This window comes from Variovorax endophyticus (assembly GCF_025376855.1).
GTDB lineage: Bacteria > Pseudomonadota > Gammaproteobacteria > Burkholderiales > Burkholderiaceae_C > Variovorax.
Genome location: NZ_JAHUTH010000040.1, coordinates 1 through 55178 on the forward strand (window position 1 = coordinate 1; position 55178 = coordinate 55178).

Annotated in this window: 54 protein-coding genes (1 of these 54 running past the window's edge); 29 read left to right on the forward strand and 25 right to left on the reverse strand. The window is 70.5% G+C overall.

What is annotated here, in order from left to right:
• Nucleotides 1-153 precede the first annotated feature (153 nt).
• The 8 genes from KV106_RS35485 (at nt 154) to cydX (ending at nt 10795) form a co-directional block, all read left to right on the forward strand.
• Complete coding sequence (locus KV106_RS35485; protein ID WP_261216445.1) at nt 154-1944, forward strand: acyl-CoA dehydrogenase; 1791 nt, start codon at nt 154-156, stop codon at nt 1942-1944.
• Nucleotides 1945-2100: 156 nt separating this feature from the next.
• Complete coding sequence (locus KV106_RS35490; RefSeq protein WP_261216447.1) at nt 2101-3063, forward strand: NAD(P)H-dependent flavin oxidoreductase; 963 nt, start codon at nt 2101-2103, stop codon at nt 3061-3063.
• 78 nt (nt 3064-3141) lie between these two features.
• Nucleotides 3142-4263 (forward strand): acyltransferase family protein, encoded by a 1122-nt coding sequence (locus tag KV106_RS35495; RefSeq protein WP_409976595.1) that lies wholly within the window; start codon nt 3142-3144, stop codon nt 4261-4263.
• A 155-nt stretch (nt 4264-4418) separates the two neighbouring features.
• The gene (cydD, locus tag KV106_RS35500) at nt 4419-6104 is read left to right on the forward strand and encodes a thiol reductant ABC exporter subunit CydD (protein ID WP_261216452.1); all 1686 of its coding nucleotides are present in this window, start codon (nt 4419-4421) and stop codon (nt 6102-6104) included.
• Nucleotides 6101-7807 carry an amino acid ABC transporter ATP-binding/permease protein gene (locus KV106_RS35505; protein WP_261216457.1) on the forward strand — a complete coding sequence of 569 codons (1707 nt, stop codon included), beginning with the start codon at nt 6101-6103 and terminating at the stop codon, nt 7805-7807. Before cydD ends, KV106_RS35505 begins: the two co-directional genes overlap by 4 nt.
• A gap of 64 nt (nt 7808-7871) precedes the next feature.
• On the forward strand, nt 7872-9473 hold the full coding sequence (locus tag KV106_RS35510) for a cytochrome ubiquinol oxidase subunit I (RefSeq protein WP_057595805.1): 1602 nt from the start codon (nt 7872-7874) through the stop codon (nt 9471-9473).
• Nucleotides 9470-10624: a cytochrome d ubiquinol oxidase subunit II gene (cydB, locus tag KV106_RS35515; protein WP_261216459.1), complete on the forward strand. Its 1155-nt coding sequence runs from the start codon at nt 9470-9472 to the stop codon at nt 10622-10624. Before KV106_RS35510 ends, cydB begins: the two co-directional genes overlap by 4 nt.
• Before the next feature lie 21 nt (nt 10625-10645).
• Nucleotides 10646-10795 (forward strand): cytochrome bd-I oxidase subunit CydX, encoded by a 150-nt coding sequence (cydX, locus tag KV106_RS35520; protein WP_057595803.1) that lies wholly within the window; start codon nt 10646-10648, stop codon nt 10793-10795.
• 139 nt (nt 10796-10934) lie between these two features.
• Here cydX and KV106_RS35525 read toward each other — a convergent pair whose 3' ends face one another.
• Entirely contained in the window at nt 10935-11519 is a 585-nt protein-coding gene (locus tag KV106_RS35525) for a GbsR/MarR family transcriptional regulator (protein ID WP_057595802.1), read from the reverse strand.
• A 50-nt stretch (nt 11520-11569) separates the two neighbouring features.
• Nucleotides 11570-12622, reverse strand: coding sequence for an AraC family transcriptional regulator (locus KV106_RS35530; protein ID WP_261216462.1), 1053 nt, complete (start codon nt 12620-12622; stop codon nt 11570-11572).
• Nucleotides 12623-12800: 178 nt separating this feature from the next.
• Here KV106_RS35530 and KV106_RS35535 point away from each other — a divergent pair, with 178 nt between their 5' ends.
• From KV106_RS35535 to KV106_RS35560, 6 genes are read left to right on the forward strand one after another with little or no spacing between them, the layout of a single operon-like run.
• Entirely contained in the window at nt 12801-14363 is a 1563-nt protein-coding gene (locus KV106_RS35535; protein WP_261216464.1) for a long-chain-fatty-acid--CoA ligase, read from the forward strand.
• Between the two features lie 39 nt (nt 14364-14402).
• Nucleotides 14403-15587, forward strand: a complete 1185-nt coding sequence (locus KV106_RS35540; RefSeq protein WP_261216467.1) for a lipid-transfer protein — start codon at nt 14403-14405, stop codon at nt 15585-15587.
• Nucleotides 15588-15601: 14 nt separating this feature from the next.
• Entirely contained in the window at nt 15602-16042 is a 441-nt protein-coding gene (locus KV106_RS35545) for a MaoC family dehydratase N-terminal domain-containing protein (protein ID WP_057595798.1), read from the forward strand.
• 14 nt (nt 16043-16056) lie between these two features.
• Nucleotides 16057-16476, forward strand: coding sequence for a MaoC family dehydratase (locus KV106_RS35550; RefSeq protein WP_261216469.1), 420 nt, complete (start codon nt 16057-16059; stop codon nt 16474-16476).
• A gap of 27 nt (nt 16477-16503) precedes the next feature.
• Nucleotides 16504-17334 carry an SDR family NAD(P)-dependent oxidoreductase gene (locus KV106_RS35555; protein ID WP_093355812.1) on the forward strand — a complete coding sequence of 277 codons (831 nt, stop codon included), beginning with the start codon at nt 16504-16506 and terminating at the stop codon, nt 17332-17334.
• A gap of 1 nt (nt 17335) precedes the next feature.
• On the forward strand, nt 17336-18124 hold the full coding sequence (locus tag KV106_RS35560; protein ID WP_261216479.1) for an enoyl-CoA hydratase-related protein: 789 nt from the start codon (nt 17336-17338) through the stop codon (nt 18122-18124).
• A 13-nt stretch (nt 18125-18137) separates the two neighbouring features.
• On the opposite strand, the gene KV106_RS35565 is transcribed toward KV106_RS35560, so the two are convergent.
• The 3 genes from KV106_RS35565 to KV106_RS35575 all read right to left on the reverse strand — a co-directional run bounded on the left by KV106_RS35565 (nt 18138) and on the right by KV106_RS35575 (nt 20395).
• The gene (locus KV106_RS35565) at nt 18138-18866 is read right to left on the reverse strand and encodes a site-2 protease family protein (RefSeq protein WP_261216480.1); all 729 of its coding nucleotides are present in this window, start codon (nt 18864-18866) and stop codon (nt 18138-18140) included.
• 13 nt (nt 18867-18879) lie between these two features.
• A complete protein-coding gene (locus KV106_RS35570; RefSeq protein ID WP_261216481.1) occupies nt 18880-19866 on the reverse strand; it encodes a DUF2167 domain-containing protein in 987 nt (328 codons plus the stop codon).
• A 106-nt stretch (nt 19867-19972) separates the two neighbouring features.
• Nucleotides 19973-20395 carry a cupin domain-containing protein gene (locus tag KV106_RS35575; protein WP_057595793.1) on the reverse strand — a complete coding sequence of 141 codons (423 nt, stop codon included), beginning with the start codon at nt 20393-20395 and terminating at the stop codon, nt 19973-19975.
• 124 nt (nt 20396-20519) lie between these two features.
• Between KV106_RS35575 and KV106_RS35580 the strand changes: the two genes are divergently transcribed.
• The 9 genes from KV106_RS35580 to KV106_RS35620 all read left to right on the forward strand — a co-directional run bounded on the left by KV106_RS35580 (nt 20520) and on the right by KV106_RS35620 (nt 27577).
• Nucleotides 20520-20975 (forward strand): ArsR/SmtB family transcription factor, encoded by a 456-nt coding sequence (locus KV106_RS35580; RefSeq protein ID WP_261216542.1) that lies wholly within the window; start codon nt 20520-20522, stop codon nt 20973-20975.
• On the forward strand, nt 20864-21340 hold the full coding sequence (locus KV106_RS35585) for an SRPBCC family protein (protein ID WP_261216482.1): 477 nt from the start codon (nt 20864-20866) through the stop codon (nt 21338-21340). The genes KV106_RS35580 and KV106_RS35585 overlap by 112 nt, the downstream gene beginning before the upstream one ends.
• A complete protein-coding gene (locus tag KV106_RS35590) occupies nt 21337-22593 on the forward strand; it encodes an RNA polymerase sigma factor (RefSeq protein WP_261216483.1) in 1257 nt (418 codons plus the stop codon). Before KV106_RS35585 ends, KV106_RS35590 begins: the two co-directional genes overlap by 4 nt.
• 91 nt (nt 22594-22684) lie before the next feature.
• The gene (locus tag KV106_RS35595; protein ID WP_093355834.1) at nt 22685-23056 is read left to right on the forward strand and encodes a YciI family protein; all 372 of its coding nucleotides are present in this window, start codon (nt 22685-22687) and stop codon (nt 23054-23056) included.
• Entirely contained in the window at nt 23053-23409 is a 357-nt protein-coding gene (locus KV106_RS35600; RefSeq protein ID WP_261216487.1) for a YciI family protein, read from the forward strand. The genes KV106_RS35595 and KV106_RS35600 overlap by 4 nt, the downstream gene beginning before the upstream one ends.
• Nucleotides 23406-24953 carry an MFS transporter gene (locus KV106_RS35605; protein ID WP_261216488.1) on the forward strand — a complete coding sequence of 516 codons (1548 nt, stop codon included), beginning with the start codon at nt 23406-23408 and terminating at the stop codon, nt 24951-24953. Before KV106_RS35600 ends, KV106_RS35605 begins: the two co-directional genes overlap by 4 nt.
• Nucleotides 24954-25007: 54 nt before the next feature.
• Nucleotides 25008-25193 (forward strand): hypothetical protein, encoded by a 186-nt coding sequence (locus KV106_RS35610; RefSeq protein WP_093355843.1) that lies wholly within the window; start codon nt 25008-25010, stop codon nt 25191-25193.
• A gap of 75 nt (nt 25194-25268) precedes the next feature.
• Nucleotides 25269-26381, forward strand: coding sequence for a chorismate synthase (gene aroC, locus KV106_RS35615; protein WP_057595786.1), 1113 nt, complete (start codon nt 25269-25271; stop codon nt 26379-26381).
• Nucleotides 26381-27577, forward strand: a complete 1197-nt coding sequence (locus KV106_RS35620) for an MFS transporter (protein ID WP_057595785.1) — start codon at nt 26381-26383, stop codon at nt 27575-27577. Before aroC ends, KV106_RS35620 begins: the two co-directional genes overlap by 1 nt.
• A gap of 7 nt (nt 27578-27584) precedes the next feature.
• Here KV106_RS35620 and KV106_RS35625 read toward each other — a convergent pair whose 3' ends face one another.
• The 4 genes from KV106_RS35625 to aspT (KV106_RS35640) all read right to left on the reverse strand — a co-directional run bounded on the left by KV106_RS35625 (nt 27585) and on the right by aspT (KV106_RS35640) (nt 33412).
• Nucleotides 27585-28244: a site-2 protease family protein gene (locus tag KV106_RS35625; RefSeq protein WP_261216493.1), complete on the reverse strand. Its 660-nt coding sequence runs from the start codon at nt 28242-28244 to the stop codon at nt 27585-27587.
• A 25-nt stretch (nt 28245-28269) separates the two neighbouring features.
• Complete coding sequence (locus KV106_RS35630; RefSeq protein WP_261216494.1) at nt 28270-29943, reverse strand: bifunctional aspartate transaminase/aspartate 4-decarboxylase; 1674 nt, start codon at nt 29941-29943, stop codon at nt 28270-28272.
• A gap of 65 nt (nt 29944-30008) precedes the next feature.
• Entirely contained in the window at nt 30009-31697 is a 1689-nt protein-coding gene (gene aspT, locus KV106_RS35635; protein WP_261216496.1) for an aspartate-alanine antiporter, read from the reverse strand.
• A gap of 26 nt (nt 31698-31723) precedes the next feature.
• Nucleotides 31724-33412 (reverse strand): aspartate-alanine antiporter, encoded by a 1689-nt coding sequence (aspT, locus tag KV106_RS35640; protein ID WP_261216498.1) that lies wholly within the window; start codon nt 33410-33412, stop codon nt 31724-31726.
• Between the two features lie 276 nt (nt 33413-33688).
• On the opposite strand from aspT (KV106_RS35640), the gene KV106_RS35645 reads away from it, so the two are divergent.
• The 5 genes from KV106_RS35645 to KV106_RS35665 are packed head-to-tail and all read left to right on the forward strand — an operon-like array spanning nt 33689 to nt 38489.
• Nucleotides 33689-34690 (forward strand): sugar ABC transporter substrate-binding protein, encoded by a 1002-nt coding sequence (locus KV106_RS35645; protein WP_203201689.1) that lies wholly within the window; start codon nt 33689-33691, stop codon nt 34688-34690.
• A 26-nt stretch (nt 34691-34716) separates the two neighbouring features.
• Entirely contained in the window at nt 34717-35676 is a 960-nt protein-coding gene (locus tag KV106_RS35650; RefSeq protein ID WP_261216501.1) for an ABC transporter permease, read from the forward strand.
• Nucleotides 35676-36473: an ATP-binding cassette domain-containing protein gene (locus tag KV106_RS35655; protein WP_261216503.1), complete on the forward strand. Its 798-nt coding sequence runs from the start codon at nt 35676-35678 to the stop codon at nt 36471-36473. Before KV106_RS35650 ends, KV106_RS35655 begins: the two co-directional genes overlap by 1 nt.
• Complete coding sequence (locus tag KV106_RS35660; protein ID WP_261216505.1) at nt 36466-37707, forward strand: ROK family transcriptional regulator; 1242 nt, start codon at nt 36466-36468, stop codon at nt 37705-37707. The genes KV106_RS35655 and KV106_RS35660 overlap by 8 nt, the downstream gene beginning before the upstream one ends.
• 38 nt (nt 37708-37745) lie before the next feature.
• Entirely contained in the window at nt 37746-38489 is a 744-nt protein-coding gene (locus KV106_RS35665) for a tRNA-uridine aminocarboxypropyltransferase (protein ID WP_261216506.1), read from the forward strand.
• On the opposite strand, the gene KV106_RS35670 is transcribed toward KV106_RS35665, so the two are convergent.
• The 14 genes from KV106_RS35670 to KV106_RS35735 form a co-directional block, all read right to left on the reverse strand.
• Nucleotides 38392-39306, reverse strand: coding sequence for an ABC transporter permease (locus tag KV106_RS35670; protein ID WP_261216507.1), 915 nt, complete (start codon nt 39304-39306; stop codon nt 38392-38394). The genes KV106_RS35665 and KV106_RS35670 overlap by 98 nt on opposite strands.
• A 3-nt stretch (nt 39307-39309) precedes the next feature.
• Nucleotides 39310-40344 (reverse strand): extracellular solute-binding protein, encoded by a 1035-nt coding sequence (locus KV106_RS35675; RefSeq protein WP_261216508.1) that lies wholly within the window; start codon nt 40342-40344, stop codon nt 39310-39312.
• Nucleotides 40345-40385: 41 nt separating this feature from the next.
• Nucleotides 40386-41450 carry an ABC transporter ATP-binding protein gene (locus KV106_RS35680; protein ID WP_261216509.1) on the reverse strand — a complete coding sequence of 355 codons (1065 nt, stop codon included), beginning with the start codon at nt 41448-41450 and terminating at the stop codon, nt 40386-40388.
• Nucleotides 41447-42250, reverse strand: a complete 804-nt coding sequence (locus KV106_RS35685) for an ABC transporter permease (RefSeq protein WP_057593600.1) — start codon at nt 42248-42250, stop codon at nt 41447-41449. Before KV106_RS35685 ends, KV106_RS35680 begins: the two co-directional genes overlap by 4 nt.
• Nucleotides 42247-43281, reverse strand: coding sequence for a CobW family GTP-binding protein (locus KV106_RS35690; protein ID WP_261216511.1), 1035 nt, complete (start codon nt 43279-43281; stop codon nt 42247-42249). The genes KV106_RS35685 and KV106_RS35690 overlap by 4 nt, the downstream gene beginning before the upstream one ends.
• Nucleotides 43278-44882, reverse strand: a complete 1605-nt coding sequence (locus KV106_RS35695) for an amidohydrolase family protein (RefSeq protein ID WP_314733664.1) — start codon at nt 44880-44882, stop codon at nt 43278-43280. The genes KV106_RS35690 and KV106_RS35695 overlap by 4 nt, the downstream gene beginning before the upstream one ends.
• Before the next feature lie 146 nt (nt 44883-45028).
• Complete coding sequence (locus tag KV106_RS35700) at nt 45029-45922, reverse strand: helix-turn-helix domain-containing protein (protein WP_177239591.1); 894 nt, start codon at nt 45920-45922, stop codon at nt 45029-45031.
• A 144-nt stretch (nt 45923-46066) separates the two neighbouring features.
• Nucleotides 46067-47092 carry a Bug family tripartite tricarboxylate transporter substrate binding protein gene (locus KV106_RS35705; RefSeq protein ID WP_261216513.1) on the reverse strand — a complete coding sequence of 342 codons (1026 nt, stop codon included), beginning with the start codon at nt 47090-47092 and terminating at the stop codon, nt 46067-46069.
• Nucleotides 47093-47162: 70 nt separating this feature from the next.
• Entirely contained in the window at nt 47163-48074 is a 912-nt protein-coding gene (locus KV106_RS35710; protein ID WP_261216515.1) for an HpcH/HpaI aldolase/citrate lyase family protein, read from the reverse strand.
• A 27-nt stretch (nt 48075-48101) separates the two neighbouring features.
• Nucleotides 48102-49346: a CaiB/BaiF CoA transferase family protein gene (locus tag KV106_RS35715; RefSeq protein WP_093356086.1), complete on the reverse strand. Its 1245-nt coding sequence runs from the start codon at nt 49344-49346 to the stop codon at nt 48102-48104.
• Nucleotides 49343-49834, reverse strand: coding sequence for a MaoC family dehydratase (locus KV106_RS35720; protein ID WP_261216518.1), 492 nt, complete (start codon nt 49832-49834; stop codon nt 49343-49345). The genes KV106_RS35715 and KV106_RS35720 overlap by 4 nt, the downstream gene beginning before the upstream one ends.
• A complete protein-coding gene (locus tag KV106_RS35725) occupies nt 49831-51066 on the reverse strand; it encodes an acyl-CoA dehydrogenase family protein (RefSeq protein ID WP_057593608.1) in 1236 nt (411 codons plus the stop codon). The genes KV106_RS35720 and KV106_RS35725 overlap by 4 nt, the downstream gene beginning before the upstream one ends.
• A 4-nt stretch (nt 51067-51070) precedes the next feature.
• Nucleotides 51071-51571, reverse strand: a complete 501-nt coding sequence (locus KV106_RS35730; RefSeq protein WP_261216525.1) for a MaoC family dehydratase — start codon at nt 51569-51571, stop codon at nt 51071-51073.
• Nucleotides 51568-52938 carry an MmgE/PrpD family protein gene (locus KV106_RS35735; protein WP_261216526.1) on the reverse strand — a complete coding sequence of 457 codons (1371 nt, stop codon included), beginning with the start codon at nt 52936-52938 and terminating at the stop codon, nt 51568-51570. The genes KV106_RS35730 and KV106_RS35735 overlap by 4 nt, the downstream gene beginning before the upstream one ends.
• A gap of 147 nt (nt 52939-53085) precedes the next feature.
• On the opposite strand from KV106_RS35735, the gene KV106_RS35740 reads away from it, so the two are divergent.
• Nucleotides 53086-53982 carry an HpcH/HpaI aldolase/citrate lyase family protein gene (locus tag KV106_RS35740; RefSeq protein WP_261216528.1) on the forward strand — a complete coding sequence of 299 codons (897 nt, stop codon included), beginning with the start codon at nt 53086-53088 and terminating at the stop codon, nt 53980-53982.
• A 9-nt stretch (nt 53983-53991) separates the two neighbouring features.
• Here KV106_RS35740 and KV106_RS35745 read toward each other — a convergent pair whose 3' ends face one another.
• Together KV106_RS35745 and KV106_RS35750 are read right to left on the reverse strand one after the other, a co-directional pair.
• Nucleotides 53992-54729 (reverse strand): IclR family transcriptional regulator, encoded by a 738-nt coding sequence (locus tag KV106_RS35745; RefSeq protein WP_057593612.1) that lies wholly within the window; start codon nt 54727-54729, stop codon nt 53992-53994.
• Nucleotides 54730-54737: 8 nt separating this feature from the next.
• Nucleotides 54738-55178: the 3' portion of a thioesterase domain-containing protein gene (locus KV106_RS35750; RefSeq protein ID WP_261216529.1), read on the reverse strand. The gene runs 21 nt beyond the window's last position; only the last 441 of its 462 coding nucleotides appear in the window; its start codon lies off the right edge, out of view; the stop codon is at nt 54738-54740.

Consider the following 55178-nt stretch of genomic DNA (forward strand, 5'->3'; position numbering starts at 1 on the left):
GCCGATCTTCTCGGTGGCCGACTACGGCCTCGTGGCCGACCTGTTCACGGCCGTGCCTGAACTGGTCAAGGCGCTCTGATCGCGCCATTGCATTGAGCCAGAGGGCATCGTTCGCGATGCCCTTTTCACATCCGCAGTATCGGGAGACATGAGATGAGCTACACCGCCCCCCTCAAGGACATGCTGTTCGACATCGAGCACCTGGCCAACATCGGCGAGATCGCCAGGCTGCCCGGCTTCGAGGACGCCGGCCTCGAGACCGCGCAGGCCGTGCTCGAGGAATGCGCGCGCTTCAACCAGGACGTGATCGCGCCGCTCAACGTCGCGGGCGACCGCAATCCCTCGTCGTTCAAGGACGGCGAGGTCACGACCACGGCCGGCTTCAAGGAAGCCTTCGCGCAGTACGTGTCGGGCGGCTGGCAGGGCCTGCAGCATCCGGCCGACTTCGGCGGCCAGGGCCTGCCCAAGACCATCGGCGCCGCCTGCGGCGAGATGCTCAATTCGGCCAACATGAGCTTCGCGCTGTGCCCGCTGCTGAGCGACGGCGCCATCGAGGCGCTGCTGACCGCGGGCTCCGACGAACTCAAGGCTACCTACCTCGAGAAGCTCGTGAGCGGCCAGTGGACCGGCACGATGAACCTCACCGAGCCGCAGGCCGGCAGCGACCTCGCGCTGGTGCGCAGCCGCGCCGAGCCGCAGCCCGATGGTACCTACAAGGTCTTCGGCACCAAGATCTTCATTACCTACGGCGAGCACGACATGGCCGAGAACATCGTGCATCTCGTGCTGGCGCGCGTGAGCGGCGCGCCCGAGGGCGTGAAGGGCATCAGCCTGTTCGTGGTGCCGAAGTTCCTGCTGAACGCCGACGGCTCGCCGGGCGCGCGCAACGACGTGCACTGCGTGAGCATCGAGCACAAGATGGGCATCAAGGCCTCGCCGACGGCCGTGCTTCAGTACGGCGACCACGGCGGTGCCGTCGGCTATCTCGTGGGCCAGGAAAACCGCGGCCTCGAGTACATGTTCATCATGATGAACTCGGCCCGCTATGCGGTGGGCATGCAGGGCATCGCGATCGCCGAGCGCGCCTACCAGCATGCCGTGGCCTACGCCCGGGAGCGCGTGCAGAGCCGCCCGGTCGACGGCTCGATCAACGCGAGCGCGGCGATCATCCATCACCCCGACGTGAAGCGCATGCTGATGACCATGCGCGCCTACACCGAAGGCTGCCGCGCCATGGCCAGCGTGGCCGCCGCGGCCTACGACGCCGCGCACCACCATCCCGATGCCGACGCGCGCAAGCAGAACCAGGCCTTCTACGAATTCATGGTGCCGCTGGTCAAGGGCTACAGCACCGAGATGAGCCTCGAGGTGACCTCGCTGGGCGTGCAGGTGCACGGCGGCATGGGCTTCATCGAGGAGACCGGCGCGGCGCAGTACTACCGTGATGCGAAGATCCTCACGATCTATGAAGGCACGACCGCGATCCAGGCCAACGACCTCGTGGGCCGCAAGACCGCGCGCGACGGCGGCCAGACGGCCAAGGCCATCGCCGCGCAGATCGAGAAGACCGAGGCCGAGCTCGCGAAGAGCGACAGCGCCGCCGCCAAGGCCGTGCTCAAGCGCCTGAAGGCCGCGCGCAAGGCCTTCGTCGAGGTGGTGGATTTCGTCGCGGGCCAGACCAAGGCCTCGCCCAACGCGGTGTTCGCGGGCAGCGTGCCCTACCTGATGCTCGCGGGCAACCTGGTGGCCGGCTGGCAGCTGGCGCGTTCGCTGATCGTGGCGCAGGACCAGGCCTCGCACAACGTCGACGTCGACTTCATGCAGGCCAAGATCACGACCGCGCGCTTCTATGCCGAGCACATCCTCTCGAAGGCGCCGGGCCTGCGCGACAGCATCGTCGACGGTGCCGAGAGCGTGAACGCGCTGGCGCTCGAGGCTTTCTGACATCCGGACTTCCGTACGCGAAGGTCGCAAAGGTTACGCAAAGGACGCGAAAGAGAAATCAAAATTTGGTTTTGCTTTTGCGCACTTCGCGGAATCTTCGCGTCCTCCGCGTCCGGCTGTCCGCTCCCGAATTCAACAACCCCTGAGACAACGACCATGTCGAAACTGCCCCCCGTGCTCGCGAACCTGCCGCTGCCGATCATCGGCTCGCCGCTGTTCATCATCAGCAACCCCAAGCTCGTGATCGCGCAATGCAAGGCCGGCGTGGTCGGCTCGATGCCGGCGCTCAACGCACGGCCTGCGGCGCAGCTCGAGGAGTGGCTGATCGAGATCACCGAGGAGCTCGCGGCCTACAACAAGGCCAATCCGGACAGGCCCGCCGCGCCCTTCGCCATCAACCAGATCGTGCACAAGAGCAACGACCGCCTCGAGCACGACATGGAGATGGTCGTGAAGTACAAGGTGCCGATCGTCATCACCTCGCTGGGCGCGCGCACCGACGTCAACGACGCGGTCCACAGCTACGGCGGCGTGACCTTGCACGACGTGATCAACAACAAGTTCGCGCAGAAGGCGATCGAGAAGGGCGCCGACGGCATCGTCGCGGTGGCGGCCGGTGCCGGCGGCCACGCGGGCATCAAGAGCCCGTTCGCGCTGATCCAGGAAATCCGCCAGTGGTTCGACGGCCCCGTCGCGCTGTCGGGCTCGATCGCCACCGGCGGCGCGGTGCTCGCCGCGCAGGCCATGGGCGCCGACTTCGCCTACATCGGCACCGCCTTCATCGCCACCGAGGAGGCCCGCGCGAGCGACGCCTACAAGCAGGCCATCGTCGAGGGCACTTCGGACGACATCGTCTACTCGAGCCTGTTCACCGGCGTGCACGGCAACTATCTCGCGCCCAGCATCGTCAACGCCGGCATGGACCCGGCGAACCTGCCCGAAGGCGACGTGAAGACCATGAGCTTCTCGGGCGGCGAGGGCAGCAAGGCCAAGGCCTGGAAGGACATCTGGGGCTCGGGCCAGGGCATCGGCGCGATCAGCGAAGTCTCGAGCGCCGGCGTCTTCATCGAGAAGCTCAAGCGCGAATACCAGGAGGCTCGCCAGCGGCTCGCGCTTTGAGAACGCGTTCCTAGCGTGAACGACCTGCCGGCCCCGGCGGCGAGCGCCGCACCTGCTCCCGCCGCGCGGCGGGAGCGCATGCCGCTGCTCGACGCGGCCAAGGGGCTCGCCTGCGCGGTGATCGTCGGGCATCACCTCTCGCGCTACGGGCCGATGCCCGCGGGCGCGTTGTCGCTCGCGCCCGATTTCCTCGGCTGGCTGGCCAGCGACGGGCGGCTCGCGGTCCAGATCTTCCTGGTGATCGCCGGCTTTCTGGCCGCGGCCAGTCTCGCGCCCGACGGGCTGCTGCGCATCGACCGGCCGCTCGTGCGCATCTTCCAGCGCTACGGCCGACTGGTGATGCCCTACCTCGCCGCGCTCACCGTCTGCGTGCTGGTGGCGGCCGCGGTGCGGCCCTGGCTCGACGCCGAGCTCGTGCCGGCCTCGCCGAGCATCGGCCAGCTGCTCGCGCACGGGCTGCTGCTGCAGGACCTGCTGGGCTACGAGGCACTGTCCACCGGCGTCTGGTATGTGGCGATCGACTTCCAGCTGTTCGCGCTGGCGCTCACGCTGATCGGGCTGCCGGCGCTGCTCGCGCCCCCGGCGGACCAACTGGCGCGGCCCGGCGAAGCCGCGCGCCGGCGCTGGCTCGCGGTCGCGCTGGTGCTCGGCGTGGCCGTCGCATCGCTGGCGTTGTTCAACCGCGAGTCCGAGCTCGACGACACCGCCTTCTATTTCTTCGGCGCCTACGGCCTCGGCATGCTGGTGTTCTGGATCGGCCGCGCCACGCGCGCGAGCACCTGGCAGAGCGCCATCGCGCTGCTGCTGCTGCTGGGCACGGGCGCGCTGGCGCTCGAATGGCGCAGCCGCATCGCGACCGCGCTGGTCACGGCGCTGCTGATCGCGGTGGCGCAGCGGCGGCAATGGCTGTCGCCGCCGCGCTGGCCGCTGGCGGCGGTCGCGCTGCAGCGGCTGGGGCGCATGTCCTATTCGCTGTTCCTGATCCACTTTCCGGTGCTGCTCGCGGTGAATGCCGCCGTGGTGCGGCTCGGGCCGCACGCGCCCTGGATCGACGGGCTCGGCATGCTCGCGACCTTCGGCCTGTCGATCGCCGCGGCCGCGCTGCTGTACCGCTGGGTCGAGACCCGGCCGGCCTCGTGGCGCGCCGTCGCCGCGCTGTTCGCGGGGCTGCTGATCAGCGGCATCGTCGTCTCGCACTGAGATCCCGCCGGCCGTTCGGGCCGGACGCGTTCCTTCGTTGACTTGCGCCCGTGCGGCGAAGCGGGCAGGCTTCGCCGTGCTCGCTGTTCGGTCAGGTTTTCGGTATCATTGTGGAAATTTCAGTAAATACTGAAAATTCACGAAATCAAAAACAGATGAACCCTTCCGCCCACCGTCGACCCCTGCGTGCCCTGGCCCGGCCGGAGATCGGCGGCGTGGTGCAGGGCGCGGCCGCGCTGTTGTGGCTGCCGCAGGCGGCGCTGCTGGCGGGGGCGGTGCAGGCGCTGGCCGATGGCGGCGGGCTGGCCGCGGTGCTGTGGCCCGCGCTCGGCATCCTCCTGTTCGGCTGGCTGCGCGCCGCCTGCGAAGCCTGGGGCGCGCGGCGCACCTTCGGGCGGGCACGCGCTCGGCTCTCGGACTTGCGCGCCCAGGCCGCGGAGGCACTGGCCGGTGCCTCGCCACTCGACCGTGGCCGCGTGCCCTCGGGCCTGGCCGCGAGCGCGCTGGCCGAGCAGGCCGAGGCGCTGGTGCCCTACCTGGTGCGCTACCAGCCCGCGCGCTGGCGTGCCACCGCGGTGCCGCTCGCGATCCTCGCCGTGGTCGCGAGCCAGACCTGGGTGGCGGCGCTGGTGCTGCTGTTCGCGGCGCCGCTGATCCCGCTGTTCATGGCCATCGTCGGCTGGCGCGCCAAGGCGGCCAGCGAGGCGCAGATGGTGCAGATGGGCGGCATGAACGCCTTCCTGCTCGACCGCCTGCGCGGCCTCGCGACCCTGCGCGCGCTCGGCGCGGTCGATGCCACCGCGGCGCGGCTCGCCGACTCGGCGCAGTCGCTGCGCGAACGCACCATGGCCGTGCTGCGCATCGCCTTCCTGTCCTCGGCCGTGCTCGAGCTGTTCTCGGCGCTGGGCGTGGCGATGGTGGCGGTCTACGTCGGCTTCCACCTGCTGGGCACGCTGGGCTTCGGCACCTGGAACGGGCCGCTGAGCCTGGGCCAGGGCCTGTTCGTGCTGCTGCTCGCGCCGGCCTTCTTCGAACCGCTGCGCGAACTCTCGGCCGTGTGGCACGACCGCGCGGCGGGCGAGGCCGCGCTCGAGGCGCTCGAAGGCCTGCGGCGAGAGGCGCTGCCGCTGCCGGGCGCCCACGCGCCGGACGTGCACGTGGTCTCGATGCAGCCCTCGAGTGCCGCGCCCTCGGTGGTCGTGCACGACCTGCATTTCGCCTGGCCCGGCGAATCGCGCCGCGTGTTCGAAGGCCGTGAGCTGCGCGTGGCCGCGGGCGAGCACATCGCGCTGGCCGGTGCCAGCGGTGCTGGCAAGACCGCGCTGCTGTCGCTGCTCGCGGGCCTGGTGCCGGCGCAGCAGGGCGAGATCCTGATCGGCGGCGTGCCGATGAACGACCGCACCGCCGCCGCGCTGCGCGCGCGCATCGGCTGGATGGGCCAGAAGCCGCACGTGTTCGCGGGCCCGGTCGCCGCCAATGTTGCGCTGGGCCGCGCGCTCGACGCGGGCGGCGTCGAAGCCGCGATGCGCTTCGCGCAGCTCGAGCACGTCGCGCAGGCGCATCCGGGCGCGGCGCTGGGCGAGGGTGGCCTGGGCCTGTCGGGCGGCGAGGCCGTGCGCCTCGCGCTGGCGCGCATCGCGGTCCATCCGCAGGCCGACCTGCTGCTGGTCGACGAGCCCACCGCCCACCTCGACACCGAGACCGCGCGGCGCGTGGCCGATGCGCTGCTCGAACTCGCGCGCGGCCGCACCATGATCGTCGCCACGCACGACCCCGCGCTGGCCGCGCGCCTGGACCGCGTCGTGCAGCTCGGCGCCGATGCCGCGGAGAAGGCCGCATGAAGCCGAACACGCACCGTCACGCGGGCGAATTGCGCCTGGTGCTGCGCCCCTTCTTCGCGGCCCAGCCGCGCGCCTTGCGCTGGGGCGCGCTGCTGGCCGCCGTGACCGTGCTCGCGGGCATGGCGCTGCTCGGCCTCTCGGGCTGGTTCATCACCGCCACCGCGCTCGCGGGCCTGCATGCGGCCACGGCCTTCACCTTCGACGTGTTCGCGCCCTCGGCCGGCATCCGGCTGCTGGCGCTGGGCCGCACCGCCTCGCGCTACGGCGAGCGGCTGGTCACGCACGACGCCACCTTCGGCGCACTGGCCGCGCTGCGCGTGCGGCTGTTCCGCGGCTGGGCTCGGGCCGAGGCGGCGCGCGCGCTGGCGCTGCGACCCGCGCGCCTGCTGTTCCGGCTCACCAGCGACATCGATGCGCTCGAATCGCTCTACCTGCGCCTGCTGGTGCCCGCCGCTGCCGCACTCGGCGCCGCGCTGCTGGCCGGCGTGGTGCTCGGTACGATGCACGCCGCGATGGGCGCGGCGCTCGCGGCCTGGCTCGTGGCCGTCGGCTGGGGCCTGGCCTTCGCGGTGTCGCGCCGCGCGCGGCGTCCGGCCCTGCGGCGCGCCCGCGCCATCGAGACCCTGCGCGAGCGCGCCGCCGACCTGGTGGCGGGCCAGACCGAGCTCGCGATGGCCGGCCGACTCGATGCGCAGCGCGAGGCGCTGGCCGCGGCCGACCGCCGGCTGGCGCGCGCCGACCTCGCGCTCAACCGCCTCGAGAGCACGGCCGGCCTGGCCTATGGCGGCGCGGGCACGCTCACGCTGGTGGCGGTGCTGCTCGCGGTGGCGGCGCTGGTGGGCGAGGGCGTGATCGGCGCGCCCTCCGCCGCGCTCGCGCTGCTGGTGGCGCTGACCGCGCTCGAACCCTTCGCCGCGCTGCGCCGCGGCGCGCTCGACGCGGGCCGTACCTGGCTCGCGGTGCGTCGCCTGGCACCGTGCATGGCGCAGGACGACGCGCCCACCGCGCCCCGGCTTCCCGAGGACGCATCGCTCGCGCTGCGCCTCACGACGATCGATGCCTTCCATCGCGCCAGCACCGTGCCCGCGCTCGAAGACCTCTCGCTGACCATCGCCGAAGGCGAGCGTGTCGCCATCGTCGGCCCGAGCGGCAGCGGCAAGTCCACGCTGCTCTCGGTGATCGCGGGCGAACTCGCGTCGCGCCGTGGCGAGGTGGCCGCGCTGCCCTGCTGCCTGCTGACCCAGCGCACCGAGCTGTTCGAGGACACGCTGCGCGACAACCTGCGGCTGGCCGATCCCGCCGCCGACGACGAACAACTGTGGGCCGTGCTGCAGGCCGCGGGCCTGGCCGACGACGTGCGCCATCTGTCGTCCGGCCTGTCCACGCGCCTCGGCGAAGGCGGCCTCGGCCTCTCGGGCGGCCAGTCGCGCCGCCTCGCGCTCGCGCGCCTCTTTCTCCGCCCGGTGCCGCTGTGGCTGCTCGACGAGCCCACCGAGGCGCTCGATGCCGCGGTCGCGCACGACGTGCTGCAGCGCCTCGCGCGCCATGCCGAGGGCCGCACGCTCGTGATCGCCACCCACCTGCGCCGCGAGGCCGCGCTCGCCGACCGGCTGCTGCGCATCGAGGACGGCCGCGTCGTCGCCGACCTGCGGCGCGGCGGCGAGGCCTTCGAGCAGGCGCTGCGGCAACTGCGCGCCGATTGAACGACACCGAAGCAACGCCAACCACTCCACCACGAAGAACACAGGGAACACAAAGGAAGCCACCATGGACCTCGACATCGTCGCCTTGTCGCGATTGCAATTCGCCGTCACGGCGCTCTACCACTTCCTCTTCGTCCCGCTGACGCTGGGGCTCTCGATCGTCATCGCCATCATGGAGACCGTCTATGTCATGACCGGCCGCGTGATCTGGCGCGACATGACGAAATTCTGGGGCGTGCTGTTCGGCATCAACTTCGCGATGGGCGTCGCCACCGGCGTGGTGATGGAGTTCCAGTTCGGCATGAACTGGAGCTACTACAGCCACTACGTGGGCGACATCTTCGGCGCGCCGCTGGCCATCGAGGGCCTGATGGCCTTCTTCATGGAGGCGACCTTCGTCGGCCTGTTCTTCTTCGGCTGGGACCGGCTCTCCAAGGTCGGCCACCTCGCCACCACCTGGGCCGTGGCCATCGGCTCCAACTTCTCGGCGCTGTGGATCCTGATCGCCAACGGCTGGATGCAGAACCCGGTGGGCGCGGCCTTCAATCCGCAGACCATGCGCATGGAGGTCACCGATTTCGCCGCCGTGCTGACCAACCCGGTGGCACAGGCGAAGTTCGTGCATACGGTGTCGGCCGGCTATGTCTGCGCGGCGGTGTTCGTGCTGGGCATCTCGGCCTGGTACCTGCTCAAGGGCCGCCACATCGAGCTCGCCAAGCGCTCGATGACGGTGGCTGCCTCCTTCGGCCTCGCGGCCTCGCTGTCGGTGGTGGTGCTCGGCGACGAGAGCGGCTACCTCTCGACCGAGCACCAGAAGATGAAGCTCGCGGCCATCGAGGCCATGTGGGAGACCCAGCCCGCGCCCGCGGCCTTCACCGCCTTCGGCTTTCCCGACCAGGCCGCGCGCGAGACCCACTACGCGATCCACATCCCGGGCGTGATGGGGCTGATCGGCACGCGCTCGCTCACCACCGTGATCCCGGGCATCGACGAGCTCGTGAAGCGCGCCGAGGCGCGCATCCGCGAGGGCATCAAGGCCTACGACGCGCTGCAGAAGATCCGCGAGGCCGGCGGCAAGCCGGTCACGCAGGGCGTGCGCGACGCCTTCGAGAACAACGGCGTCGACATGGGCTATGCGCTGCTGCTCAAGCGCTACGTGGACGATCCGCGCCAGGCCACCGACGAGCAGATCGCCAAGGCGGCCTGGGACACGGTGCCGCAGGTGGCGCCGCTGTTCTGGCTGTTCCGCATCATGGTGGGCATCGGCATGCTGCTGATCCTCTTGACCGGCACCTTCTTCGTGCTGTCGGCGCGCCGCACGCTGGACCGCCACCGCTGGCTGCTCAAGGCCGCGGTGATCGCGATCCCGCTGCCGTGGATCGCGGCCGAGGCCGGCTGGCTGGTGGCCGAGTTCGGACGCCAGCCCTGGGTGATCGAGGGCGTGCTGCCGACCGCGGTGGCGGTCTCGAACATCGGCATCAAGTCGGTGCTGTTCACGCTTGCGGGCTTCGTCGCCATCTACACCGTGCTGCTGGTCATCGAGCTCAAGCTGATGGTCAAGGCGATCCGCAAGGGGCCGGTCGCCGAGCACTCGCCCGACGAGGGCGACGCGCGTTCGCACGTTCCGCCCGCCCACGCCGTTTCGACCACCGGGAGCGCCGCATGATCCTCCACACACTCCTCGACTACGACACCCTGCGCTTCATCTGGTGGGCACTGATCGGCGTGCTGCTGGTCGGCTTCGCCGTCACCGACGGCTTCGACCTCGGCAGCGGCATGCTGCTGCCGTTCGCGGCGCGCAACGACGTCGAGCGCCGGCTCGTCATCAACAGCGTGGGCCCGGTCTGGGAAGGCAACCAGGTCTGGCTGATCCTCGGCGGCGGCGCCGTGTTCGCGGCCTGGCCGCAGCTCTACGCCGTCTCGTTCTCCGGCTTCTACCTCGCGATGTTCGTCGTGCTCTCGGCGCTGATCCTGCGGCCGGTGGCCTTCAAGTTCCGCAGCAAGCGCGAGTCGCCGCAATGGCGCGCGCGCTGGGACGGCGTGCTGTTCTTCAGCGGCCTGGTGCCCGCGCTGATCTTCGGCGTGGCGGTGGGCAACGTGCTGCAGGGCGTGCCGTTCCGCTTCGCGACCGACATGCACATCCACTACGACGGCAGCTTCCTCGGACTGCTCAACCCCTTCGCGCTGCTGTGCGGGCTGGTGTCGGTGGCGATGATGGCGATGCACGGCGCGGCCTGGCTGCAGCTGAAGACCGCCGGGCCCGTGGCCGAGCGCTCGCGCCGCTACGGCATGGTCGCGGCCGCCGCCACCATCGTGCTCTATGCGGCGGCGGGCTTCTGGATGGCCTCGGCCATCGGCGGCTACCGCATCACCAGCGCGGTCGATACCGTGGGGCCGTCGAATCCGCTGCTCAAGACGGTCGAGCTGCAGGCCGGTGCCTGGTTCGCGAACTACGCGGCCCACCCCTGGACCCTGGCCGCGCCGGTGGCCGGCTTCGCTGGCGCGCTGCTGGCGCTGATGGGGCTCGCGCTGCGGCGCGAACTGCTCGCGCTGCTGGCCGGCGCGCTCGGCATCGCCGGCATCATCCTGAGCGTGGGCGCCTCGATGTTCCCGTTCATCCTGCCGTCCTCCATCGATCCGCGCGCCAGCCTCACCGTGTGGGATTCGTCCTCGAGCCACCTCACGCTGTTCATCATGCTGGTGGTCACGGCCATCTTCATCCCGCTGATCGTGGCCTACACGACCTGGGTCTACCACGTGCTGTGGGGCAAGGTCGACGAGAAGGCGATCCGCGAGGAACGCGGTCACGCGTACTGATCGCAAGAAAGGAATAGAACGATGTGGTACTTCGCCTGGATCCTCGGCCTGCCGCTGGCGGCCGCCTTCGCGGTGCTCAACGCGATGTGGTTCGAGCTGATGGCCGACGACGCCATCCGCAAGGAGAAATTCGAGATGCCTGAAACGCCGGAGGGACAGGAAAGGCTCTGAAAGCGGACAGCCGGACGCAGAGGGCGCGAAGGTTTCGCGAAGAACGCAAAAGGGTCAAGGAAGAAATTTCAAATGTCTTCTTTCGCGACCTTCGCGGAATCTTTGCGTCCTTCGCGTCCTTGTCCCCGTATTGACAGCCTCAATCCGTCGCAGGCTTCTTCTTCCTCGATGCACCCCCCGTGATCCGGTCCTTGAGCGTCAGCACCTTGGTCACGGTCGAGCCCATGCCCATGAGCTGCATCGCGGTCTCGGGCGACAGCCGCTGCACGTCGTCGAACCACTTCATCAACCGGTCGATCAGGTCGTGCATCTCGCGCATGCGCTCCTGCGCATGACGCTCGGCCTCGCTGTGGGGCGACTCGAGCAGGGCATTGCGCAGCATCGAGAGCGTGGGTTCGATCTCGCGGCGGCGGCGCTCCTCGGCCAGCACGCGGAAGATCTCCCACACGTCCGACGGCGCCTCGAAGTATTCGCGCCGGTCGCCGGGCTGGTGGCGCAGGCGCACCAGGCGCCAGGCCTGCAGCTCCTTCAGGCCCATGCTCACGTTGGAGCGCGAGAACTCCAGCAGCTCGGCGATCTCGTCGGCATTGAGCGGACGTTCCGAGAGAAAGATCAGCGCGTAGATCTGGCCGACGGTGCGGTTGATGCCCCACTTGCTGCCCATCTCGCCGAAATGGGCGACGAACTGGCGGTTGAGCGGGGGCAGGTCGGAGGTGGGAGGCATGGGGCGATTGTCGCCCGGGCCTTGCGGCCGTTCCGGAAGCTTCTGAAAACTCAGGGCGCCGGCAGGGAATCGCCACCGCCGGCCGCGGCCACGCGGCGCCGGTACGAACCCGGCGCGCCACCGGTCCAGGTCTTGAAGGCGCGCTGGAAGGCCGCGCTGTCGGCAAAGCCCAGTTCCGCGGCCAGCGCCGCCAGCGGCACGGCGCTGGTGGCCAGCCGCACGATCGCCACGTCGCGTCGCAGCTGGTCCTTGAGTGCCTGGAACGAGGTGCTCTCGGTCGCCAGGTGGCGCTGCAGGGTGCTGACCGACATGTGCAGGCAGGCGGCCACGGTCGCGAGGTCGGCCCAGGCCGGGCGCTTCTGCTGCAGGATCTCGCGCACCCTGGCGCTGATGGGCTGTTCGGCCAGCCGCGGCAGGATCACGTTGCCGGGCGAGGCCGCGAGGAAGTCGCGGATCGCATGCGCGTCGCGGTGCATCGGCGTGCGCAGCGCCTCGGCGTCGAACCACACGGCCGAGCAGGGCTGGCCGAAGCGCAAGGTGCCCGGGAACACCTTGGCATAGCCGGCCGCGTAGGGCGGCAGCGCGAAGCCGAAGTCGAAGCGCCGCGCGGCCAGCCGCCCGCCATGCAGCCAGGCCAGCAGGCGCCAGTACACGCGCAGCATCAGCTCGTGCAGGAAGTTCTGGTGGCCGATCGCGGGGTTCTCGATCGCGATGCCGAAGCCCGCGAGCTCGCCCTCGCGCAGCAGCACCAGCCGCAGGTCGTCCTGCAGCAGGCTGAAGGTGTGGGCCACGCGGCGCAGCGCATGGCCGAAATCGGGGGCGCCGAGCGTGGAGCGCGCGATCAGCGCCAGGCTGCCGCGGCGCATCCGGCGCGTGAGGAAGCACAGCGACTCGTCGTCGAGCCGGTCCATCAAGAGCGCGAACAGCGCCACGTACTGCTCGGCCGTGACGCGCGCGCCCGGCTCGGACAGCAGCGGCGGCGGCACGCCGGCGTCTTCCAGCGCTCGATCGATGTCGATGGGCGCGGCGGTGCCCCGGGCGCGGATGCCGGAGAGCATGCCTTCGACGAAGGCGACCGGGATGGTGACGGGCGGTTGCAGCATGGAGGAGGGCGATTCGACCGTACACGGGACGCGGCGGGCCGTCGATTGACGTTTTCTGCAATGCGAACGAAGCGAAGCGCAATCGCCGGCCCGGGCCCGGATTTCTACCATGCGTCCACGCCAGAAAAAGACCTGCAAAGGCGTGCCGACAAGACCAACGATTAGGAGACGAGCCACCATGTACCTGACCCAGGCGCTGCACCGCGCGATGCAGCAGAAACCGGACAAGACCGCGGTGCGCTTCGGCAGCCGCAGCACCAGCTTCCGCACCTTCGGCGAGCGCATCGCGCGGCTGGCCGGCGCGCTGCAGAAGCTCGGCATGAAGAACGGCGACCGGGTCGCGATGCTGTCGCTCAATTCCGACCGCTACCTCGAATACCAGATGGCCGTGCCCTGGGGCGGCGGCGTGCTCAATCCCTGCAACATCCGCTGGTCGCCGGCCGAGATCCTCTATTCGCTCGAGGACTCGGGCTCGCAGATCCTGCTGGTCGACGACGCCTTCCGCGCCGCCGCCGAGCAGCTGCGCGGCCAGTCCACCACCCTGCGCGAGCTGATCTACTGCGGCGACGGCGCGGTGCCGGCCGGCATGCTCGGCTACGAGGCACTGCTCGACAGCGCGACGCCCGTGCCCGACGCCTATCGCCATGGCGACGACCTCGCCGGCATCTTCTACACCGGCGGCACCACGGGTTTTCCCAAGGGCGTGATGCTGAGCCACGCCAACCTCTGCGCCTCGGCGCTGGCCGCCCAGGCCGAGGGCATGGCGCCGGCCGAGGGCTGCTACCTGCATGCGGCGCCGATGTTCCATCTGGCCGACATGGGCATCTCGGGGCCGCACTGGTTCCAGGGCAACACGCACGTGGTGATCCCGATGTTCAACCCCGAGGCCGTGCTCGACGCGATCGAGCGCGAGCGCGTGACCCACACGCTGCTGGTGCCGACCATGATCCAGATGCTGGTCGACCATCCCGCCATGCGCGACAGGCCGCGCGAGCTCGGCAGCCTGCGCGGCATCGCCTACGGCGCCTCGCCGATCTCCGAGGCCGTGCTCAACCGCGCGATGGCGGCGCTGCCGGGCGTGGACTTCGTGCAGGCCTACGGCATGACCGAGCTGTCGCCGGTGGCCACCATCAACCCCGCCTGGTACCACACGGTCGAGGGCCGCAAGGCCGGCAAGCTGCGCTCGGCCGGCCGCGCGAGCTTCTGCATGGAGGTGCGCATCGTCGATGCCGAGGGCGCCGAGGTGCCGCGCGGCACCGTGGGCGAGGTGGCGGTGCGCGGGCCGAACGTGATGCTCGGCTACTGGAACAAGCCCGAGCAGACGGCCGCCGCGGTGCGCGAGGGCTGGATGCACACCGGCGACGGCGCCTACATGGACGACGACGGCTTCATCTTCGTGGTCGACCGCATGAAGGACATGATCATCAGCGGCGGCGAGAACATCTACTCGGCCGAGGTCGAGAATGCCATCGCCCAGCATCCGGCGGTCGCGGCCTGCGCGGTCATCGGCATCCCGAGCGAGGAATGGGGCGAGGCCGTGCATGCGGTGCTGGTCGCCAAGCCGGGGCAGCCGGTCACGGCCGACGAGCTGATCGCGCACTGCAAGACCCTGATCGCGGGCTACAAGTGTCCGCGCAGCGTGGCGGTGGTCGAGGCGCTGCCGCTCTCGGGCGCCGGCAAGGTGCTCAAGACCAAGCTGCGCGAGCCGTTCTGGAAGGATCGCCAGCGCGCGATCGCCTGATCCCTTCGTTTTCGTTCCAACACCCAGAGAGGAATTCCCATGACCCAGGATGTGCATGTCGTCGGCGTCGGCATGATCCCCTTCACCAAGCCCGGCGCGAACCTGCCCTATCCGCAGATGGCGGCGCAGGCCCTCAACGCGGCGCTGGCCGATGCCGGCATCGGCTACGACCAGGTGCAGCAGGCCTACGTGGGCTATGTCTACGGCGACTCCACCGCCGGCCAGCGCGCGCTCTACGAGGTCGGCATGACCGGCATCCCCGTGGTCAACGTCAACAACAACTGCTCGACCGGCTCGACCGCGCTGTTCCTCGCACGCCAGGCCGTGGCCAGCGGCGCGGCCGACTGCGTGCTCGCGCTCGGCTTCGAGCACATGAGCCCGGGCGCGCTGGGCGCGGTGTTCGACGACCGGCCCAGCCCCTTCGACCGCTTCGAGTCCATCACCGACGAGCTGGTCGGCAACGAGCAGGTGCCGCTGGCGCTGCGCTACTTCGGCGGCGCGGGCCTGGCCCACATGCAGCAGTACGGCACGCAGCTGTCGACCTTCGCGAAGATCCGCGCCAAGGCCAGCCGCCATGCATCGAACAACCCGGTGGCGCTGTTCCGCACCGTCGTGACCGAGGACGAGGTGCTGGCCACGCCCGTGATGTGGCCCGGCGTGATGACGCGGCTGATGGCCTGCCCGCCGACCTGCGGCGCGGCCGCCGCCATCGTCTGCTCGGCCGGGTTCGCGCAGCGCCACGGCCTGGACCGAAGCGTGCGCATCAAGGCCCAGGCCATGACCACCGACCGCCCGGTGAGCTTCGAGGCGCGCGACATGCGCGAGGTGGTCGGCTTCAGCATGGCGCGCGAGGCGGCGCAGAAGGTCTACGAGGCGGCGGGCGTCGGCCCGCAGGACATCGACGTGGTCGAGCTGCACGACTGCTTCGCGCACAACGAGCTGATCAGCTACGAGGCGCTGGGCCTGTGCCCCGAGGGCGGGGCCGAGAAGTTCGTGCTCGACGGCGACAACACCTACGGCGGCAAGGTCGTCACCAACCCCTCGGGCGGCCTGCTGTCCAAGGGCCATCCGCTGGGCGCCACCGGCCTCGCGCAATGCACCGAGCTGGTCCAGCAGCTGCGCGGCACGGCCGACAAGCGCCAGGTCGAGGGCGCGCGGCTCGCGCTCCAGCACAACCTGGGCCTGGGCGGCGCCTGCGTGGTCACGCTCTACGAACGCGTCTGAAGAAGGGCCCCGCCATGATCGACAGGAAATGGATCGGGCACGAGCTGCCCGCCTCGGTGCTGCCGCTGGAGCGCACGCGGCTGCAGTTCTTCGCCAAGGCGATCGGCGAGACCGATCCGGTCTACACCGACCCCGCCGCCGCGCGCGATGCCGGCTATGCCGACCTGCCCGCGCCGCCCACCTTCCTGTTCGCGGCCGAGCTCGACTCGGGCGCGTCCAACCGGCTGCTGGCCGACCTGGGCATACCGCTGGCCAAGCTGCTGCACGGCGAGCAGGGCTTCAGCTACCACCGCGCGGCCTGCGCGGGCGATACGGTGACGGTGCGCTCGACCATCACCGACATCTACGACAAGAAGAACGGCGCGCTCGAGTTCGTGGTGAAGAGCTCGCGCGCCACCAACCAGCGCGACGAACTGGTGGCCGAGCTGCGCACCGTGATCGTCTGCCGGCATTGAGCCCGAGGAACCCCATGACCGCACCCAACCACGACACCGTGCAGGTCGGCGACGAACTGCCGCCGCTGCAACTGCCGCCGGTCGACCGCACCACGCTCGCGCTGTTCGCGGGCGCCTCGGGCGACCACAACCCGATCCACATCGACATCGACTTCGCGCGCCGCGCCGGCATGCCCGACGTGTTCGCGCAGGGCATGCTGGGCATGGCCTGGCTCGGCCGGCTGCTCACGCAGTGGGCGCCGCAGTCGAAGCTGCGCCGCTTCGACGTGCGCTTCCAGGGCGTGACCCACCTGGGCCATGCGGTGCGTTGCACGGGCCGCGTGGTCGAGAAGCTCGAGCGCGACGGCGAGCGCTGCGTGCGCGTGGAAGTCAGCAGCACCAACCAGCATGGCCAGGTGCGCATCGCGGGCGAAGCGCTGGTGGCGCTCGCCTGAAGATCCAACGAAGAAAGACATCCAGACATGACATCCAGACTCGAAGGCAAGGTCGCCCTCATCACCGGCTCGGGCCGCGGCATCGGCCGCTCGATCGCGCTCAAGCTCGCCTCGGAGGGCGCGCGCGTGGTGGTCAACGATCTCGACGCCGGCCCCGCGGACGAGACCGTGCAGGCCATCCGCGCCGCCGGCGGCCAGGCCGTGGCCTGCAACGGCAGCGTGGCCGCGCCCGACTTCGCCGAGCGCTTCGTCGGCACCGCGGTCAGCGAGTTCCAGGGCCTCGACATCATCGTCAACAACGCCGGCTACACCTGGGACAGCGTGGTGCAGAAGATGACCGACGAGCAGTGGTACGCCATGCTCGACGTGCACCTCACGGCGCCGTTCCGCATCCTGCGCGCGGCGCAGCCGGTGATCCGCCAGCTCTCGAAGACCGAGACCGAGGCCGGCCGGCGCACCGTGCGCAAGGTGGTCAACATCTCCTCGGTGGCCGGGCTGTTCGGCAACGCGGGCCAGGCCAACTACGCGACCGCCAAGGCCGGCATCGTCGGCATGACGCAGACGCTGGCCAAGGAATGGGGCCGCATGAACGTCACCGTGAATTGCGTGGCCTTCGGCTTCATCCAGACCCGGTTGACCGCGAGCGCGGCCGACGCGACCACCGCCAACATCGATGGCCGCGAGATCAAGGTCGGCATCAACCCTGGCCTGCTGTCGATGATGGAGCAGACCATTCCGCTGGGCCGAGGCGGCACGCCCGAGGAGGCGGCCGGCGCGGTCTACCTGCTGTGCATTCCCGAGTCGGACTACGTCAGCGGCCAGACGCTGATGTGCACCGGCGGCCTCACGGGCATCTGAGATGCCGCTCGAGCAGGGCATCGCCTGGTCGGTGGAGGAGGGCATCGGCCGCATCGTGCTGCGCCGTCCCGAGCGCGCCAACGCGATCGGCGCCGCGAGCAGCCGCGCGCTGGTGCGCGCGATCGACGAGGTGCTGGCGGCCGCGCCGCGCGTGGTGCTTTTGACCGGCGAGGGGCGCGTGTTCTGCGCCGGTGGCGACATCGAGGAGTTCGTCGCGGCCGGGGAAGACCTGCCCGCGCTGGTCGATGAAATCCTCGATCCCCTGCACCCGGCGCTGCTGCGGCTGGTGAACGGCCCGGCGCCGCTCGTGACCGTGCTCAACGGCGCGGTCGGCGGCGCGGGCGTGGGGCTCGCGCTGGCCGGCGACTTCGTGCTCGCGGCCGAGTCGATGAAGCTGCGCACCGGCTACGCGGCCATCGGCCTGTCGCCCGACGCGGGCAGCTCGTGGTTCCTCGCGCGGCGCATCGGGGTGCTGCACGCGCAGCAGTGGCTGATGCTCAGCGACCCCATCGACAGCCAGCGTTGTCTGGCGGCCGGCGCGGTCGATGCGCTGCATCCCGACGCCGAACTGGCCGCGGCCGGCGAGGCGCTGGCACGGCGGTTGGCCGCGGGCGCGCCCGGGTCCTTCGCCGCGATCAAGGCGCTGTGCGCGGAGGCGCCGGGCCGCACGCTCGAGGCGCACCTGGCGCTCGAGCACCGCCTGCTGCGCGAGCGCGCGGGCAGCGCCGATGCGCGCGAGGGCGTGACGGCCTTCCTCGAGAAGCGCGCGCCGCGTTTCGGCGCGCCTTGAGGCGCGGCGGCGTTCAGCCGCCCGGCAGGCGCGCCGCCCCGAGCATCTCGTGCGTGTCGTGCGCCATCACCGCGAGAAAGGCCACCAGCCCGATGTAGTAGACGGCGTAGGTCAGCCGCGTCTCGGCCGACACCGCGTAGTACTGCCGGTTGGCCGGATCCTCGGGGTCGTACTTCCAGGCCCGCATCACCTGCGGCGCCGCCAGCACGGCCACCAGCACCAGCATCGGGCTCGGCCGCCAGAAGAAGAGGGCGACCAGCACCGGCACCCCGAGCAGCCAGACGCGCGGCGTGAGCACCGCGGTGATGCGGCCGCCATCGAAGGGCGACAGCGGGATCAGGTTGAACAGGTTGATGAAGAAGCCCGCGTAGGCGAGCGCCAGCAGCAGCCGGCTGTCGCTCTCGCGCGCGAGGAAGTAGCAGGCCAGCGAGGCCAGGCTGCCGAGCAGCGGCCCGGCGAAGCCCACCCAGGCCTCGGTCTCGACGTCGTGCGGCTGGTCCTTGAGCTCGACCCAGGCCCCCACGAAGGGAATGAAGGTGGGCGCGCCCACGTCCAGGCCGCGCTGGCGCGCCGCGAGGAAGTGGCCCATCTCGTGGATGAAGATCAGCGCCACGAAGCCCACCGCGTAGCGCCAGCCGAAGACGAAGGCATAGGCGACCACCGACAGCAACATGGTGCCGCCGGTGAGCAGCAGCTTGCCGAGCTTGCCCGCGCTCAGCAGCAGGAGCAGCAGCTTGACCACGGCCCGCGCGCGCTCAGGCCGCGGGCGGATTCGTCGGCGGCAGCCCGCCGGCCGGCGTCTCGCTCGCCACCGGCGCCTTCTCCTTGCGCCGGAACAGCTTGCCCGCGCCCCACAGTGCGCCGCCCACCGCCACCGCGATGATCTTGGCGAACTTGGCCAGGAAGGCCGCGATCACCGCGAACAGGCCGAGCTTCTTGACCGCCGCACCCGCCACCAGCGCCGCGAGGCCATAGGCCGCGACCTTGTCGGTGGAGGCGTCGAAGTCGGCGTAGCGCTTGCCGTCGTCGTACTGCAGCGCCGCCAGCAACTGGGTCGCGTCGGGCTTGTACTTCTCGAGGTCGTTGGCGTTGGTCACGAGGTTCAGGCTGATGTAGCCCTCGCGTCCCAGCGCATAGGTGTTGTAGTTGACGCCCTGGCCGCCCGAGGCCTCGCCCTTGTGCCTGGAGAGCGCCGACCACACGAGGCGGTGCACCGAGGCGTCGTACTGCGGCTTCTGCGCCCAGCCCGTGACCTCGATCGCCGGGATGCCGCGCTTGGCGCGCTCCTCGTTCGCGGCCTCGGTGCCTTCCTTGAGGCTCTTGAGCAGGTCGTCGGCGTTCCAGTCCTTGGCGTCGTCGTCCTTGATGTAGCCCTCCTTCACGAACTTCACCACGGCGAACCAGTCGGCGTCGTTGTTCGGGAACACCGCGCCGAGGAAGCTGTCGTCGACCCGGTTGCCCATGCTGCGCATGAGCTGCGCCGCGGCCGGCGTGGGCACCCAGACATAGCCGGGCGGCAGCTTCAGGTGGGCCTGGTCGCGCAGGGCGATGTCGGCCGGGCCGGTCTTCTGCACCGCGCGCGCGGCCTTGAAGGCGGCCTCCTGCTCGGCTTCGAGCGAGTTGGCCGGCACGGCGGCGGAACTGGGGGGATTGGAAGGCGGCGCGGCGGCGGCGAGGCCGGCGGCCAGGACGGCGAACGCGAACAGAACGCCCGCCGACAGGCGGGCCATGGGGATCCTCATGCTCTCTCTCCTCGGTTGTTATCGATTTTGCGAGACGAGGGCGCAGTCTATCGGGCAGGTTCGCGCGCCGTCCGTAGGACGGTGGCGAAAGCCGGTTTCCGGGGGCTCAGGCCCAGGGGGTCGGCGGCGGGATCTCGCACACCGGCTCCACGTCCACGCTCTTGAAATCGGCCGGCGAGACGATCTCCAGGTACTCCATGTCGGGCGAGTAGTCGAACAGGTAGTGCCGGATGCCGGGGCGCTGGTGCACCACGTCGCCGGCCTCGACCAGGGTTTCCTTGTCCTCGTACATGAAGCGGGCCCAGCCCTTGACCATGATCACGATCTGGAAGTCGGCCTCGTGGCGATGCCAGCCGGTGCCCGCTTCCGGTGCCATGTTGGCCTTGACGAGGTGCGCGATCACCTTGCCGTTGGTGGCGGCGGCCACGCCGAGGTCGCGGTAGAGGAAGAAGTCGCGCAGTCCGCCCGAGACGAATTCGGTGTCGCCCGGCTTGACGTGGGAGAACTGGGTGGCGGTACGGTCCAGCATGGAAGCTCCTTTGCGGCGAGTGGGGTGGGGATGCTGCGCCGCAGCACGCATAAAGCGTTCCCGGATCGCCCGCGAATATCCCCATGCCTTGACGCTGGCGCGCGGGCTCCAGATACTCAACCGCATGGTTCACTCAGATGCCGCCGCGCCCGCCGACCTCGATGCCGTGTTCGCCGCGCTCGCCGACTCGACGCGCCGCGCGGTGCTCGAGACCCTGGGCGAGCGCAGCCTCAGCGTGACCGAGCTGGCCGCGCCGCATGCGATGTCGCTCACGGGCTTCATGAAGCACCTGCGCGTGCTCGAGGACGCGGGGCTGATCTCGCGCACGAAGGAAGGCCGGGTCGTGCGCTGCGAGCTTTCGCCGCGGCCGATGCAGGAGGCCGCCGTGTGGCTGTCGCGCTACGAGAAGTTCTGGACCGGGCGCCTCGATGCCTTGGCGCGCTTTCTCTACCACCAGGAGCAAACCGAATGGCGGAACCTGCCAGCCCCAACACCGGACGTCCCTCCCTCACCCTCCGCCGCCACTACGCCGTCGCGCCCGACAAGGTCTGGCGCGCGTGGACCGACCCGCAGGCGCTGAAGCACTGGTTCGGCCCCGAGGAGATCGTCGCGGTGCCGCATGCCGAGGTCGACCTGCGCGTGGGCGGGCGCTTCCGCGTGGCGATGCTCGCGGCCGACGGCGAGACGCACGACGTCAGCGGCACCTACCTCGAGATCGTGCCGCAGCGCCGGCTGGTCTTCAGCTGGGCCTGGCGCAGCACGCCCGAGCGCGAATCGCGCGTCACGGTGCGCATCGAGCCCGATGCGGCCGGCACCGGCTGCGAGCTCGAGCTGCTGCACGAGCAGTTCTTCGACCAGGCCGCGCGCGAGGGCCACGAGCATGGCTGGACCGGTTCGATGGTGCGGCTCGAACGCTGGCTGGGCAGGCCGGAACCCGCCGCATGACGGACCCGGTGCGCGCCACGCTCGAGGCGGTCTACCGCGGCGAATCGCGCCGCATCTTCGCCACGCTGGTGCGCCTGCTCGGCGATTTCGACCGCGCCGAGGAGGCGCTGCACGAGGCCTTCCGCGCCGCGCTCGAGCAGTGGCCGGCGCAGGGCGTGCCCGCGAACCCGCGCGCGTGGCTGGTGTCGGCCGGGCGCTTCAAGGCGATCGACGCCCTGCGGCGCCAGGCGTGCTTCTCGCCCTGGGACGAGTCGGCCGAACGCGCCGAGGCGCTGGCCGACCCCGCGCCGGGCTGGGACGCCGACACCGACGAACTCGAGGACGACCGCCTGCGGCTGGTCTTCACCTGCTGCCATCCGGCCCTTTCGCCCGATGCCCAGGTGGCGCTCACACTGCGCGAGGTCTGCGGACTCGCGACCGAGGAGATCGCGCGCGCCTTCATGGTGCCCGCGCCGACCATCGCGCAGCGCATCGTGCGCGCCAAGGCCCGCATCCGCGACGCGCGCATTCCCTACCAGGTGCCCACGCGCACCGAGCTGCCCGAACGGCTCGATGCGGTGCTGCGCGTGGTCTACCTGGTCTTCAACGAGGGCTATGCGGCTTCCTCGGGCGAGAGCCTGACGCGCGCCGACCTCTCGGCCGAGGCGATCCGGCTCGGCCGGCTGCTGGTCGAGCTGCTGCCCGACGCCGAGGCCGCGCCCGAGGCGCTGGGCCTGCTGGCGCTGATGCTGCTGCACGATGCGCGCCGTGCCGCGCGCACCTCGGCGCAGGGCGAGATCGTGCTGCTCGACCGGCAGGACCGCGGCCTCTGGCACCGCGCGCAGATCGAGGAGGGCGCCGCGCTGGTGGAGCGCGCGCTGCGCTCGCGCCGCTTCGGCCCCTATGCGCTGCAGGCGGCGATCGCCGCGGTCCATGCCGAGGCCGAGCGTGCCGAGGCCACCGACTGGGCGCAGATCGTCGGTCTCTACGACGTGCTGCTGCGGCTCGATCCCTCGCCCGTGGCCGAACTCAACCGCGCGGCCGCGATCGCGATGCGCGACGGCCCGGCCGCGGGCCTGGCGCTGGTCGATGCGCTGTTCGCGCGCGGCGAGCTGGCCGACTACCACCTCGCGCATGGCGCGCGGGCCGAGCTGTGCCGCCGCCTCGGCCGGCTCGGCGAGGCGCGCGGCGCCTACGAGCGCGCGCTCGCGCTGGCCCGGCAGCAGCCTGAGCGCCAGTTCCTCGCGCGGCAACTGGCGTCCTTGCCCGGCTAGAAATATTTGCAGTTTGTTGCGCCCGCATGTCGATCCGGCGCCTCGCCGATCGACCAGTGGTGTCCTCATTCCATCCGAAAGGAGATTCCGCATGAAATACCTCTGCCTCGTCCACTGCGACCCGGCCCTGTTCGCCACCCTGTCGCCGGACGAGCGGCGCGCGCTCGACGAAGACTCGATGGCCTACGACCGCGAGCTCGAGAAGAACGGCCACTTCATCGCCGCCGACGTGCTGGCGAGCGCCAGGTCCGCCAAGGTCGTGCGCGTGCGCGACGGCAAGGCCTCGCACGTCGACGGGCCGTTCGCGGAGGTGCGCGAGCAGCTCTGCGGCTTCATCCTGATCGAGGCGCGCGACCTCAACGTCGCGATCCAGCTCGCGGGCCACATCCCCATGGCGCGCCACGGCAGCATCGAAGTCCGTCCGATCCAGAGCATGGACGCCGCCGAGGGGAATGCCGCATGAAGTACCTTTGCCTGATCTACGAAACCGAGGCTCCGCCGCTCGACATGGCGCACTACATCCAGGAACACATCGACTACGACGCGCAGTTGCGCGCGCGCGGCCAGCTGGTCGAGGCCGAGGCCCTGCAGCCGGCCGAGACCGCCACCACCGTGCGCATGCGCCGCGGCCGGCTGTCCGTGACCGACGGCCCCTTCGCCGAGACCAGCGAACAGCTCGGCGGCTTCTACCTGGTCGAGGCCGGCAGCGAGGAGGAAGCGCTGCGGATCGCGGCCGGCATCCCGTCCGCGCGCAACGGCAGCATCGAGCTGCGGCCGATCCTCTCGTTCGGCCCCGGCCCCGAGGGCCCTCGATGAGCGGCGCCGCGCCGCCGCGCGCCACGGTGCGCGAATGGACCGGCCTGGCCGTCATCGCGCTGCCGTGCATGCTCTATTCGATGGACCTCACGGTGCTGAACCTCGCGATCCCCGCGATCAGCGAGGCACTCAAGCCCACGGCGGCGCAGCTGCTGTGGATCGTCGACATCTACGGCTTCCTGGTCGCGGGCCTGCTGGTCACCATGGGCACGCTGGGCGACCGCATCGGGCGGCGCCGGCTGCTGCTGATCGGCGCCGTGGCCTTCGGCCTGGCCTCGGTGCTGGCGGCCTTCTCGAGCAGCGCCAACATGCTGATCGCCACCCGCGCGCTGCTCGGCGTGGCCGGCGCGACGCTGGCGCCGTCCACGCTCTCGCTGATCCGCAACATGTTCCTCGATCCCGGTCAGCGCACGCTGGCCATCGGCGTCTGGATCTCGAGCTTCTCGGCGGGCGCGGTCATCGGCCCGGTGGTCGGCGGCGTGCTGCTCGAATACTTCTGGTGGGGCTCGGTGTTCCTGGTCGGCGTGCCGGTGATGGTGCTGCTGCTGGTGCTCGGCCCCGTGCTGCTGCCCGAATACCGCGACCCCGAGGCCGCGCGGCTCGACCTCGCGAGCGTGGCGCTGTCGCTGGGCGCGGTGCTGCCGGCCATCTACGGCGTGAAGCAGACGGCCGAGCACGGCGCGAGCGCGCTGTCGCTCGCCGCCATCGCGGTGGGGCTGGCCATCGGCTGGCTGTTCGTGCGGCGCCAGCGACGGCTGGCCAACCCGATGATCGACCTGCGGCTGTTCCGCGCGCCGGCCTTCAGCGTGGCGCTGGGCGCCTACATGCTGTCGTGCTTCGTGATGTTCGGGCTGTTCCTCTACGAGGCCCAGTACCTGCAGATGGTGCTCGGGCTGTCGCCGCTGCAGGCCGGCCTGTGGAGCGTGCCCAGCGCGGGCGCCTTCATCGTGGGCTCGATGGCGGCGCCCGCGCTCACGCGGCGCGTGCGGCCGGTGCATGCGATGACCGGCGGACTGGTGGTCGCGGCGCTGGGCTTCGCGCTGCTGGTCGCGCTGCCGGTGCAGGGCGGCCTGGCGCTGCTGGTGGGCAGCATGGTCGTGTCCTCGCTCGGGCTGGCGGTGGTGTTCACGCTGTCGACCGACCTGGTGGTCGGCAGCGCGCCGCCCGAGCGCGCGGGCGTGGCCTCGGCGATTTCGGAAACCAGTTCCGAATTCGGTGGCGCGCTGGGCATCGCCATCCTCGGCAGCGTGGGCGCGGCGGTCTACCGCGCCATGATGGCCGACGCCGTGCCGGCCTCGCTCGGCGACGCCGCCGCGGTCGAGGCCGCGCGCAGCACGCTCGGCGGTGCCGTGGCGCTGGCCGGGCAGCTCGGCGGCGCGGCCGGTGCCGAACTGCTGGCCGATGCGCGCACGGCGCTGCTGCGCGGCTTGCACCTGATGGCCGGCATCGGCGTGGTGGTGCTGCTGGCCATCGCGGGGCTGCTGGCCGTGGTCATGCGCCGCTCGGGACAAACCCGGCCCGCCGCGGCCGATGCGTTGCCCTGAGGCCGGGCCGGGCCCATACTGGCCGCGTCACCGAACGAACCCCACGGAGAGTCCATGAGCAACGAACTGCGCAAGAAGCTGCACGACCTCGCGGAGCTGGTCGACAACACGCCCGATCCGCAGGCCCGCGCGATCGTCGAGGCGATCCGGCTGCAGACCGCGGTGCTCAACGAGCGGCTGTTCTCGATCGAGCTTCAGCTCGGCGCGCTGGCGCGTCGGCTCGAGGGCGCCACCGAATAGGCCGCGCGGGCGTTGCCCTCGGGCATTCGGGCGCCGCGCCGTCCGGCCCCGCTTTGCGGGGGATAATCCCCGCCCATGAGCGGCAACACCTTCGGACATCTCTTCGCGGTCACCAATTTCGGGGAATCCCACGGCCCGGCCATCGGCTGCGTGATCGACGGCTGCCCCCCGGGCATGGCACTGAGCGAAGCCGACATCCAGGCCGACCTCGACCGCCGCCGTCCCGGCACCAGCCGCCACGTCACCCAGCGCAACGAGCCCGACGCGGTGCAGATCCTCTCGGGCGTGTACGAAGGCAAGACCACGGGCACCCCGATCGCGCTGCTGATCCAGAACACCGACCAGCGCAGCAAGGACTACGGCCAGATCGCCCAGCAGTTCCGCCCGGGCCACGCCGACTTCACGTACCACAGGAAGTACGGCATTCGCGACCCGCGCGGCGGCGGGCGCTCCTCGGCCCGGCTCACCGCGCCCACGGTCGCGGCCGGCGCGGTCGCCAAGAAGTGGCTGGCCGAGAAATTCGGCATGGTGTTCCGCGGCTGCATGACGCAGATCGGCGAGATCGCGATCCCCTTCGAGAGCTGGGACCACGTGCCGAACAATCCCTTCTTCGCGCCGATCGCCGACGTGAGCGCGCTCGAGGACTACATGGACCGGCTGCGCAAGGCCGGCGACTCCTGCGGCGCGCGCGTGCGCGTGACGGCCACCCGCGTGCCCGTCGGCCTCGGCGAGCCGCTCTACGACAAGCTCGATGCCGATATCGCCTACGCAATGATGGGCCTCAATGCCGTGAAGGCGGTCGAGATCGGCGCCGGCTGGGACAGCGTGACGCAGCGCGGCACCACCCATGGCGACTCGATCACGCCGACCGGCTTCCTGAGCAACAACGCGGGCGGCATCCTCGGCGGCATCAGCTCGGGGCAGGACCTCGAGGTCAGCATCGCGATCAAGCCCACCAGCTCGATCATCAGCCCGCGCCAGTCGATCGACGTGAACAACAACCCGGTCGAGGTGGTCACCAAGGGCCGCCACGATCCCTGCGTGGGCATCCGCGCGACGCCGATCGCCGAGGCGCTGCTCGCGCTGGTGGTGATGGACCATGCGCTGCGCCACCGCGCCCAGTGCGGTGACGTGCAGGGCGACAACGAGAAGACCCAGGCCACGTCGCCGCAGGCGTCCTTCCTCTAGTGTCCACGCCGCCACCCGTGGCCGGGCGCGGCCACCTGTTGGCGTTCGCTGGCCTGTCGGCCAGCTATTTCGCGCACATCGGCTTCTTCAATCCCTACCTGCCGCTGTGGCTCAAGGACCTGGGGCTGCCGATCTTCACCATCAGCCTGCTGGCCTCGGTGCAGTCGGTCACGCGCGTGTTCGCGCCCTATGCCTGGGGGGCGCTCAGCGACCACACGGGCCAGCGCGTGCTGCTGCTGCGCATCAGCGCGGCGATCGCGCTGCTCAGTTCCTTCGGCCTGTGGTGGAACGGCGGCGCGTGGTGGCTCGCGCTGGTGCTGCTGCTGATGTTCACCCACACCAGCTCGATGATGTCGCTGACCGAGGCCGCCATGGCGCACCTCGTGGCCGGCGACTGGGGCCGCTACGGGCGCATCCGGCTGTGCGGTTCGGCCGGCTTCCTGGTCACCGTGTTCGTCGCGGGCGAGTGGTTCGACCGCTTCGGCATGAAGCACTTCCCGGCCTGGGCAGCCGGCACCCTGGCCGTGGTGCTGCTCGCCACCCTGCGCCTGCCCGACAGCCGCGAGCCCGTGGCCGCGCACGACGCGCCCGGCGAACCCATCGGCCCGGTGCTGCGCAACCGCGTCGTGCAGTGGTTCTTCGCGGCGCTGTTCTTCCAGGTGATGTCGCACTTCTCGGTCTATGCCTTCTTCTCGCTCTACCTCGATTCGCTCGGCTACGGCAAGAGCACCATCGGCCTGCTGTGGGCGCTGTCGGTGGTGGCCGAGATCGTCTGGTTCTTCCTGCAGGGCCGGCTGATCGGCCTGCTGCCGATGCCGCGCTGGATGCTGGTGTGCGGCATCGCGGCCGTCGCGCGGCTGGGCCTGACCGCCGGCCTCGGCGGCTGGATCGCCGCGCTGGTCGTGGCCCAGTGGCTGCACGCGCTGAGCTTCGCGGCCCACCACACCACCTGCATCGCCGTGGTGTCGCGCCGCTTCCCGGGCCGGCTGCGCGGACGTGGCCAGGCGCTGTTCACCGTCATCGGCTACGGCTTCGGCGGCGTGCTCGGCGTGCTGCTGGGCGGCGCGGTGGCGCAGGCCTTCGGCTACCGCACGATGTTCGCGCTGGCGGCGCTGCTCGCGGTGGCGGGGACCTTGTGCGCGTGGAAGGTGATGCGGCTGGAGGCTGGGGCGCGGCGGGCTGCCAGCCCGGCGTGATGCGCGGTCAAACCAGCAAGGGCCCGAGGTAGATCGCCAGGGCCAGCAGCCACGACAGCATCGAGCCCAGGAACAGCAGCAGCGCTGCCTGCGTGGCCTGTGGCGGCCAGCGCCGCGCCAGTGCCGTGCGCTCGAACAGGGCCTGCAGCAGGAAACCGCCGTTGCTGCCGGGCAGCGGCAGCAGGTTGAAGGCGGCGGTCTTCGCCGCGACCAGGCCGAGCAGCGGCACGAAGTCCAGGCCGCCGGCCGCCTCGGCCGCGAGCCGCAGCAGCCGCTGCGCCTGCCCGAATGGCGACAGCGCGCCCTCGACGTACTGCACGAAACCGCTGCCGACCTGCCCGAGGCCGTCGAAGGGCGACACCAGCAGCGCGAGCGTCAGCAGCGCGAACGGCCCGGCGCAGCCGATCAGCAGCCGCGTCGTGCGCGGCTGGCTGTCGAAGGCATCGCGCTTGGCATCGCCCTCGAGCCCTTCGGCCCCGCCGTCCTTGAGCACGACCGAGCCCGCGAACACCAGCGGCTTGATCCGCAGCGGGCCGATGCGCAGCAGCGTCGGGCCCCAGCCGTAATGGATCTCCCGGATCGGGATGCCGAAGCGCATCGCCGCCAGCGCGATGGCGCCCAGGTGGAGGGCGGTGCAGAGAGCGGCGGCGACCAGGATCCAGGCCATGCGCGAAGCGGTCGGTCCTCGCAGCCTACTTCTTCTTGCCGCCCTTGGCCTTCGCCGCCTTCTGCGGCTTCACCACCACCGCCGACACCGCCGGATCGCTGCTGCGCCTGGCCTTGCCCGACTGCTGCTCGAAGCGCGCGAAGTACTCCGACGCCAGCTTGCGCAGCGAGCGCCCGATGTTGGCGTAGTCGTACTCGTTGAGGTTGGCCAGCGAGACCCGGCCCGAGGCGTGCTTGCCGCCGAAGCCGCGGCCCGGCAGCAGCACGATGCCGGTCTCCTCGGCGATGCGGAACAGCGCCTCGTTGGGCTGCAGCTGGGTCACGATCCAGGCGCCGAAGCGCTCGCCGTACATCTGGGTGGCGATCTCCTGCAGGTCGAGCAGGTGGTAGTAGCTCACCGAGTTCGGGTCGGCCGACAGCGGCAGCCCGAGCTCGCGGTAGAGCGCCTCCTTGCGCCGCTTCACGATGCGCTTCATCGCGTGCTTGTAGGCCTCGGGTTCGTCCATCAGGCAGAACAGCGAGAACATCACCATCTGCGCCTGCACCGGCGTCGACAGGCCGGCCGTGTGGTTGAGCGCCACGGTGCGGCTGTCGGCCACCAGCCGGTCGATGAACTTGAGCCGGCGCGGCTCGGTGGTGATCGAGCTGTAGCGCGCGTCGAGTTCCTTCAGCGCCGCCTCGGGCAGGGCCGCGATCTGGTGGTCGAGCACGTTGTCCTCGTGCGTGGCCACCACGCCCATGCGCCAGCCGGTGGCACCGAAGTACTTGGAGAACGAATACACGAGGATGGTGTTGCGCGGGCAGATCGCGAACAGCGAGCGGAAGTCGTCGGCAAAGGTGCCGTAGACGTCGTCGGTCAGGATGATCAGGTCGGGCCGCTGCTTGACGATGTCGGCGATGTCGCCGAGCACCTCGTCGCTGATCTTCACCGAGGGCGGGTTGCTCGGGTTGCACAGGAAGAAGGCCTTGACCTTCGGGTCGAGCAGCTTCTGCAGCTCCTTCTTCGTGTACTGCCAGCCGTTCTCGGACGGTGCGTCGATCAGCGCCTCGATCAGCTGGTAGTCGTTGAGGTGCGGGATCTCGATGTAGGGCGTGAAGATCGGCATGCCCAGCGCGATGGTGTCGCCGGGCTCGAGCAGCCCGTTCTCGCGCAGGCTGTTGAACAGGTAGGTCATGGCGGCGGTGCCGCCTTCCACCGCGTACATGTCGAACCTGCCCACGAAGGGGTGGGTGCCGATCATCTCCTTGTGGATGTACTGGCCCACGATGATCTCGCTGAGCCGCAGCATGCGGTCGGGCACCGGGTAGTTGCAGCCCAGGATCGCCTCGCACATCTCGTAGATGAAGTCGCCGGCCGACAGGCCGAGCTGGTCGCGCACGTACGACACCGCGGCCTCGATGAAGCGCACGCCGGGCCGGCCCGCGTTGGCCTTGGTGAAGATCTCGAAGCGCGCCTCGATGCCCTCGCGCTGCGGGAAGCCGCCCACGCCCTCCATGTAGACGAAGGAGCGCTCGCTCTCGGTCATGGCGAATTCGCCGAACGCGAAGAAGCCGTGGCGCGGCGTGGTCGCGAGGAAGTTCGGATTGCCGCGCCCTGCGTTGAGCATCAGGCGGTCGCCCTGGCTGGCCACCTGGATCAGCGCGTCCTTGAGTTCGAAGGGGCTCAGGCCGCTGAGTTTTTTCACGTCGCCGAAATCCATGGAAAGGCTCCTTGGTTGTGGGTAAGGCAGGAAAGGAAGAAGAGAGAGGAAGGGAGGGGGTGCGCTCAGACCAGCGCGACGATCAGCGGCCCGAGCAGCGTGAGGAACACGTTGGCCAGCGCGTAGGTGATCGCGAAGGGCACGGTGGGAATCGAGTTCTCGGCCTTGTCGAGCACCTCGCCGAAAGCCGGGTTGGCGCTGCGCGAGCCGCTGAGCGCGCCCGCGAAGATCGCGGTGTTGGCATAGCGCAGCACGTAGCGGCCGAACAGCATCGTGAGGATCATCGGCACGATGGTCACGACCACGCCCACGCCGAAGATCGTGAGCCCGTGCTCCTTGACGGTCTGTACCGCCTGCAGTCCCGACGACAGCCCCACCACCACCACGAAGCCGGCCAGGCCCAGGTCCTTGAGCAGCTGCACGGCGCTGGTCGGCAGCGCGCCGAAGGTCTGGCGCCGCGCGCGGTACCAGCCGAACAGCAGGCCCGAGAGCAGGGCGCCGCCACCGGCGCCGAGCGTGAGCGGGATGCTGCCGATCTTCACGCTCAAGAGGCCCACCAGCAGGCCGACCACCAGGCCCGCGCCGAGGTAGACGAAGTCGGTCTTGGCGCTCGGCACGATCACGTCGCCGACGATCGCGGCCACGCGCTTGACGTCCTGCTCGGCGCCGAAGATCGTGACCACGTCGCCGGCCTGCACCACGGTGTCGGGCTGCATCGGCAGCACCTGGCCCATGCGGCTCAGCTGCACCACGACGATGCCGTGGCGCACGCCGCCCGCGGTGGCCTCGCGGATCTGCGCCACGGTCTTGCGCTCGAAGTCCTTGTTGGCCAGCACGATGTCGCGCTTGTGCATGGTGAGCTCCATGCCCTCGACCGCGTAGACCTCCTTGCCCAGCAGCGGCGCGCTCGCCACCACCGCGTCGCGCCGGCCGACGGCCAGCACGATGTCGCCGCGGCGCAGCGCGAGCGTGGGGTTGACCTCGACGAAGCGGCCGTCGCGCTTGACGCGCTCGATGGTGATGGTGGTGGCCGGGTCGGCGTTCTCGATGTCGGCCACGGTGCGTTGCGGATCGGCCGTGAGCTCGTAGATGCGGCCCACCAGCGAGGGCGCAGCTTCCTCCTGGTCGGCACCGAGCACCTTCACGCCGGCCTGCATCGCGGTCTCGGCCGCGATCGCGTCGTCGCGGATGGTGCGGCCCATGAACTTGGGCAGCAGGTTGACGCAGACGATGATCGCGCCGAAGGACCCGAACACGTAGGTCACGGCATAGCCGATCGCCACGTTGGCCTGCAGCCGCGCGGTCTCGGCCGCGTCGAGGCCGAGCTTGGCGATCGCGTCGCCGGCCGTGCCGATGATGGCCGACTGCGTGAGGCCGCCGGCCGCCACGCCGGCCGCCAGGCCCTTGTCGAGCCCGAACCACTTGGCCATGACCACCACCGTGGCCAGGCCGGTGGCCGCCATCACCGCGGCCAGGACGATCTCCTTGATCGATTGCCGCCCCAGCGAGCTGAAGAACTGCGGGCCGCTCTCGAAGCCCACCGCGTAGATGAAGAGCGCGAACAGCACCGCCTTCACGCCGGCATCGACCTGCACGCCGACCTGGCTCACGATCACCGCCACCAGCAGCGAGCCGGCCACGCCGCCGAGCTGGAACTTGCCGAACTTGATCTTGCCGATCCAGTAGCCGACCGCCAGCGAGAGAAAGAGCGCCATCTCGGGCGACTTCTTGAATGTTTCGTGCAGCCATTCCATGGATCAGCTCCTTCGAGGTTTCGAATTCATTTCGCCGCGTGCTGCACCAGCCCGGCCAGCGCGACGATCAGCGGTCCCATCAGCGGCAGCACCACGTTCGAGATCGCATAGGTGATGGTGTAGCCCAGCAGCGGCGTGGCATTGCCGGCCGCGTTCTGCACCGCGCTGAGGGCCGGCGTGCTGCACTGCTGGCCCGCGATCGCGCCCAGCAGCACCGGCGCCTCGAGCTTGAGCAGCCGGTGGCCGACGAACAGCGACAGGCTCGCCGGCACCACCGCCACGGCCACGCCGACCAGCGGCAGCGCCACGCCGAATTTCTTGATCAGCGCCAGCGCCTGCGGCCCCGAGGCCAGGCCGACGCAGGCGATGAAGGTGGCCAGGCCCAGGTCCTTCATCAGCGCCAGTGCATCGGGCGGCACGCTGAGCCGGTGTGGGTTCTTCGCCTGGTACCAGCCGAAGCCCAGGCCGGTGAGCAGCGCGCCGCCGCCGGTGCCGAGCGAGAACGGGATGCCGCCGAGCTTGACGCTGAAGCCGCCGATGAAGACGCCGAGCAGGATGCCCGCGGCCGCGAAGCTGATGTTGCTGCGCGTCGAGGCCAGCACCCGGTCGCCGGCCAGCGGCAGCGCGCGCGCCACCTCGTCGACCGGCCCGTAGAGCTGGAGCACGTCGCCGCGCGCGAGCCGCAGCTCGCCCAGCAGCGGCATCGCATGGCGGTCGCGCGCCACGCCCGTGACCTGCACCGAGGGCGGCAGCGCCGCGGCCAGCTCGCGCAGCTCGCGGCCGAACCATTCGCGCCGGTTCAACACCGCCTCGGTGGTCTCGACCACCGCGTCGAAGGCCGTGGTGTCGGCGAACTCGCGGCCCAGCAGCTCGGCCACGTTGACCAGCGCCGCGCGCCGGCCGATGGCCAGCACCCGGTCGTGGGCACGCAGCCGCAGCGCGGGCTCCACCGCCAGGCTCTGGCCGGCGCGCAGCACGCGCTCGACGTGGGCCTGGCCGCCGAGGATCGTGGCCAGCTCGCCGATCGAGCGGCCGCGTCCGGTCGTCACCTCGAACACGCGGCCGACCATCTCGGGCACCGCGCTCGCGGCGCCGGGATCATCGCCGCCGCCCATGGTCTTCCACAGGCGATCGGCCTCGGCGCGCAGGTCCACGCGCAGCAGCAGCGGAAACACCTGGCTCGTGAAGACCACGATCGCGATCAAGCCGAACACATAGGTGATCGAGTAGGCCGTGACCACGTTGGCCTGCAGCTGCTGCATGTCCGCGGCCGGCAGGCCCAGCTTGGAGATCGCGTCGGTGGCCGTGCCCACCACCGCCGACTCGGTGGCCGCGCCGGCCATCAGCCCGGCGGCCGTGCCCTGGTCGAGCGACAGCAGCACGGTGGCGCCCAGCACCAGCGCGAGCACCGCCACCACCTCGACGAGGCACAAGAGGCCCAGGCGCAGGCCCTTGGCGTCGAGGTTGGCGAAGAACTGCGGGCCGCCCGCATAGCCGAGCGCGAAGATGAAGAGCATGAAGAACACGTTCTTCACGCTGTCGTCGACCCGGATGCCGAGCTGGCCGACCACCAGCGCGGCGATCAGGGTGCCGCAGATGCCGCCGAGCTGGATCGGTCCGAAGCGGATGGCGCCGACGGCATGGCCGATGGCGAGCACGAGGAACAGCGCGATTTCGGGCTGGGTTCTCAGCAGTTCGACGACCTCGCCACTCACGCGTGCTTGACCTCCAAATGCTGGGTCATTCTGTCGGTAATGTGAGTAAATGCAAGTAACTGTTTTGTTTGACAGGCGTCCAGATCCATCGCCGCGAGCCGAATCCTTGATGCTTCCTGTGCGGGTTTTCGATAACTAAACCAACTTGATTTAGTCGTTTCCTTGGCCGATAGTCCGCTGGCGCCCGGCCGGCGACGCCATCCGCATGGCGAACGGGCCGGATCCCGAGAACCACGGGGCGGTCCGATCCAGCCGCCCGCCCAAGGAGAGACAACCATGCCCCGCATCCGCTGCATCCTGGCCCTGGCGGCCGCGTCCGTCGCCGCCTCCACCGCCTTCGCCGCCGGCGAACCGGTGATCGGCCTCGTCACCAAGACCGAGACCAACCCCTTCTTCGTGAAGATGAAGGAGGGCGCGCAGGAAGAGGCCAAGAAGCTCGGCGCCAAGCTGCTGTCGGGCGCGGGCAAGGCCGACGGCGACAACGCGGGGCAGATCACGGCCATGGAGAACATGATCGCGGCCGGCGCCAAGACCATCCTGATCACGCCGAGCGACGCCAAGGCCATCGTGCCGGCGATCAAGAAGGCGCGCGACAAGGGGATCATGGTGATCGCGCTCGACAGCCCGGCCGATCCGCCCGAGGCCACCGACGCGCTGTTCGCCACCAACAACTACACGGCCGGCGTGCTGATCGGCGAATACGCCAAGGCCGCGATGGCCGGCAAGACGCCGAAGATCGTCGCGCTCGACCTGCTGCCGGGCCACCCGGTGGGCGCGCAGCGCCACAACGGCTTCATGAAGGGCTTCGGGCTGGCCGCGAACGACGCCAAGTCGAACGAGCTGTCGAAGGCGCCCGAGATCGTCTGCATGGCCGACAGCTTCGGCGACCAGGCCAAGGCCCAGACCGTGATGGAGAACTGCCTGCAGAAGGCGCCCGACGTGAACCTGGTCTACACCATCAACGAGCCCGCCGCGGCCGGTGCCTACAACGCGCTCAAGCGCGCGGGCAAGGAGAAGGGCGTGCTGATCGTCTCCGTCGACGGCGGCTGCCAGGGCATCAAGGACACCAACGCCGGCATCATCGCCGCGACCTCGCAGCAGTACCCGCTGAAGATGGCCGCGATGGGCGTGGCCGCGGGCGTCGAATTCGCGAAGACCGGCAAGAAGGCCTCGGGCTACGTCGACACCGGCGTGACCCTGATCGCGGGCAAGAGCGTGGCCGGCGTCGAGAGCAAGGACACCAAGACCGGTGCCGAGCTGTGCTGGGGCAAGAAGTAACCAACCCGCCCCGGGGAGGCACATCGATGGCGAAATCCGCAACGCACCACATCCCGTGGGGCGCCCTCGGGCCGTGGCTGGCCCTGCTGGGTGCCTGCATCTTCTTCGCGACCCAGTCCGACCGCTTTCTCACCGGCGGCAACCTCTCGCTGATCCTGCAGCAGGTGATGGTGGTGGGCGTGATCGCGATCGGCCAGACGCTGATCATCCTCACGGCCGGCATCGACCTGTCGTGCGGCATGGTGATGGCGCTGGGCGGCATCATCATGAGCAAGTTCGCCACCGAGCTCGGCCTGCCGGTGCCGGTGGCCATCCTCTGCGGCATCGGCGTGACCACGCTGTTCGGCCTGCTCAACGGCCTGCTGGTCACGCGCATCAAGCTGCCGCCCTTCATCGTGACGCTGGGCACGCTCAACATCGCCTTCGCGATCACGCAGCTGTATTCGTCCTCGCAGACCATCACCGACCTGCCGGCCGGCCTCACGGGCCTGGGCACCACCTTCACCATCGGCAGCGCCGAGGTGGCGTGGGGCTCGGTGCTGATGGTGGCGCTCTACGGCCTCGCCTGGTTCGTGCTGCGCGAGACCGGCGCCGGGCGCCACGTCTACGCGGTGGGCAACAACGCCGAGGCCACGCGGCTGGTCGGCATCCCGACGCAGCGCGTGCTGCTGGGCGTGTACGTGGCCGCGGGCGTGCTCTACGGCATCGCCTCGCTGCTGTCGGTGGCGCGCACCGGCGTGGGCGACCCGAACGCGGGCCAGACCGAGAACCTCGACGCCATCACGGCGGTGGTGCTGGGCGGCACCAGCCTGTTCGGCGGCCGCGGCATCGTGCTGGGCTCGCTGATCGGCGTGCTGATCGTGGGCGTGTTCCGCAACGGCCTCACGCTGATGGGCGTGTCGTCGATCTACCAGGTGCTGGTGACGGGCGTGCTCGTGATCCTCGCGGTGGCGGCCGACCAGCTCTCGCGCAAGGGGGCCCGCTGATGAACGCCGTGACGAACCCGAAGGTGGTGATGGAGGCCCAGGGCCTGGTGAAGCGCTACGGCCAGGTCACCGCGCTCGACGGCGTCGACTTCGAGCTGCGCGAGGGCGAGATCCTCGCGGTGATCGGCGACAACGGCGCGGGCAAGTCCTCGCTCATCAAGGCACTGTCGGGCGCGATCGTGCCCGACGAGGGCCGGATCCTGCTCGACGGCCAGCCGGTGCAGTTCCGCAATCCGCTCGATGCGCGGCGGGCCGGCATCGAGACCGTCTACCAGGACCTGGCCGTCGCGCCCGCGATGACCATCTACGAGAACCTGTTCCTCGGCCGCGAGCTGCGCCGCCCCGGCTTCCTCGGCAACGTGCTGCGCATGCTCGACAAGAAGAGGATGCTGCTGGAGAGCACGGCCCGCATGGCCGACCTCAAGGTCGGCATCCAGTCGATGACGCAGGCGGTCGAGACCCTCTCGGGCGGCCAGCGCCAGTGCGTGGCGGTGGCGCGCAGCGCGGCCTTCGCGCGCCACGTGGTCATCATGGACGAGCCCACCGCCGCGCTCGGCGTGAAGGAGGGCAACATGGTGCTCGAGCTGATCCGCCGCGTGCGCGACCGCGGCCTGCCCGTGGTGCTGATCAGCCACAACATGCCGCACGTGTTCGAGGTCGCCGACCGCATCCACGTCGCGCGCCTGGGCAAGCGCGCCGCCGTGCTCGATCCGAAGAAGATCAGCATGAGCGACACCGTGGCCGTGATGACCGGCGCCATGCCGCCGAGCGCCTTGCCCGCGGAGGCGCATGCCTGATGCCGCGCCCGCCGCGCGCATGCCCGACCTGCTGCGCCCGCGCGGCTCCAACCAGGTCGGCATGCGCCAGTTCAACGAGCGCACCGTGCTGCAGGCGCTGCGCGTGCACGGCAGCCTGCCCAAGGCCGACCTCGCGCGCCTCACCGGCCTGAGCGCGCAGACCATCGGGCTGATCACCGCGCGGCTCGAGGAGGACGGGCTGATCGTCAAGCAGAGCCGCGTGCGCGGCCGCATCGGCCAGCCCTCGGTGCCGCTCGCGCTCAACCCCGACGGCGCCTTCGCGATCGGCGTCAAGGTCGGCCGGCGCGGCGCCGAGTGGCTGCTGATCGACTTCACGGCCCGGGTGCGCGAGCGCCATGCGATGGCCTACGACTTTCCCGACGCCGACGCGCTGCTGCCCGCGATTGCCCAGCACACCCACCGGCTGCGCGACGGCCTGGGACCCTTGGCCGCGCGCACCGTCGGCGTGGGGCTCGCCGCGCCGTTCCTGCTCGGCGGCTGGCACCGCACGCTCGGGCTGTCGAAGGCGCAGTCCGACCTGTGGAACGGCATGGACCTGGGCGCTGAGGTGCGACAGCGCACCGACCTGCCGGTGATCTTCGCGCGCGACACGGTCGCGGCCTGCGTGGCCGAGCTGGTGAGCGGGCGCGGCCACGACCTGAAGAGCTTTCTCTACGTGTTCGTCGACACCTTCGTCGGCGGCGGCCTGGTGCTCAACTCGCACCTGCATGGCGGCGCGCACGGCAATGCGGGCGCGCTCGCCTCGCTGCCGATGCAGCGCGTGCGCGGCGCCAAGCGCGATGGCGATGCCGACGCGGCGCCGCCGCAGCTGATCGCCGAGGCCTCGCTGTGGGAGCTCGAGCAGCGGCTGCAGCGCGAGGGTGTCGACCCCGACGCGGCCTACGACGAGCGCGCGCTGCAGCCGCCGTTTGCCGACGCCACCGCGGCCTGGCTCGCCTCGGCCGCCGAGGCGCTGGCCCATGCGATCGCGAGCGGCACCGCGATGCTCGACCTGGCCGACGTGGTGATGGACGGCTCGATGTCGCGCCCACTGCAGCAGGCGCTGCTCGAGGCCACGCGCGCCGCGCTCGACGGCTGCAACTGGGAGGGCCTGTGGCGCCCGCAGCTGCATGGCGGCCGCGTCGGCGCACAAGCCTGCGCGCTGGGCGGCGCGATGCTGCCGCTGCACGCCAACTTCGCCCCCGATCACGACGTGTTCCTCAAGGCCGGTTGAAGACCGGCCGGCATGCGGGCATGCCCGAGAATCGGCGCATGCCCCACGCCGTCTCCCTGCTGCGCGCCGAACGCCTCGCGCGCAGCGTCAAACCCTTCCTGGCCCGTGGCGGCTTCAAGCGCGAACGCTGCGCCGGCTGCCGGCTCGCGCCCAGCCATTGCCTGTGCGCGCTGCGGCCCTCGATGGCCACGCGCGCGGGCGTCTGCCTGATCATGGGCGACATCGAGGCGCTCAAGCCCAGCAACACCGGCTGGCTGATCGCCGACGTGGTCGAGGACACCTTCGCCTTCGGCTGGTCGCGCACCGACGCCGATCCCGCGCTGCTGGCCCTGCTGGCCGATCCGCAATGGCAGCCGTACGTGGTGTTTCCGGGGCAGTACGCCGCGCCCGCGCGGGTGGTGGAGACCGTCGCGCCGCCCGAGGCCTCGCAGGGCCACCCCGCGAAGCGCCCGCTGTTCGTGCTGCTCGACGGCACCTGGGCCGAGGGGCGCAAGATGTTCCGGCGCAGCGCCTACCTCGCGCAGCTGCCGGTGCTGAGCCCGGTGCTCGCGCGCAGCACGCAGTACCGGCTGCGCCAGTCGGGCCGCGACGACCACCTCTGCACCAGCGAGGTCGCGAGCCTGTGCATGGAACTGGCCGGCGACGCGCTGGCCGCGCAGATCCTCGACGCCTACCTCGCGGTCTTCACCCACCACTACCTGCAGGCGAAGAACCAGTCGCCGGTCGATGCGCAGGGCGAGGCGCATCGGCGGCTGCGGGCGCTGTCGGCCTTGCGGGCCTGAGGCCGGCCTGCAGCGCCATCCCGATCCCGAGCACCGCGACCAGCGTCACCGCCAGCAGCATGAAGGCCAGCGCCGCGCCGAAGGGCCAGTTGTTGAGCCCGACGAACTGCTGGTAGATCTCGGGCGTCATCATGCGAAAGCGCGGCCCGCCGATCAGCACCGGCGTGGCATAGGCGTTCATGCAGAGGATGAATACCAGCGACATGCCCGCGATCACGCCCGGCATGGCCTGCGGCAGCACCACGCGGCGAAAGGCGGTGAAGGGCCGCGCACCGAGGTTGGCCGCGGCCTCCTCGACGTTGCGCGGAATGCCCTCGATCACGCTGGCCAGCGTCATCACCATCAGCGGCAGCACGATCGTGACCATCACGCCCACCACCGCGGGCTGGTGGAACATCAGCTGCAGCGGCTCGCGCGCCAATCCGCTCCATTGCGCCAGCGCATTGAACAGCCCGCTGTTGCCCAGCAGCGCCATCCAGCCGGCCGAGCGCACCACGTTGCCCACCATCAGCGGCAGGATGGTGGCCAGCGTGAGCCACATCTTCCAGCGCCGCGGCATGCGCGCCAGCGTGTAGCCGGCAGGCAGGCCGAGCAGCAGGGCGATGCCCGTGGTCAGCGCGGCCACCTTCAGCGTCACCCCCAGCACCTCGCGAAAGTACGGGTCGGCGAACAGCTGCACGTAGTTGCGCGCCGTGAAGGCCTCGACCATCAGCTCGGTCGGCGTGTAGAGGTTGAGCGAGTAGCGCAGCAGCATCGCCATCGGCGCCACCATCAGCGCCAGCACGATCGCGATGGCGGGCAGGGTCAAAAGACGCATCGCTCAGGCCGCCTTGAAGTCGCGCGACCAGTACTGCTGCAGCGCCGGCATCGCCTGCGCGAAGTAGCCGAAATCGGGTACCTTGAAGCGCGACTGCTCCTCGGGCGTGAAGGCGATCTGCGCGGCCAGCTCGGGCGGCAGCTTCGCATTGGTGACGGTGGGCACGTAGCCCATGCGCTCGGCGAAGGCCGACTGCGCGCCGGCATCGAGCATGGCGTTCAGGTAGGCGAAGGCGTTGTCCTTCTGCTGGCTGTTCTTGGGCACCGAGGCGGTGAAGGTGGTCGGCACGATGCCCTCGGCCGGCACGGCCGCCGCCACGCTCACGCCGGCGCGCCGCCACTGGTGGACGCGGGCGCGCCAGGCCAGGGTGATCCAGATGTCCTCGGCCTTGAGCGCCTGCGCCACCGCCTCGTTGGTGGCGAAGATCTTGGGCGCCAGCGCCTTCATCTCGCCGAGCTTGGCCATGCCGGGCGCGAGGTCGCCCAGCGTGCCGCCGGCCGCGAGCGAGGCGGCGGCGATGTTGTAGGGGAACAGGATGTCGGCGAAGCCGACGCGGCCCTTGTACTTCGGGTCCCAGAGGTCGGCGAGCGACTTCGGCGCCGCCTTGATCTTCGCGGGGTTGTAGGCGATGACCAGGCCCGAGTAGATGTGCGGCAGCGCCTGCGGCTGGCGCAGCGCGGCGATGGCGTTCCTCGCGTTCGGCACGTTGGCCTCGGTCAGCGTCTCGAACAGGCCCAGCTGCGCGAGGCCGCTGGCCTCGAAGTCGACCATCGACACCACGTCGAGGCTGCCGCGGCGGCCGTTGCGCTCGGCCAGCAGCTTGGCCTTGCGCGGCGGGCCGTCGTCCACGCTCTGCACCGCCTCGATGCCCAGCGGCTTGAGCAGCGGCTGCTCGACATGCTTGCCGAGCAGGTCGCCGTAGTCGCCGCCCCAGGTGGCGACTACGACGCGGCCGCCGACGGCGGCCAGGGCGGGGCGGGCCGTGGCCAGCGGCAGCGAGGCTGCGGCCAGCAGCAGGGAACGGCGTGTGGAATGCATGGACATGATCGGAGTGGAGAGAGGGAAAGGGAAAGGGAAGCTCAGGAAGCCGTGGCATCCGCGGGCAGGGGCAGCGCGTGCTCCGCCGACCACTGCAGGCTCACGCGCTCGCCGATCGCGGGAGTGCTCCGTGCCGGCACGCTGGGCTGCGCGACCGAGACCGGGCCGACCTCGGTCTCGAAGTGCCACTCGGTCGTGCCGCCCAGGTAGGTGCCGAGCTTCACGCGCGCCGGCAGGCCGGGCGCGCCGGCCTCGGCGATGCGGATGCGGTCGGGCCGCACCATCAGCGCGAGCTCGCCGGTCGCGCGCGGCTGCGTCGCCGCGGTGGCGCAGGGCAGCAGCTGCGCGCCCGCGCGGAAAGCACCGGGCGCCTCGAGCCGTCCCGGCACCAGGTTGCAGCGCCCGATGAAGTTGGCGACGAACTGGTCGACCGGCTGCTCGTACACCTGCTGCGGCGTGCCGACCTGCCGCACCCGGCCATGGTCCATCACGGCCAGCCGGTCGGCGGTGGTGAGCGCTTCTTCCTGGTCGTGCGTCACCAGCAGCGTGGTGAGGCCCAGGCGCTGCTGCAGCGCGCGGATCTCGAGCCGCACCTCGGTGCGCAGCCGCGCGTCGAGGTTCGACATCGGCTCGTCGAGCAGGAACACCGCGGGCCGCACCACCAGCGCGCGCGCCAGCGCCACGCGCTGCTGCTGGCCGCCCGAGAGCGCGGCGGGCCGGCGCTCGGCCAGGTGCTCGAGCTGCACCAGCCGCAGCGCTTCCTTCACGCGCGCGGCCTGCTCGGCGCGCGGCACCTTGCGCATCTGCAGCCCGAAGGCCACGTTCTCGGCCACGCTCATGTGCATGAACAGCGCATAGCCCTGGAACACCATGCCGGTGTCGCGCGCATGCGGCGGCGCATGCGTCACGTCGCGTTCGCCGAACAGGATGCGGCCCGCGCTCGGCGGCACGAAGCCGGCCACCATGCGCAGCGTGGTGCTCTTGCCGCAGCCCGAGGGGCCGAGCAGCGCGAGCAGTTCGCCCTGGGCCACGCGCAGGTCGAGATGGCGCACCGCGACCGTGCGGTCGTAGGTGCACTGGAGGTTGTCGAGATGGAGATGGCTCAAGAGGTCACCCGGGACAGACTGACGAAACGATCGGCGACCAGCAGCAGCACGGCGATCAGCACGGTCTGCACCGTGCCGACCGCGGCCAGCGTCGGGTCCATGTTGAAGTTGAGGTAGCTCAGCATTTCCACCGGCAGGGTGGCGTACCCGGGGCCCGTGAGCATCATCGTCATCTCGAGGTTCTCGAAGCTGGCGATGAAGCTGAACACCGCCGCGGCCACGATGCCGGCGCGCATCGAGGGCAGCGTGACGCGCAGGAACACCGTGAGCGGGCGCGCGCCCAGGTTGGCCGCGGCTTCCTCGGGCGCGCGGCCCAGGCCCTGCAGGCTGGCCGAGACCAGGCGCACCGTCCACGGAATCGCCAGCAGCGCATGCGCGGCGATCAGGCCCGGCAGCGTGGCGACGATCTGCAGGTCGATGGCGTTGTCCACGCGCACGAAGAACACGTAGATGCCGGTGCCCAGCACCACGCCCGGAAAGGCCAGCGGCGACAGCAGCAGCGCCGACAGCGCGCGCCGGCCGCGGAACCGACCGCGCTCGATCGCATAGGCCGCCGCCGTGCCGGTGCCCACGCCGAGCAGCGCCGAGATCGCCGCCAGCTGCAACGACAGCACGAAGCTGCTTGCGAACTGCGGCTTGCTCCAGGCATTGGCGTACCAGTGCAGCGAATAGCCCTCGGGCGGGAAGCTCATGATCGGCTGCGCGAACACGCTGAGCCAGGCCACGGTGACCAGCGGCAGCAGCATCGCGGCATAGGTGGCGCCCACCAGCAACCGGCGCGCGACGGTGGTGGGCCTCATGCGCAGCTTTCCTCGAGCACGGCCGACAGCGGCCGGCCGATCGCATTCGGCCGCGTGGCCGCGTGCACGGCGATTGGCAGCGGCGGCTGCAGCTCGCGCAGTTCGTCGAGCCGCGTGCCGCGCACGATCACGACCAGGAAGGAGCCGTTCGCCGTGCCCGCGAACGGCAGCAGCGGGGCGAACAGCGTGCCCACGCACTGCACCAGCAGCGGCAGCCGCTCGCCGCGCACCGCGACCAAGCCCTTGACGCGCAGCAGACGCTCGCCGCACAGGCCCGCGAGGTTGTCGAGCCATTCGGCGAGCGCCTCGCGTTCCACCGGCGCGGCGAAGCGGCACAGCGCGGTGTGGATGTCGCTGTGCGCGGGCGCGTCGTCCGACACGGCCAGTTCGGGCATCGGCGAACGCGCGGCCGGCGGTGCGAGCGCGGCCAGTGCGCGCGCTCCCGCCGTCGGCTCGGCCACCAGTTCGGCCAGTGGATTGACCCGCGCGAGCAGTGCGCGTGCCGCCTCGGTGGCGCCCGCGGGCGCGAGGTCCTGCCGCGTCAGCGCGATGCGCTGCGCGCCCGCGATCTGTGCGGCCGCCTCGGGCAGCGCGAGCAGGGACTCGCCGCGCACGCAGTCGAAGGTGGCGACCACCTGCGCGCGCAGGTGCGCGGCCAGCGGACCGAGGCTGCGCAGCACCGGTCCGGGCCGCGCGAGGCCGGTGGTCTCGAGCACGATGCGCGCGAGCGGCGGCAGGCAGCGCGTCTCGCGCTCCTCGATCAGCGCCGCGATGGTGCCGGGCAGGTCGCCGCCCATCGCGCAGCACACGCAGCCGTTGCTCAGCAAGGCCATCGGCACCTTGGCGGCGGTGGCGGCGAGCACCGCGCCGTCGAGGTCGACCTCGCCGATCTCGTTGACGATCACGGCCGTGTCGGCCGCCTGCGGCAGCCGCAGGTAGCTCGACAGCAACGTGGTCTTGCCGCTGCCGAGGAAGCCGGTGAGCACGGTCAGTTCGATCGGCACCGGATGGAAGTCGCTCGCCGGATTCATGCCGTGGCCGCCTCGGTGCGGTTGTCCGCGACCATCGCGCGCACGTCGGCCAGCAGCTCGGCCGTGTCGTAGCAGATGCCGCCCGCGATGGTGCGGCTCAGGCCGCGCTGCCACTCCACGCGCCGGCTGTCGTCGTTCAGGCGCATCGCGCCGGTGCCGTAGAGCAGCTTGAAGTCCTCGAGCGGGTTCTGGTCGTGCACCAGCAGGTCGGCGCGCTTGCCGACCTCGAGGCTGCCGCAGTCGGCCTCGATGCCCAGCAGGTGCGCGCCCTCGAGCGAGGCGGCGCGGATCACCTCGAGCGGATGGAAGCCGGCCTCCTGCAGCATCTCGAGCTCGCGCACGAAGCCGAAGCCGAACAGCTGGAAGATGAAGCCCGAGTCGCTGCCCGCGCAGACGCGGCCGCCGCGGTTCTTGTACTCGTTGATGAAGCGCATCCAGAGCCGGTAGTTCTCCTTCCACTCGATCTCGTTCTTCGTCGACCAGCGGTACCAGTACGAGCCGTGGCCGCCGCGGTAGGGCTGGAAGTTGTCCCAGTAGGCCTGCCAGGTGTAGTCGTCGTGCCAGTCGGCGCGGCGCGTGCGCATCAGGTCGCGGTTGGCGTCGTAGATGCCGAAGGTGGGCACGAAGGCGAAGCCGAGTTCGAGGAAGCGGTCCATCGCGTTGCGCCAGGTGGCGCTGCCGGGCTGCGCGGCCTGGCCGAAGGTCTGGCCCGCGACCGAGAAGCGGAAGTACTCGTCGCCGTAGTCGTAGTCGGCCGGGTAGTTCTGCACCACGCGCTCCTCGAACAGCGCCTCGGGCAGGCCGTAGTAGTGCTCGGCGCTGGTCAGGCCCCACTGCGCGGTGGTCAGCGCGTTCATGCGCGTCACGGCCATCTGCGCATGGTGGCAGCCGCTGCGCAGGCCCAGGCTCGCGCACTCGGCCAGCGCGGCCTGCATGAGGGCCGGCGGCGCGCCGAAGAACTTCACGCCGTCGGCGCCGCGCGCCTTGAGCCGGCCCAGCCAGTCGCGCGCCTGCGCCGGCGTGTGCAGGGTCTTGAGGATGTCGTTGACGGCCGGGAAGTAGGCGTGCGCGAGGATGCGCGGCGCCGCGATGGTGCCGGCGGCCGCGCGCTCGCGCTGGTCCAGGGTCCAGCCCAGGCCGTTGAAGCAGCCCATCTCGCGCACCGTGGTCACGCCATGCGCCAGCCACAGCTTGTAGACGTAGTCGGCCGGCGGCGCATCGCGGCTGACGAAGGGCGAGCCGATGTGGGCATGGGCATCGACGAAGCCCGGCGTGACGAACTTGCCGTGGCAGTCGATCTCGTGTCGGCCCGAAGCCGGGCGCCCGGCCGGATCGATGGCGAGGCGCGGCGCGCCCACGCTGCGCATCTCGACGATGCGGTCGCGCTCGATCACGATGTCCACCGGCCCCCAGGGCGGCGCGCCGGTGCCGTCGATCACCGTGGCGCCGCGCAGCACCAGCCGCTCGAACGGCCCTTCGCCGCGGTCGCGCCGCGTGGCGCGCGCCTTCTCGGTGCCGCCGCGCAGCCGGAGTCCGGCCGCGATCTCGTCGCCGGCCTCGACGCCCGGCGTGCTGTCCTGCATCGCAGTTGCTGCTGTCACTCGAATCTCCTCGAACATCACCCGGAGAAGCCGGATGGCGAGGGCGATTCTTTCGAGCGAGGGGGCAGGCCGTCTCGGTCAATCCTGCGCGGCGGACAGCATGTTCTTGCTGCCGGGCCGGCGGGAGCGCGCGGTGGCGCGGTCCGCTACTGGCGCCGGGCCTGCCGGTAGACCTGCGGCGTCATGCCCTCGGTGCGGCGGAACAGCCGCGCGAGATGGCTGGAGTCGGAGAAGCCGCAGTCCATGGCGATCTGCAGGATGTTCTTGTCCGAGAAGGCCAGGTCGGCCTTGGCCAGCCGCAGCCGCGCCGCCACCAGGTGCGCGTGCGGCGTGAGCCCGTAGCGCTGCTTGAAGCGGCGCGCGAAATGGAATTCGCTCATCTCGGCCAGGCGCGCGAGCCGCGCCACGCTCAGCGGCTCGTGCGGATGGCGCTCCACGTGGTCGAAGGCCGCCTGCAGGCCTTCGTGCGCCGGCGGCGCCTCGGCATGGACCACGCGCCCGTAGCTGCGCAGCAGGTGCGCCACCAGCGACTGCGCGATGCCGTCGGCATACATGCGCCCGGCCGCGCCGTCGGCATCGAGCGCTGCCACGAGTTGCGCGCCGAGCAGGCGGCCCACGCGGTCGTCGCGGTACAGCGGGCCGTCGCGCGGCTCGAAGTCCTCGAAGTCGATGCCGAAGCGGCGCGCGGTCGCGCGCAGCTCGCCGAGCGAGAAATGGATGTGCAGCAGGTCGAAGGGGCTGGGCGATTCGAAGCCCGTGCGCTCGATGGTGCGCGAGTCGATCAGCCGCACGCTGCCGCCTTCGATCGGGCCGTCCCAGATCACCGTGTCGTCCACGCGCGAGCAGGCGTCCATCGGCAGCAGCACCATCGAGAACATCATGAAGTCCTGCGAGGTCTCGATGTCGAACTGGAAGGGCCCGGCCGTCTTGCGCGTCCAGCGCAGCACCGACACCCCGGTCGACGGCAGGTTCATCAGCGCACCGGCGCTGCGCAGGCCCCACAGGTCTTCCATGTCGTTGAGGTCGCGCAGGGGCAGCATGAGGTGCGTTCGGGAAGGGGCGGCGAGCGCCGAGGCAGTCGAAAGTGCGCGAATTCTCATGCATTTTCCGGGCCAGTCACCGGGGGGTAATCCCGGTCCGGCCGCTGCCCGCGGCGTTCCCTCCGCTTCCCGCGCAGCGCGCGGCTACTGCGCCTGCAGCCCCAGCTCCTTCGTCATCGCCTGGTAGGTGGGCCAGGTGCGCTGGATGAAGCGCTGCAGTTCGGCGCCCGTCAGCGGCGCTTCCTCCACGCCGAGCTGCGCCAGCACATTCTTGACGGCCTCCGACCTGGACGCCGATTCGCGGCAGGCATCGGCGACGCGGCGCACCACGTCGGCCGGAAGACCCGCGGGGCCCAGGATCATGTTGCACTCGGTGAGGTTCTCGAACGCGGGCCCGGTGAAGCCCTCGTCGGCCCAGGTCGGAATGCCGGGCAGCAGCTTCTCCGAGCGCCCGCCCGAGATCACCAGCACCGGCCGGAAGCTGCCTTTCTGGATCCCGGGGCCCAGGCCTGCCAGCGAGCCCGCGCCGATGTCGATGTTGCCCGCCATCAGGTCGAACACCATCGGGCCCGTGCCCTTGTAGTTCACGATGTCGAACCTGGCGCCGGTCTGCTTGGCGAGCTGGGTCATCATGATCTGCCAGCCCGAGCCGATGCCGTAGTTGCCCACCGACACCGGCCGCTGGCGCGCGAGCGCGAGCAGTTCCTTGAAGTTCTTCACCGGCAGGTCCTTCTTCACCACCATCGGCGACACGCCGGTGCTGAAGGCCGCGATCGGCACCAGGTCCTTCGAGGTGTCGAGCGGCACCTTCTTGAGCATCACCGGTGCCTGCGCGAGCTGGCTGTGCAGCGTGATGAGCAGGGTGTAGCCGTCCGCGGGGGAGCGCGCCACGTTGTCCGCCGCGATCATGCCGATGCCGCCGGGCTTGTTCTCCACCACCACCGCCTGGCCCAGGCTCGAGGTCATGTACTCGGCCACCGCACGCGCGGTGGCGTCGTTGGACGAGCCGGGCGCCTGCGCGGCCACCAGCCGCACCGGCTTGGTGGGCCAGTCCTGCGCGAAGGCCAGCCGCGGCAGTGCGCCGGTGCCCAGCGCCAGGCCGGCCGCGAGCAGTTGGCGCCGGCGGGCGGCATTCAGGGGCAGGAACGGTTCGATCTTGTCTCGTTGCATTGCTTTGTCTCCTTCGGGTCGCTTCAGGTGACGCGGCTGCCGGCGGCAGCGCGTCCACGGGCACGCGCGCCTACATGCCGATGCGGTCGGCCCGCTCGACCAGGTTGCGCACGATGCGCACCGACGCGATGTCGATCATCTTTCCGTCGTACTGCACGGCGCCGAGGCCCTGCGCGAGGGCCTGGTCGTAGGCCTGGATCATGTCGCGCGCGCGCGCCACATCGGCGGCCGGCGGCGAGAAGGCTTCCTGCGCGAGCGCGACCTGCGAGGGATGGATGGCCCACTTGCCGACCATGCCGAGGATCATCGAGCGCCGGCATTCCTCGCGGAAGGCGTCGGGGTCCCTGAAGTCTGCGAAGGGGCCGTCGACGGCATCGATGCGGTGCGCGCGCGCGGCAATGGTCAGCTTGTGGCGCTGGTAGTGCCAGATGTCGCCGGGGTAGCCGCTGGCGCCGCCGATGTCGCGCAGCGAGATGCCCTGGCTCGCCGAGTAGTCGCCCATGCCGAAGATCAGGCACTCGAGCCGCGGCGTGGAGGCCGCGATCTCCTCGACCCGCATCATGGCCTCGACCTCCTCGATCAGCACGTCGATGCCGATGCGTTTCTTGAGGCCCAGCTTCTTCTCCATCATCGACAGCAGCTTGTCGACGAACTGCACGTCGGCCGCGCTCATCGCCTTGGGCAGCATGATCACGTCGAGGTTCTCGCGCGCGCCCTCGACCACCTCGATGATGTCCTCGTAGGCGTACTCGGTCGTCAGGTCGTTGATGCGCACGCAGCGCGTGGTGCGGCCCCAGTCGAGGCCGTTGAGTGCGTGCACGATCTTCGCGCGCGCGGGGCGTTTCTCCGACGGCGCGACCGCATCCTCGAGATCGAGGAAGACGAAGTCGACGTCCATGCCGGCGGCTTTCTGCATCATCTTCTCGCTCGAGCCGGGCACGGACAGCTGGCAGCGGCGCAGTCTCTGGGGGCGTTCTTGCATGGAACTCGTTTCCTTCAGGCAGTGGTTTCAGTGGATGACGTGGTCGGCGCGCAGCGCCGCGATCTCGGCCGGCGCGAAGCCGAAGCCCTGGAGCACCGCGTCGCTGTGCTCGCCGGTGAGCGGCGCGCGCCGGTGCACGCCGCCGGGCGTGTCGCTCATGTGGACGGGCGTGCCGGCCACGGTCAGCGCGCGCGCGGCGCCCGGCTGCTCGGTCTCCACCAGCATCCCGCGCGCGCGGAAATGCGCGTCCTCGAAGATGTCCTGCGCGTCGAACACCGGGCCGAACGGAATCTCCGCGCCGAGCAGCGACGACAGCTCGGCCTTGGTGTGGCGCGCGGTCCATTCGCCGACCAGGGCCTCGACCTCGGCGCGGTGCGCCATGCGCGCCTCGTTGCTCGCGTAGCGCGGATCGCTCGCGAGCTCGGGCCGGCCCATGCGCTGCACCAGCGGCACCCAGAAGCGGTCGTTGGGCACGCCGAGGCTCACGTGGCCGTCCTTCGCGGGGAACAGTCCGAAGGGACACAGCAGCGGGTGGCCGTTGCCCTCGGGGCCCGGCGACTCGTGCGAGGCGCTGTACTGGTAGACCAGCCGCTCGCAGATCGCCAGCACCGCATCGACCATCGACACGTCGACGAACTGGCCGCGCCCGGTGCGCTGCGCGCGCCAGCAGGCCGAGGCGATGCCGAAGGCGAGGAAGGTGGCGGGCACCAGGTCGCCGACGCCCGGGCCGATCTTGGTCGGCGCACCCGCGGGCACCGGGCCGGTGATGCCCATGATGCCGCCCATCGCCTGCGCGACCGGGTCGTAGGCCGGCCAGTCGGCGTAGGGGCTGCGGCCGCTGCGCGGGTCGCCGAAGCCGCGCATCGCGGCATACACCAGGCGCGGGTTCTCGGCGATCAGCGCCTCGTAGCCCAGGCCCAGCCGTTCCATCACGCCGCAGCGGTAGTTCTCGACCAGCACGTCGGCGCCGCGCACCATGCGCAGCAGCGCGGCCTTGCCGGCGGGCTGCTTGAGGTCGAGCGCGAGCGACTGCTTGTTGCGGTTGATCGAGGCGAAGTAGCCACCGAAGCCGCCTTCGGCGATGGTCAGCGCGCCGGGCAGGTGCGGGCCGGTCCGGCGCGTGGGGTCGCCGCCGGGCGGCTCGATCTTCACCACGCGCGCGCCCTGGTCGGCCAGCATCATGGTGGCGTAGGGGCCGGCCAGCATGCGCGTGAGGTCGAGCACGACCAGGCCGTCGAGCGCGCCGGTGGCGGCGGGGGCAGCCTGCGTCACCGGCCCGCCCAATGGCTCTTGCGCTTGAGCAGCACGGTGCGCTCGGCCTCGACGCAGAGCTTGTCGTCCTGGTTCAGGCCGTAGTGCCGGAAGCACACGATGCCGGCGTCTTCGCGGTCGGCCGCGCGCGCTTCCAGCACCTCGCTGTAGGCATAGAGGGTGTCGCCATGGAACACCGGATGCGACAGGCGGATCCTGTCGAGCGCCAGCTCCTGCAGGCATTGCTCGGCCGTGTCCTGGGCCGCGAGCCCGAGCACCATCGACAGGTTGATGCCGCCGAACACCACGCGCTGCGCGAAGATGCCGCGCGCATCCTGCTTCTTCATCGCGTCCTCGTTGAAATGGCCCTCGGCGGTGTTCATCACCAGGTTGGTGAGCAGCACGTTGTCCATCTCGGTCACGGTCTTGCCGCGGTGGTGGCGCAGCAGCAGGCCGACCTCGAAGTCCTCGAAGTAGTTGTCGGCGCTGGTGAGTTCGGCGCTTCTCATGCCGCGCCGCCTTTCTGCGCCACGGCCGCGAAGGCGCGCCCGGCGATCATGGCCTCGACCTCCGATTTGCCCAGCAGGCTGGTCGCGATGATGCGCTGCTGGATCTCCGAGGTGCCCTCGAAGATCTTCGTGAGCCGCGCGTCGCGCCAGTAGCGTTCGACCGGGAACAGCCTGGTGTAGCCCGCGCCGCCGAAGATCTGCATCGCCTCGGAGGTCACGCGCTCGGCCATCTCGGAGGCGAAGTACTTCGCCATCGAGGCTTCCTTGTCGCAGCGCCGGCCGCTGTCGATCGCGCTGCAGACGAAGTGCATGAGCTGGCGCGCCGCCTCGATCTCGGTCGCCATGGTGGCGATCTTGAAGCGGATCGCCTGGTACTCGGCGATCGGCATGCCGAACTGCTTGCGCTCGCCCGCGTAGGCGATGGCGTCCTCGAGCGCACCCTGGGCCAGGCCGATGGCACGCGCGGCCGTGTGGGCGCGCGCGCCTTCCAGGCCCTTGGTCATCAGGTGGAAGGCCTTGCCTTCCTCGCCGATCAGGCAGTCCGCCGGCACGCGCAGGCCGTCGAGCGCGAGCTCGAAGGTCTTCCAGCCGAAGTAGCCGATCTTGGGGATCGGCGCGCCGGTCATGCCCTTCGGAAAGCTGCCGCGTTCCTTCTCGATCAGGAAGCAGGAGATGCCGAGCCAGCGCTTGTCGGAGTTGGGCGGCGGCGCGGTGCGCGCGAACAGCGTGATGTAGTCGGCGCCGTCCGCGAAGGTGCACCAGTACTTGTTGCCGGTGATCACCCACTCGTCGCCGTCGCGCACCGCGCGGCAGGAGATCGAGGCCAGGTCGGAGCCGGTGTCGGGCTCGGACAACGCGCTCGCGTTGAGGAACTCGCCGCGCACCACGCGCGGCAGGTACCTGGCGCGCATCTCCTCGGGCATGGCGGCCTTGATCCAGCCGCCCTGGGCGCGCGCGACGATCGAGGCGACCGACATCCAGCCGCGCGCCAGTTCCTCGCAGATCAGGCAGTACTCGAAGTAACCGAGACCGAGGCCGCCGTACTGCTCGGGAATCATGATCCCGAAGTAGCCCATGTCGGCGATCTTCTGGCGCAGTTCCATCGGGATCTCGCCCTCCGGGCCGTCGAGCCTGTTGGCGACCGGCAGCACCTCCTTCATCGTGAATTCGCGCGCCGCGTCGCGGATCATGCGACGCTCTTGCGTCATGTAGCCCAGACCATCTTCCGACATCGTTTCAGTTCCTCGTTTTGACCAGGTTCGTGCGCTTGAAGGCGATGACCTCCTCGCCGCGTTGGTTGCTGCCGCGCGTGTGCCAGGTGACGATGCCGTAGCCCGGGCGGTTGCTCGCCAGGCGCGCGGCCACCACTTCGGAGCGGGCCTTGAGCGTGTCGCCCGGATAGACGGGCCGCAGGTAGCTGAGCTCGTCCACGCCGAGGAAGGGGCCACCGCCCTCGGACAGGTCTTCCACCGACAGGCCGAACACCGTGTTGAACACCAGCAGCGGATTGACCGGCGTGGTCGGGTGGCCATGGGCCTGGGCGAAGGCCTCGTTGGTGTAGTGCGGGTTGTAGTGCAGCGTCAGCGTCGAGAACAGCGTGTTGTCCGCGGCCGTGACCGTGCGGCCCCAGTGATGGACGAAACGGCGGCCGATGTCGAAATCCTCGTACCGGTTGCCGCGTGTCCTGGGCCTGGCCTCGGCCTTCAGGCGTTGGACCGTGATGTCGTTGGGCGTCATTGAATCGCTTCGATCAGGGAGTGGAGGTGGGGGGAGGTGGGGAGTGCCGCGACCGCGTGCACCAGCTGCTCGAAGCGCGCGGCGCCGATCACCGGCTCGGCGATCGCGCGCGCCTTGGCATGCAGGCGTTGCCATTGCGCATCGAGGTCGGTGGCGGGAATGGCGACGTTGGCCTGCGCGCTCAGCACCCGGCCATCGCGCGTGCGCAAGGTGGCGGTCGCGGTGTCGCGCTGCTGCGTGTCGGCGACCTCGAGCGTCACGCGCTCGCGCGCCCGGCGCCAGCGCGGATCGCTTGCCGTCTCGTCGGTGTAGAGACCGAGCGCGGCGGTGTCGGCGCCGTCCAAAGCCAGCGCGGCCAGGTGGCGGATCGAGAACTTGACTTCGAGCCCGGTCGCCGGGGCCTCGATGTCGCAGACGCCGCGGTGGTTGCCTTCGCCCGAGACCGTCAGCGTCAGCGTCTCCAGGTCGTCGAGGCCGACGCCGTGGCGCGCGCGCAGCTCGCGGATGGCCTCGATCGACGAGTGCGTGAGGTAGCAGGCGGCGTGGTACTTGAACAGCGTGCGCTCGATCGCGAAGCCGGACGTGGTGTCGATGGTGGCGGGGAAGGGGTTGAGCTCCGGTGCCAGCGTGCGCGCGAAACCCTGCGCGCCCTCGATCGCCTGCTCGTTGGCGGTGAAGCCGCGCGCCGCGAGCTGCGCGGCCATCAGCCCGTTCATCGCGGCCTTGCCCGCGTGCAGCGGCTTGGCCATGGTGCCGAACATCGACTTGAGACCGGCGGCCTGGGTGGCCGCGAGGCCCAGCGCATGCGCGGTCCGCGACGGGTCGAGTCCTTGCAAGTGGGCACAGGCCGCGGCGGCGCCCAGCGTGCCGACGGTGCCGGTCGCATGGAAGCCGTGGCGGTAGTGGCTCGGACCCACCATCTCGCCGACGCGGCTCTCGATCTCGTGGCCGACCACCACGGCGCGCAGCAGCGCGAGGCCGGAAGCGCCGCGCGCCTGGGCCAGCGCCAGCGCCGCGGGCACCACCGGCACGCTGGGGTGGCCGAACATGCGCGAGGCCACGTCGTCGAAGTCGAGCGCATGGCCGGCGGCGCCGTTGATCAGCGCCGCGTCCAGCGGCCGCGCACGGCGGCCGCTCGCGATCAGCGAGGAGGCTTCGTTACCGCTGCCGCCATATTCTTCCGCAAGTATCCGCACCAGTGGTTCGCTGCTGCCCGCGATGGTCACGGCGAGCCAGTCGAGCATCGCGTGCCGCGCCCATTCGAGCGCCAGCGGCGTGATCGCCTGCTGCGCGCCGCCGCCGATCCATTCGGCCAGCAGCCGCGTGGCCTCCACGTCCTTCGTCACGCCGGGGTGCGCTTCGCTCATTTTTTTCCTGCCGTCTGGTTGTCTCGTTCGCTGAAGTATCCGGGCGTGCGTCGGCGAAAAGCATCATGGATGTGATGGTTGAAGGCGCGCGAGAACCATCACATATGCGATGGATGGCATGCGAGCGAAGCGGCAGACTGCACGCCCATGAATGCACTTCAGCACCCACCGCGCCGTTCGGCGCTCTACGTTCCGGCCTCCAATCCACGCGCCCTCGCCAAGGTCGGCGGCCTCGATGCCGATGCCGTCGTCTTCGACCTCGAAGATGCCGTCACTCCCGAGATGAAGGAGGCGGCGCGCGGCCACTTGCTGCAGGTCTTCGAGGCCGGATGGCCCGGGCCGCACTACAGGGTGGTGCGCATCAATGCCATCGGTAGCGCGGACTTCGATGCCGACATGCGCACCGTGGCGCGCTGCCGCCCCGATGCGTTGCTGGTGCCCAAGATCGGCAGCGCGAACGACGTGCGCTTCCTGTCGGAGGCGGCGCTGCGCCATGGTCTCGGCGCTGAACTGCGGCTATGGCTGATGGTCGAGACGGCCGACGCGCTCGCGGCGCTCGACGACATCGTGCGCGCCGGCCTCGGCGCGCGCCCGCGGCTCGAGGCCCTCGTGGTCGGCACCAACGACCTCGCGAAGGAAACGGGCGTGTTCGCGGGCGATGGGCGGCGCTACCTCATGCCCTGGCTGATGAATGTCGTGCTCAATGCGAAGCGGCACGGCATCTGCGTGCTCGACGGCGTCTGGAACGACTTCGCCGACACCGCGGGCTTCGATGCGGAGGCCCTGCAGTCGTCGCGCATGGCCTTCGACGGCAAGACGCTGATCCATCCGTCGCAGATCGCGCCGGCGAACGCGGCCTTCTCTCCCTCGGCGGCGGCGCTCGAGGAGGCGCGGGCAATCGTCGCGGCCTTCGAACTGCCCCGCCATGCGGGCGCGGGCGTCATCAACCTCGAGGGCCGGATGGTCGAGCGGCTGCATCTTGCGCAGGCGCAGCGCCTGCTGGCAATGCAGGCGGCGATCGAGGCGCGCGACCAAGGCCGCTGAGCGCCGCGCTCAGCAATTTCCCGCGGCGGCCAGCAGCGCGGGCAGCAGTTGCTTGCGCCGCTGGTGCAGCCGATCGACCGGCGCACCGATCCCGATCGCCAGCCGCTGGCTGCGGATCTTGGTGGGGATCAGGGTGGCGATCACGCCCGCGCCCGAGGTCGCGAGATTGGCCGATTCGTACCAGCCCTGTTCGCGCGCCTGCTCGACCGCGCGCAGGGTCTGCGCGATCCGTGCGATCGGGCCGCCCTTGCCGCGCTCGGCGTTGTAGCGTCGCAGCAGCAGCTCGATCTGCTCGTCCTTCATCTCGCTCAGCAGCATGATGCCGATGGCGGCGTGGTGCATGGGCCGCTTCACGCCCGGCGAGGGCGAGAAGCGCAGCGCGTGCTGCGACTGGATCACCGAGATGTACTGCAGCGAGAGGCCGCTCTTGCGCCCGAGCAGCACCGACTCGCCGGTCTCGCTGGCCAGGCGGCGCAGCGTGTCGTGGATCGTCTCGCGCTGGCCCGGCATGCGCGTGGCCCATTCGCAGAGGAACGCGACCCGCACCGACGGGCAGTAGCTGCGCGTCGCGCGCTCGTACTCCATGTAGCCCTGGCTGGCCAGGGTCTTGAGCAGCATCGAGACGCTCGATTGCGGCGCGCCCAGCTTCTGCACGATCTCCGCCACGCGCAGCGGCCGCTGCTCGGCCTCGAACAGCTCGAGCAGTTCGAAGACCCGCACCGCGGATTTCACGAGGGTGTTCTGCATGGCCGTTGCTACGCGATCGGTTCGGGTGGAGGCCGCAGCGCCACGAATTCGCCCGTCAGCCGCCCCACGACCTGCCCGCCGTACTCGAGCTGCGACGACACCGAGATGCGGGCCTTGCCCTTGCGCGCCAGCATGCGCGCGAACGGCAGCCACTGCGCGGGTTCGTCGAAGGCCGAGCGCGCGATGAAGTCGCCCTCGATCGGCAGCTCGTAGGCCATGGTGTTGCGCTGGATCACGAGCCGGCTGGCCAGGCCCTCGGCCGTCAGCCGCGTGTTGAGCAGCGACCAGGCCGCGAGGATCGCGACCGCCGAGGCGCTGCCGCCGAACACGGTGTCGCGGTGGTTGATGTTGGGCGCGAGCGGTGCGCGCAGCACCACTTCATGCGGCGCCACCGAGGCGACGGACACGGCCATGGCCTTCGAGAGGGGGATGTGGTCGTGGAGGTAGGT

Excerpts from the sequence above, each read along its gene's own strand:
- KV106_RS35745 (WP_057593612.1), bottom strand. The coding sequence starts at position 54,729 with ATGCAGAACACCCTCGTGAAATCCGCGGTGCGGGTCTTCGAACTGCTC.
- KV106_RS35735 (WP_261216526.1), bottom strand. The coding sequence starts at position 52,938 with ATGAGCGAAGCGCACCCCGGCGTGACGAAGGACGTGGAGGCCACGCGG.
- KV106_RS35610 (WP_093355843.1), top strand. The coding sequence starts at position 25,008 with ATGAGCAACGAACTGCGCAAGAAGCTGCACGACCTCGCGGAGCTGGTC.
- KV106_RS35490 (WP_261216447.1), top strand. The coding sequence starts at position 2,101 with ATGTCGAAACTGCCCCCCGTGCTCGCGAACCTGCCGCTGCCGATCATC.
- KV106_RS35510 (WP_057595805.1), top strand. The coding sequence starts at position 7,872 with ATGGACCTCGACATCGTCGCCTTGTCGCGATTGCAATTCGCCGTCACG.
- KV106_RS35630 (WP_261216494.1), bottom strand. The coding sequence starts at position 29,943 with ATGGATTTCGGCGACGTGAAAAAACTCAGCGGCCTGAGCCCCTTCGAA.
- KV106_RS35570 (WP_261216481.1), bottom strand. The coding sequence starts at position 19,866 with ATGAGGATCCCCATGGCCCGCCTGTCGGCGGGCGTTCTGTTCGCGTTC.
- KV106_RS35685 (WP_057593600.1), bottom strand. The coding sequence starts at position 42,250 with ATGAGGCCCACCACCGTCGCGCGCCGGTTGCTGGTGGGCGCCACCTAT.
- KV106_RS35560 (WP_261216479.1), top strand. The coding sequence starts at position 17,336 with ATGCCGCTCGAGCAGGGCATCGCCTGGTCGGTGGAGGAGGGCATCGGC.
- KV106_RS35590 (WP_261216483.1), top strand. The coding sequence starts at position 21,337 with ATGACGGACCCGGTGCGCGCCACGCTCGAGGCGGTCTACCGCGGCGAA.
- KV106_RS35575 (WP_057595793.1), bottom strand. The coding sequence starts at position 20,395 with ATGCTGGACCGTACCGCCACCCAGTTCTCCCACGTCAAGCCGGGCGAC.
- KV106_RS35645 (WP_203201689.1), top strand. The coding sequence starts at position 33,689 with ATGCCCCGCATCCGCTGCATCCTGGCCCTGGCGGCCGCGTCCGTCGCC.
- KV106_RS35675 (WP_261216508.1), bottom strand. The coding sequence starts at position 40,344 with ATGCATTCCACACGCCGTTCCCTGCTGCTGGCCGCAGCCTCGCTGCCG.
- KV106_RS35595 (WP_093355834.1), top strand. The coding sequence starts at position 22,685 with ATGAAATACCTCTGCCTCGTCCACTGCGACCCGGCCCTGTTCGCCACC.
- KV106_RS35485 (WP_261216445.1), top strand. The coding sequence starts at position 154 with ATGAGCTACACCGCCCCCCTCAAGGACATGCTGTTCGACATCGAGCAC.
- KV106_RS35725 (WP_057593608.1), bottom strand. The coding sequence starts at position 51,066 with ATGTCGGAAGATGGTCTGGGCTACATGACGCAAGAGCGTCGCATGATC.
- KV106_RS35495 (WP_409976595.1), top strand. The coding sequence starts at position 3,142 with ATGCCGCTGCTCGACGCGGCCAAGGGGCTCGCCTGCGCGGTGATCGTC.
- KV106_RS35730 (WP_261216525.1), bottom strand. The coding sequence starts at position 51,571 with ATGACGCCCAACGACATCACGGTCCAACGCCTGAAGGCCGAGGCCAGG.
- KV106_RS35650 (WP_261216501.1), top strand. The coding sequence starts at position 34,717 with ATGGCGAAATCCGCAACGCACCACATCCCGTGGGGCGCCCTCGGGCCG.
- cydX (WP_057595803.1), top strand. The coding sequence starts at position 10,646 with ATGTGGTACTTCGCCTGGATCCTCGGCCTGCCGCTGGCGGCCGCCTTC.
- KV106_RS35740 (WP_261216528.1), top strand. The coding sequence starts at position 53,086 with ATGAATGCACTTCAGCACCCACCGCGCCGTTCGGCGCTCTACGTTCCG.
- KV106_RS35505 (WP_261216457.1), top strand. The coding sequence starts at position 6,101 with ATGAAGCCGAACACGCACCGTCACGCGGGCGAATTGCGCCTGGTGCTG.
- cydB (WP_261216459.1), top strand. The coding sequence starts at position 9,470 with ATGATCCTCCACACACTCCTCGACTACGACACCCTGCGCTTCATCTGG.
- KV106_RS35720 (WP_261216518.1), bottom strand. The coding sequence starts at position 49,834 with ATGAGAAGCGCCGAACTCACCAGCGCCGACAACTACTTCGAGGACTTC.
- KV106_RS35550 (WP_261216469.1), top strand. The coding sequence starts at position 16,057 with ATGACCGCACCCAACCACGACACCGTGCAGGTCGGCGACGAACTGCCG.
- KV106_RS35710 (WP_261216515.1), bottom strand. The coding sequence starts at position 48,074 with ATGCAAGAACGCCCCCAGAGACTGCGCCGCTGCCAGCTGTCCGTGCCC.
- cydD (WP_261216452.1), top strand. The coding sequence starts at position 4,419 with ATGAACCCTTCCGCCCACCGTCGACCCCTGCGTGCCCTGGCCCGGCCG.
- KV106_RS35540 (WP_261216467.1), top strand. The coding sequence starts at position 14,403 with ATGACCCAGGATGTGCATGTCGTCGGCGTCGGCATGATCCCCTTCACC.
- KV106_RS35535 (WP_261216464.1), top strand. The coding sequence starts at position 12,801 with ATGTACCTGACCCAGGCGCTGCACCGCGCGATGCAGCAGAAACCGGAC.
- KV106_RS35705 (WP_261216513.1), bottom strand. The coding sequence starts at position 47,092 with ATGCAACGAGACAAGATCGAACCGTTCCTGCCCCTGAATGCCGCCCGC.
- KV106_RS35690 (WP_261216511.1), bottom strand. The coding sequence starts at position 43,281 with ATGAATCCGGCGAGCGACTTCCATCCGGTGCCGATCGAACTGACCGTG.
- KV106_RS35605 (WP_261216488.1), top strand. The coding sequence starts at position 23,406 with ATGAGCGGCGCCGCGCCGCCGCGCGCCACGGTGCGCGAATGGACCGGC.
- KV106_RS35530 (WP_261216462.1), bottom strand. The coding sequence starts at position 12,622 with ATGCTGCAACCGCCCGTCACCATCCCGGTCGCCTTCGTCGAAGGCATG.
- KV106_RS35600 (WP_261216487.1), top strand. The coding sequence starts at position 23,053 with ATGAAGTACCTTTGCCTGATCTACGAAACCGAGGCTCCGCCGCTCGAC.
- KV106_RS35580 (WP_261216542.1), top strand. The coding sequence starts at position 20,520 with ATGGTTCACTCAGATGCCGCCGCGCCCGCCGACCTCGATGCCGTGTTC.
- aroC (WP_057595786.1), top strand. The coding sequence starts at position 25,269 with ATGAGCGGCAACACCTTCGGACATCTCTTCGCGGTCACCAATTTCGGG.
- KV106_RS35655 (WP_261216503.1), top strand. The coding sequence starts at position 35,676 with ATGAACGCCGTGACGAACCCGAAGGTGGTGATGGAGGCCCAGGGCCTG.
- KV106_RS35625 (WP_261216493.1), bottom strand. The coding sequence starts at position 28,244 with ATGGCCTGGATCCTGGTCGCCGCCGCTCTCTGCACCGCCCTCCACCTG.
- aspT (WP_261216496.1), bottom strand. The coding sequence starts at position 31,697 with ATGGAATGGCTGCACGAAACATTCAAGAAGTCGCCCGAGATGGCGCTC.
- KV106_RS35545 (WP_057595798.1), top strand. The coding sequence starts at position 15,602 with ATGATCGACAGGAAATGGATCGGGCACGAGCTGCCCGCCTCGGTGCTG.
- KV106_RS35670 (WP_261216507.1), bottom strand. The coding sequence starts at position 39,306 with ATGCGTCTTTTGACCCTGCCCGCCATCGCGATCGTGCTGGCGCTGATG.
- KV106_RS35585 (WP_261216482.1), top strand. The coding sequence starts at position 20,864 with ATGGCGGAACCTGCCAGCCCCAACACCGGACGTCCCTCCCTCACCCTC.
- KV106_RS35665 (WP_261216506.1), top strand. The coding sequence starts at position 37,746 with ATGCCCCACGCCGTCTCCCTGCTGCGCGCCGAACGCCTCGCGCGCAGC.
- KV106_RS35700 (WP_177239591.1), bottom strand. The coding sequence starts at position 45,922 with ATGCTGCCCCTGCGCGACCTCAACGACATGGAAGACCTGTGGGGCCTG.
- KV106_RS35525 (WP_057595802.1), bottom strand. The coding sequence starts at position 11,519 with ATGCCTCCCACCTCCGACCTGCCCCCGCTCAACCGCCAGTTCGTCGCC.
- KV106_RS35555 (WP_093355812.1), top strand. The coding sequence starts at position 16,504 with ATGACATCCAGACTCGAAGGCAAGGTCGCCCTCATCACCGGCTCGGGC.
- KV106_RS35660 (WP_261216505.1), top strand. The coding sequence starts at position 36,466 with ATGCCTGATGCCGCGCCCGCCGCGCGCATGCCCGACCTGCTGCGCCCG.